This window comes from Streptomyces sp. ME19-01-6 (assembly GCF_033793745.1).
Lineage (GTDB): Bacteria > Actinomycetota > Actinomycetes > Streptomycetales > Streptomycetaceae > Streptomyces.
Genome location: NZ_JARAXF010000022.1, coordinates 115145 through 170256 on the forward strand (window position 1 = coordinate 115145; position 55112 = coordinate 170256).

Annotated in this window: 49 protein-coding genes (1 of these 49 cut by a window edge); 35 read left to right on the plus strand and 14 right to left on the minus strand. The window is 70.6% G+C overall.

Translation table 11 applies throughout. The features are described 5' to 3' along the window. The 10 genes from PV419_RS36415 to pgi form a co-directional block, all read left to right on the plus strand. Positions 1-972: the 3' portion of a uridine diphosphate-N-acetylglucosamine-binding protein YvcK gene (locus PV419_RS36415; RefSeq protein ID WP_319696296.1), read on the plus strand. 48 nt of this gene lie to the left of the window's left edge; 972 of the gene's 1020 nt are visible here — the last part of the coding sequence; the start codon falls outside the window, past its left edge; the stop codon is at positions 970-972. Further along, entirely contained in the window at positions 963-1952 is a 990-nt protein-coding gene (gene whiA / locus PV419_RS36420; RefSeq protein WP_020872204.1) for a DNA-binding protein WhiA, read from the plus strand. Before PV419_RS36415 ends, whiA begins: the two co-directional genes overlap by 10 nt. 215 nt (positions 1953-2167) lie before the next feature. Continuing rightward, entirely contained in the window at positions 2168-5119 is a 2952-nt protein-coding gene (locus tag PV419_RS36425; protein WP_319696301.1) for a M14 family metallopeptidase, read from the plus strand. Positions 5120-5306: 187 nt separating this feature from the next. Continuing rightward, the gene (gap, locus tag PV419_RS36430; RefSeq protein WP_319696302.1) at positions 5307-6311 is read left to right on the plus strand and encodes a type I glyceraldehyde-3-phosphate dehydrogenase; all 1005 of its coding nucleotides are present in this window, start codon (positions 5307-5309) and stop codon (positions 6309-6311) included. 78 nt (positions 6312-6389) lie between these two features. Continuing rightward, positions 6390-7592: a phosphoglycerate kinase gene (locus PV419_RS36435; protein ID WP_319696303.1), complete on the plus strand. Its 1203-nt coding sequence runs from the start codon at positions 6390-6392 to the stop codon at positions 7590-7592. Between the two features lie 5 nt (positions 7593-7597). Then, positions 7598-8374, plus strand: a complete 777-nt coding sequence (tpiA, locus tag PV419_RS36440) for a triose-phosphate isomerase (RefSeq protein ID WP_319696305.1) — start codon at positions 7598-7600, stop codon at positions 8372-8374. A 134-nt stretch (positions 8375-8508) separates the two neighbouring features. Further along, a complete protein-coding gene (secG, locus tag PV419_RS36445; RefSeq protein ID WP_319696307.1) occupies positions 8509-8736 on the plus strand; it encodes a preprotein translocase subunit SecG in 228 nt (75 codons plus the stop codon). Between the two features lie 194 nt (positions 8737-8930). Next, complete coding sequence (locus PV419_RS36450; RefSeq protein ID WP_009718803.1) at positions 8931-9266, plus strand: RNA polymerase-binding protein RbpA; 336 nt, start codon at positions 8931-8933, stop codon at positions 9264-9266. Between the two features lie 145 nt (positions 9267-9411). After that, positions 9412-10656 carry an MFS transporter gene (locus PV419_RS36455; protein WP_319696309.1) on the plus strand — a complete coding sequence of 415 codons (1245 nt, stop codon included), beginning with the start codon at positions 9412-9414 and terminating at the stop codon, positions 10654-10656. 49 nt (positions 10657-10705) lie between these two features. Next, on the plus strand, positions 10706-12358 hold the full coding sequence (gene pgi, locus PV419_RS36460; RefSeq protein WP_319696311.1) for a glucose-6-phosphate isomerase: 1653 nt from the start codon (positions 10706-10708) through the stop codon (positions 12356-12358). 101 nt (positions 12359-12459) lie between these two features. Here pgi and pgl read toward each other — a convergent pair whose 3' ends face one another. Genes pgl through tkt form a run of 5 tightly spaced genes read right to left on the minus strand, consistent with a single transcriptional unit; the run spans position 12460 to position 19179 of the window. Next, entirely contained in the window at positions 12460-13242 is a 783-nt protein-coding gene (gene pgl / locus PV419_RS36465; protein ID WP_319696313.1) for a 6-phosphogluconolactonase, read from the minus strand. Then, complete coding sequence (gene opcA / locus PV419_RS36470; RefSeq protein ID WP_319696314.1) at positions 13239-14360, minus strand: glucose-6-phosphate dehydrogenase assembly protein OpcA; 1122 nt, start codon at positions 14358-14360, stop codon at positions 13239-13241. The genes pgl and opcA overlap by 4 nt, the downstream gene beginning before the upstream one ends. Next, a complete protein-coding gene (gene zwf / locus PV419_RS36475) occupies positions 14357-15892 on the minus strand; it encodes a glucose-6-phosphate dehydrogenase (protein WP_319696316.1) in 1536 nt (511 codons plus the stop codon). Before zwf ends, opcA begins: the two co-directional genes overlap by 4 nt. 6 nt (positions 15893-15898) lie before the next feature. Next, positions 15899-17041: a transaldolase gene (gene tal, locus PV419_RS36480; RefSeq protein WP_319696318.1), complete on the minus strand. Its 1143-nt coding sequence runs from the start codon at positions 17039-17041 to the stop codon at positions 15899-15901. A 44-nt stretch (positions 17042-17085) separates the two neighbouring features. After that, positions 17086-19179, minus strand: a complete 2094-nt coding sequence (gene tkt / locus PV419_RS36485; RefSeq protein WP_319696320.1) for a transketolase — start codon at positions 19177-19179, stop codon at positions 17086-17088. 290 nt (positions 19180-19469) lie between these two features. On the opposite strand from tkt, the gene PV419_RS36490 reads away from it, so the two are divergent. From PV419_RS36490 to PV419_RS36500, 3 genes are all read left to right on the plus strand, one after another. Further along, the gene (locus tag PV419_RS36490) at positions 19470-20411 is read left to right on the plus strand and encodes a heme o synthase (RefSeq protein WP_319696321.1); all 942 of its coding nucleotides are present in this window, start codon (positions 19470-19472) and stop codon (positions 20409-20411) included. 42 nt (positions 20412-20453) lie between these two features. After that, complete coding sequence (locus tag PV419_RS36495; RefSeq protein WP_319696323.1) at positions 20454-20834, plus strand: hypothetical protein; 381 nt, start codon at positions 20454-20456, stop codon at positions 20832-20834. Between the two features lie 253 nt (positions 20835-21087). Beyond that, positions 21088-22299: an amidohydrolase gene (locus tag PV419_RS36500; RefSeq protein ID WP_319696325.1), complete on the plus strand. Its 1212-nt coding sequence runs from the start codon at positions 21088-21090 to the stop codon at positions 22297-22299. On the opposite strand, the gene PV419_RS36505 is transcribed toward PV419_RS36500, so the two are convergent. The 3 genes from PV419_RS36505 to PV419_RS36515 all read right to left on the minus strand — a co-directional run bounded on the left by PV419_RS36505 (position 22263) and on the right by PV419_RS36515 (position 25022). Next, positions 22263-23252, minus strand: coding sequence for a COX15/CtaA family protein (locus tag PV419_RS36505; protein ID WP_319696326.1), 990 nt, complete (start codon positions 23250-23252; stop codon positions 22263-22265). The two genes, PV419_RS36500 and PV419_RS36505, sit on opposite strands and share 37 nt — an antisense overlap. A gap of 73 nt (positions 23253-23325) precedes the next feature. Next, on the minus strand, positions 23326-24099 hold the full coding sequence (locus PV419_RS36510) for an ABC transporter permease (RefSeq protein WP_319696327.1): 774 nt from the start codon (positions 24097-24099) through the stop codon (positions 23326-23328). Then, complete coding sequence (locus PV419_RS36515) at positions 24096-25022, minus strand: ABC transporter ATP-binding protein (RefSeq protein ID WP_319696328.1); 927 nt, start codon at positions 25020-25022, stop codon at positions 24096-24098. The genes PV419_RS36510 and PV419_RS36515 overlap by 4 nt, the downstream gene beginning before the upstream one ends. Before the next feature lie 173 nt (positions 25023-25195). Here PV419_RS36515 and PV419_RS36520 point away from each other — a divergent pair, with 173 nt between their 5' ends. The 11 genes from PV419_RS36520 to dapD all read left to right on the plus strand — a co-directional run bounded on the left by PV419_RS36520 (position 25196) and on the right by dapD (position 34010). Further along, positions 25196-26008 carry a helix-turn-helix transcriptional regulator gene (locus tag PV419_RS36520; RefSeq protein ID WP_415925455.1) on the plus strand — a complete coding sequence of 271 codons (813 nt, stop codon included), beginning with the start codon at positions 25196-25198 and terminating at the stop codon, positions 26006-26008. Next, on the plus strand, positions 26005-27426 hold the full coding sequence (gene sufB / locus PV419_RS36525; RefSeq protein WP_319696329.1) for a Fe-S cluster assembly protein SufB: 1422 nt from the start codon (positions 26005-26007) through the stop codon (positions 27424-27426). The genes PV419_RS36520 and sufB overlap by 4 nt, the downstream gene beginning before the upstream one ends. An 84-nt stretch (positions 27427-27510) precedes the next feature. Next, entirely contained in the window at positions 27511-28680 is a 1170-nt protein-coding gene (sufD, locus tag PV419_RS36530) for a Fe-S cluster assembly protein SufD (protein WP_319696330.1), read from the plus strand. Next, positions 28677-29000 carry a bifunctional 3-phenylpropionate/cinnamic acid dioxygenase ferredoxin subunit gene (locus tag PV419_RS36535; RefSeq protein ID WP_319696332.1) on the plus strand — a complete coding sequence of 108 codons (324 nt, stop codon included), beginning with the start codon at positions 28677-28679 and terminating at the stop codon, positions 28998-29000. Before sufD ends, PV419_RS36535 begins: the two co-directional genes overlap by 4 nt. 7 nt (positions 29001-29007) lie before the next feature. Continuing rightward, on the plus strand, positions 29008-29775 hold the full coding sequence (gene sufC, locus PV419_RS36540) for a Fe-S cluster assembly ATPase SufC (protein ID WP_319696334.1): 768 nt from the start codon (positions 29008-29010) through the stop codon (positions 29773-29775). A gap of 60 nt (positions 29776-29835) precedes the next feature. Beyond that, positions 29836-31092: a cysteine desulfurase gene (locus tag PV419_RS36545; protein ID WP_319696336.1), complete on the plus strand. Its 1257-nt coding sequence runs from the start codon at positions 29836-29838 to the stop codon at positions 31090-31092. 10 nt (positions 31093-31102) lie between these two features. Beyond that, on the plus strand, positions 31103-31567 hold the full coding sequence (gene sufU / locus PV419_RS36550; protein ID WP_319696338.1) for a Fe-S cluster assembly sulfur transfer protein SufU: 465 nt from the start codon (positions 31103-31105) through the stop codon (positions 31565-31567). Then, the gene (locus PV419_RS36555; RefSeq protein WP_319696340.1) at positions 31564-31902 is read left to right on the plus strand and encodes a metal-sulfur cluster assembly factor; all 339 of its coding nucleotides are present in this window, start codon (positions 31564-31566) and stop codon (positions 31900-31902) included. Before sufU ends, PV419_RS36555 begins: the two co-directional genes overlap by 4 nt. 149 nt (positions 31903-32051) lie before the next feature. Further along, positions 32052-32372 (plus strand): multidrug efflux SMR transporter, encoded by a 321-nt coding sequence (locus PV419_RS36560; protein ID WP_319696343.1) that lies wholly within the window; start codon positions 32052-32054, stop codon positions 32370-32372. Further along, positions 32372-32941: a TetR/AcrR family transcriptional regulator gene (locus tag PV419_RS36565; protein ID WP_319696344.1), complete on the plus strand. Its 570-nt coding sequence runs from the start codon at positions 32372-32374 to the stop codon at positions 32939-32941. Before PV419_RS36560 ends, PV419_RS36565 begins: the two co-directional genes overlap by 1 nt. 70 nt (positions 32942-33011) lie before the next feature. Further along, entirely contained in the window at positions 33012-34010 is a 999-nt protein-coding gene (gene dapD / locus PV419_RS36570; protein ID WP_319696345.1) for a 2,3,4,5-tetrahydropyridine-2,6-dicarboxylate N-succinyltransferase, read from the plus strand. A gap of 29 nt (positions 34011-34039) precedes the next feature. Here dapD and dapA read toward each other — a convergent pair whose 3' ends face one another. Further along, positions 34040-34933 (minus strand): 4-hydroxy-tetrahydrodipicolinate synthase, encoded by an 894-nt coding sequence (gene dapA, locus PV419_RS36575; protein WP_319696347.1) that lies wholly within the window; start codon positions 34931-34933, stop codon positions 34040-34042. 110 nt (positions 34934-35043) lie between these two features. After that, a complete protein-coding gene (locus tag PV419_RS36580) occupies positions 35044-36879 on the minus strand; it encodes an endonuclease/exonuclease/phosphatase family protein (RefSeq protein ID WP_319696349.1) in 1836 nt (611 codons plus the stop codon). Positions 36880-37262: 383 nt separating this feature from the next. On the opposite strand from PV419_RS36580, the gene PV419_RS36585 reads away from it, so the two are divergent. Then, a complete protein-coding gene (locus PV419_RS36585; RefSeq protein ID WP_319696350.1) occupies positions 37263-38795 on the plus strand; it encodes a hypothetical protein in 1533 nt (510 codons plus the stop codon). A 146-nt stretch (positions 38796-38941) separates the two neighbouring features. Further along, on the plus strand, positions 38942-40393 hold the full coding sequence (locus PV419_RS36590; protein WP_319696352.1) for an alkaline phosphatase PhoX: 1452 nt from the start codon (positions 38942-38944) through the stop codon (positions 40391-40393). A gap of 378 nt (positions 40394-40771) precedes the next feature. Here PV419_RS36590 and PV419_RS36595 read toward each other — a convergent pair whose 3' ends face one another. After that, complete coding sequence (locus PV419_RS36595; protein ID WP_319696394.1) at positions 40772-41983, minus strand: TerD family protein; 1212 nt, start codon at positions 41981-41983, stop codon at positions 40772-40774. Positions 41984-42133: 150 nt separating this feature from the next. On the opposite strand from PV419_RS36595, the gene PV419_RS36600 reads away from it, so the two are divergent. The 4 genes from PV419_RS36600 to PV419_RS36615 all read left to right on the plus strand — a co-directional run bounded on the left by PV419_RS36600 (position 42134) and on the right by PV419_RS36615 (position 46069). Continuing rightward, positions 42134-43276: a leucine-rich repeat domain-containing protein gene (locus tag PV419_RS36600; RefSeq protein WP_319696354.1), complete on the plus strand. Its 1143-nt coding sequence runs from the start codon at positions 42134-42136 to the stop codon at positions 43274-43276. A 75-nt stretch (positions 43277-43351) separates the two neighbouring features. After that, entirely contained in the window at positions 43352-44185 is an 834-nt protein-coding gene (locus PV419_RS36605; RefSeq protein WP_319696356.1) for a YwqG family protein, read from the plus strand. Positions 44186-44330: 145 nt separating this feature from the next. Further along, the gene (locus tag PV419_RS36610; RefSeq protein WP_319696358.1) at positions 44331-45047 is read left to right on the plus strand and encodes a winged helix-turn-helix domain-containing protein; all 717 of its coding nucleotides are present in this window, start codon (positions 44331-44333) and stop codon (positions 45045-45047) included. Positions 45048-45115: 68 nt separating this feature from the next. Continuing rightward, positions 45116-46069: a DMT family transporter gene (locus tag PV419_RS36615; RefSeq protein ID WP_319696360.1), complete on the plus strand. Its 954-nt coding sequence runs from the start codon at positions 45116-45118 to the stop codon at positions 46067-46069. Here PV419_RS36615 and PV419_RS36620 read toward each other — a convergent pair. After that, complete coding sequence (locus tag PV419_RS36620; RefSeq protein ID WP_319696361.1) at positions 45966-46937, minus strand: DMT family transporter; 972 nt, start codon at positions 46935-46937, stop codon at positions 45966-45968. The two genes, PV419_RS36615 and PV419_RS36620, sit on opposite strands and share 104 nt — an antisense overlap. A 108-nt stretch (positions 46938-47045) precedes the next feature. Between PV419_RS36620 and PV419_RS36625 the strand changes: the two genes are divergently transcribed. The 5 genes from PV419_RS36625 (at position 47046) to PV419_RS36645 (ending at position 53277) form a co-directional block, all read left to right on the plus strand. After that, complete coding sequence (locus PV419_RS36625; RefSeq protein WP_319696363.1) at positions 47046-47612, plus strand: helix-turn-helix domain-containing protein; 567 nt, start codon at positions 47046-47048, stop codon at positions 47610-47612. 125 nt (positions 47613-47737) lie between these two features. Further along, positions 47738-48574 (plus strand): aminoglycoside phosphotransferase family protein, encoded by an 837-nt coding sequence (locus PV419_RS36630; protein WP_319696364.1) that lies wholly within the window; start codon positions 47738-47740, stop codon positions 48572-48574. 283 nt (positions 48575-48857) lie between these two features. Continuing rightward, positions 48858-51464 carry a rifamycin-inactivating phosphotransferase gene (rph, locus tag PV419_RS36635; protein ID WP_319696366.1) on the plus strand — a complete coding sequence of 869 codons (2607 nt, stop codon included), beginning with the start codon at positions 48858-48860 and terminating at the stop codon, positions 51462-51464. Positions 51465-51597: 133 nt separating this feature from the next. Then, complete coding sequence (locus PV419_RS36640) at positions 51598-52266, plus strand: HEAT repeat domain-containing protein (RefSeq protein ID WP_319696368.1); 669 nt, start codon at positions 51598-51600, stop codon at positions 52264-52266. A gap of 6 nt (positions 52267-52272) precedes the next feature. Beyond that, positions 52273-53277 carry a HEAT repeat domain-containing protein gene (locus PV419_RS36645; protein ID WP_319696370.1) on the plus strand — a complete coding sequence of 335 codons (1005 nt, stop codon included), beginning with the start codon at positions 52273-52275 and terminating at the stop codon, positions 53275-53277. Between the two features lie 719 nt (positions 53278-53996). Here the strand turns inward: PV419_RS36645 and PV419_RS36650 are convergent. After that, positions 53997-54206, minus strand: a complete 210-nt coding sequence (locus tag PV419_RS36650) for a hypothetical protein (protein WP_319696372.1) — start codon at positions 54204-54206, stop codon at positions 53997-53999. Positions 54207-54211: 5 nt separating this feature from the next. After that, positions 54212-55112: IS200/IS605 family accessory protein TnpB-related protein (locus tag PV419_RS36655; protein WP_319696373.1), on the minus strand; the 901-nt coding region annotated here is incomplete at its 5' end.

Sequence of the window (55112 nt, forward strand, 5' to 3'; positions counted from 1 at the left end):
AGCAAGGGAGCGCAGCCCAAGGTGGTCGCGCTCGGCGGCGGGATGGGACTGTCCGCCTCGCTCGCCGCCCTGCGCCGGATCACCGGCGATCTGACCGCGGTCGTCACCGTCGCCGACGACGGGGGCTCCAGCGGGCGGCTGCGCGACGAGCTCGGCGTGCTGCCGCCCGGCGATCTGCGCAAGGCGCTGGCCGCGCTGTGCGGCGACGACGAGTGGGGCCAGACCTGGGCCCGGGTCATCCAGCACCGCTTCGCCAGCGAGGGCGAGCTGCACGGCCACGCGGTCGGCAATCTCCTGATCGTCGCCCTCTGGGAGCAGCTGGGGGACCACGTCAAGGCCCTGGATCTGGTCGGCAAGCTGCTGGGCGCGCACGGCCGGGTGCTGCCCATGTCGGCGGTCCCGCTGGAGCTCCAGGCGTTCGTCCGCGGCCATGACCCGGGCCGCCCGGACGAGGTCACCACGGTGCGCGGGCAGGCCACCGTCGCGCTCACCCCCGGCGAGGTGCAGTCGGTCCACCTGGTGCCGGGCGGCCCGCCGGCCGTCCCCGAGGCCGTGGAGGCGGTGCTGGACGCCGACTGGGTGGTGCTCGGCCCCGGCTCCTGGTTCTCCTCCGTGATCCCGCATCTGCTGGTCCCCGAGCTGCTGGAGGCGCTCACCGACACCAAGGCCCGCAGGGTCCTGTCGCTGAACCTGGCCCCCCAGCCCGGCGAAACCGATGGCTTCTCCCCGCAGCGTCATTTGGAGGTTTTGGCCCGACACGCCCCTAAACTCGCCTTCGACGTGGTGCTGGCCGACCAGGCCGCCGTCCCCGACCAGGGCAGTCTGTGCGACGCCGCGAAGCGGCTGGGCGGCACGGTCGAGCTCGCGCCGGTGGCCAGGCCCGACGGCTCCCCGAAACACGACCCGGAGCTTTTGGCGGCCGCGTACGACCGTATTTTTCGGATGCATGGAAGGATCGGCCCATGGCGATGACGGCAGCGGTGAAGGACGAAATCTCCCGGCTCCCCGTCACCCGCACCTGCTGCCGGAAAGCGGAGGTCTCGGCGATCCTGCGGTTCGCGGGCGGGCTGCACCTGGTCAGCGGACGCATCGTGATCGAGGCGGAGCTGGATACGGGCATCGCGGCCCGAAGAGTGCGCAAAGACATCCTGGAGATCTTCGGGCACTCCTCCGACCTGGTGGTGATGGCCCCCGGCGGGCTGCGCCGCGGCAGCCGCTATGTGGTGCGGGTGGTGGCGGGCGGTGACCAGCTGGCCCGGCAGACCGGGCTGGTCGACGGCCGCGGCCGGCCGATCCGCGGGCTGCCGCCGCAGGTCGTCTCGGGTGCCACCTGTGACGCCGAGGCCGCCTGGCGCGGGGCCTTCCTCGCCCACGGCTCGCTCACCGAGCCCGGCCGCTCCTCCTCGCTGGAGGTGACCTGCCCCGGCCCCGAGGCCGCGCTCGCGCTGGTCGGCGCGGCGCGCCGGCTGCAGATCGCCGCCAAGGCGCGGGAGGTGCGCGGGGTTGACCGCGTTGTCGTCCGTGACGGTGATGCCATTGGCGCGCTGTTGACGCGGCTCGGAGCCCATGAGTCGGTGCTCGCGTGGGAGGAGCGCCGGATGCGCCGCGAGGTGCGGGCCACCGCCAACCGGCTGGCCAACTTCGACGACGCCAATCTGCGCCGCTCGGCCCGGGCCGCCGTCGCCGCCGGGGCCCGGGTGCAGCGCGCGCTGGAGATCCTGGGCGACGAGGTGCCCGAGCACCTGGCCGCGGCCGGCCGGCTGCGCATGGAGCACAAGCAGGCGTCCCTGGAGGAGTTGGGCGCGCTCGCCGACCCGCCGCTGACCAAGGACGCCGTCGCGGGCCGCATCCGCCGCCTGCTGGCCATGGCCGACAAGCGTGCCCAGGACCTCGGGATCCCCGGCACCGAGTCCAGCCTGACCGAGGAGATGGCCGACGGCATGGTCGGCTGAGAGCGCTCCGGCCGGGCGACCGGCCGACCGTACGACAGACCTTTCCGCCCCCGGCTTCCGCGGCGAAGCCGGGGGCGTATCGCTGCCCTTTCACGCCGTATGACGGCCTTGTGGCGCTATTGACATGATCATGCGGCGTGACAAGTCTTGTGCGCCTGCGCACCGATGCGACATCCGCACCGACGTGACGGATGACAGGGGAGCCAGGGGGGCTCATGAGAAGACGCAAGGCGAGATCGATTTCCGCGGTGACAGCGGCCGCTTCGCTGCTGCTGGGAGGGGTGGCCGCGACCTCCGCGGCGCAGGCCCGGCCGGGGCCTCGGGTTGCCGACGAGGGACTGTCCGTATGGACCGCCCAGGTCACCCGGGCCCAGGTGCCGCTGCTGCTGAAGGCGGGAGCCGACGGGCACGAACTGGGCGAGCGGCTGCCGGAGAAGGGGACCGGGCGGGTCGAGCTGTACCTCACCGGCAAGCAGGCGGCCGCGCTGCGCGGCCAGGGCGTCCGTCTCGCCCGCAAGGAGATCTCCAAGAAGGCCCTGAACCGGGTCAAGGCCGCGGGCGACGGCGTCTTCCGCCCGTACAGCGGCGAGGGCGGCCTCGAGCAGGAGATCGTCGAGACCGGCCAGGCGCACCCGGGGCTCACCAAGGTCGTCAGCATCGGCAAGACCGTGCGCGGCAAGGACATCCTCGCTCTCAAGGTCAGCAAGGGCGCCGACCGGGCCCCCGACGGCAAGAAGCCCTCGGTGCTCTACATGTCGAACCAGCACGCCCGCGAGTGGATCACCCCGGAGATGACCCGGCGGCTGATGCACTACTACCTGGACAACTACGGCAAGGACGATCGCGTCACCAGGATCGTGGACCGTACGGAGCTGTGGTTCGTCCTCTCCGCCAACCCGGACGGCTACGACTTCACCCACCAGAGCCCCGACAACCGGCAGTGGCGCAAGAACCTGCGCGACAACGACGGCGACGGCAAGATCGCCGCGGGCGACGGCGTCGACCTCAACCGCAACTTCCCCTACAAGTGGGGCTACGACAACGAGGGTTCGTCCCCCGACCCGGCCGAGGAGGTCTACCGGGGCCCGGGCCCCGCCTCCGAGCCGGAGACCAAGGCGCTGGACGCCTTCGAGAAGCGCATCGGCTTCGAGTACGGCATCAACTACCACTCGGCCGCCGAACTGCTGCTCTACGGTGTCGGCTGGCAGGTCGCCACCCCCACCCCCGACGACATCCTCTACAAGTCCCTCGCCGGCACCCCGGAGAAGTCCGCGATCCCCGGCTACCACCCGCAGGTCTCCTCCGAGCTCTACATCACCAACGGCGAGGCCGACGGCCACGCCGCCAACGTCAACGGGATGATGATGTTCACCCCGGAGATGTCGACCTGTCAGACGGCCTCCGGCATCGACCCCGACGACCCCTGGCTGCCCGGCGACTGCGAGTCCGTCTTCACCTTCCCGGACGACGAGAAGCTCATCCAGGAGGAGTTCGCCAAGAACGTCCCGTTCGCGCTCGCCGTCGCCGAGACCGCCGAACACCCCGACCGGCCCAACTCCCCGGTCGGCATCGACGCCCCCGACTTCACCCCGGACGCCTTCACCACCTCCTACGCCCGGGGCGGCGGCCAGGAGGTCTCGGTGACGGCCCGCAAGAGCGTGCGCGGCAAGAAGCTCAACTACCGCGTCGACGGCGGCCGCACCCGCACCGCGCCGCTCAAGCGCTGGAAGGGCGGCGAGACCTATGGCGGCGAGGACAACATCCACTTCGACCAGTACCGCGCCACGGCCAAGGGCGCGGACGTCGGCGACAAGGTGAAGGTCTGGTTCACCGGCCGCACCCACAAGGGCGAGCCGACCGCGAGCAGGCCCTTCACCTACCGCGTCGCCGAACGGCCGCGCGCCGACACCCTGGTGATCGCCGACGAGGGCGGCACCACCGCGGCCCGGCACACCGCCGTGTACACCAAGGCGCTCGCCGCGGGCGGCCGCAGGTCCGCCGTGTGGGACGTGGCCACCCAGGGCGCGCCGCACGCCCTGGGAGTGCTGAGCCACTTCAAGACCGTGTACTGGTACACCGGCGCCCAGCGGCCCGGCGGCGCGACCCTGCTCGCGGTGCGCGACTTCCTCAACGAGGGCGGCAAGCTCATCACCAGCGGCGAGCGGGCGGGCGGCAGCTCCGAGGTCGGCCCGGCCGACACCGACGACTTCAGCCAGTACTACCTCGGCGCCGACCGCCGCTTGTCGCTCGCGTCCCCGCCGGGCTACCGCGGCGGCGGCGCCCTCGCGGGCACCGGCGCCACCCTCGCCGACGCCGCGGACAACCCCCTGGACGCGGCGGGCGGATACACCGTCACCTCCGACGCGCTGCCGCCGGAGCGGTTCCCGCAGTTCCGCAGCGCGGCCGCGGGCGACTACCCCGGCGTGCGCACGCCCTTCCAGCCGTACGACGGCGACTGGATGGCGGCGGCGCTGCACCGCGACCGCTCCTGGATGCGGCTGTCCCGCACCGTCGACCTGACCGGGGACACCGCGGCCGACGAGCCGAGCCTGCGGTTCCGGCTCAGCTATGACACCGAACCCGGGTACGACTATGCGATCGTCGAGGCGCACACCGTGGGCCAGGACGACTGGACCACCCTGCCCGATGCCAACGGCGGCACCTCCACCACCGCCCCGGACGACTGCTATCTGACCCTGCACCCGTTCCTGGCGCATTACCTGACCCGCGGCACGGACGCCTGTGAGGCGGGCGGGACCACGGGCGACTGGAACGCCTTCAACGGCTCCTCGGAGGGCTGGCGGCCCGTCTCCGTGGACCTGAGCGACTACGCGGGCAAGAAGGTCGAGCTGTCCGTCTCGTATGTGACCGACTCCGGCACGGGCGGGCTCGGCGTCCTGACCGACGGCACGTCGCTCGTCGTCGGCGGCGCCGAGCGGGACCAAGAGGGCTTCGAGACCGCGCTCGGCCCCTGGGCGACGCCCGGCGCGCCGGCCGGCAGCCCGGCGAACTCCGCCGACTGGACACGGTCGCGGGAGCTGTTCCACACCGCGGCCGCGGTCACGACCCGGGACACCGTGCTCTTCGGCTTCGGCCTGGAGCACGTCCCGGCCGCCTCCGAACGGGCGCGGCTCGTCGGGGCCGCGCTGCGTGCGCTGCGCCGTTGACCACTTGTGACACAAAGTGACTGATACGTAAACCGAAGCCGGCGGTCCGTACCACTTTTCAGTGGACGTGGGCCGCCGGTGCCAATGTCACGTACGTCCCGTGATAGCGGTAGGGTCGGATGCGGTCGGGGACATCCAATAAGGCTCGCCGGCGTCCATACCGGCACACCAACGAGGAGATCGGTTCGTGACGATCCGCGTAGGCATCAACGGCTTCGGCCGCATCGGCCGCAATTACTTCCGCGCGCTCCTGGAGCAGGGCGCGGACATCGAGATCGTCGGTGTCAACGACCTGACCGACAACGCGACTCTGGTTCACCTGCTGAAGTACGACACCATCCTGGGTCGGCTGAAGCAGGCGGTCAGTCACACCGACGACACCATCACCGTCGGCAACCAGACGTTCAAGACGCTCGCCGAGCGGGACCCGGCCAAGCTGCCCTGGGCCGAGCTCGGTGCCGACATCGTCATCGAGTCGACGGGCATCTTCACCAAGCGCGACGACGCGGCGAAGCACCTGGCCGCCGGCGCCAAGAAGGTCCTGATCTCCGCGCCCGCCAAGGGCGAGGACATCACCATCGTCATGGGTGTCAACCAGGACAAGTACGACGCCGCCAATCACCACATCGTCTCCAACGCGTCCTGCACCACCAACTGTGTCGCCCCGATGGCCAAGGTTCTCGACGAGGCCTTCGGCATCGCCAAGGGTCTGATGACCACGGTGCACGCGTACACCAACGACCAGCGCATCCTGGACTTCCCGCACAGCGACCTGCGCCGCGCGCGGGCCGCCGCCCAGAACATCATCCCGACCTCGACCGGTGCCGCGAAGGCCACCGCCCTGGTCCTCCCGCAGCTCAAGGGCAAGCTGGACGGCATCGCCATGCGCGTCCCGGTGCCCACCGGCTCGGTCACCGACCTGGTCGTCGAGCTGGACCGCGAGGTCACCAGGGACGAGATCAACACCGCCTTCCAGAAGGCCGCCGAGGGCCAGCTCAAGGGCGTCCTCGAGTACACCGAGGACGAGATCGTCTCCTCGGACATCGTCAACTGGCCGGCCTCCTGCACCTTCGACTCCTCGCTGACCATGGCCCAGGGCAAGCAGGTCAAGATCGTCGGCTGGTACGACAACGAGTGGGGCTACTCCAACCGCCTCGTCGACCTGACCGTCTTCGTCGGCAACCAGCTCTGACCGCTGCCCCGATGAGTCAGGACAGGGCCCGGTACGACGCCGTCGTACGGGCCCTGTCCCATGAACTAGGAGTCCTCAGTGAAGACGATTGACGATCTTCAGGTCGCCGGGAAGCGGGTCTTTGTCCGCGCCGATCTGAACGTCCCGCTCGACGGCGAGACGATCACCGACGACGGCCGTATCCGCGCCGCCGTGCCGACCATCGCCAAGCTCGCACAGTCGGGCGCCAAGGTGATCGTCGCCTCCCATCTGGGCCGGCCCAAGGGCGCGCCCGAGCCCCGCTTCTCGCTCGCCCCGGTTGCCCGGCGGCTCGGCGAACTCCTCGGCAAGCAGGTCGCCTTCGCGGCCGACACGGTCGGGGACAGCGCCCGTCAGGCCGTGGCCGGACTCGGCGACGGCGATGTGGTGCTGCTGGAGAACCTGCGCTTCAACGCCGGTGAGACCAGCAAGGACGACGCTGAGCGCGGCGCCTTCGCCGACCAGCTCGCCGCCCTCGCGGACCTCTACGCGGGCGACGGCTTCGGCGCGGTGCACCGCAAGCACGCCTCCGTGTACGACCTCCCGGCGCGGCTGCCGCACGCCGCGGGCGATCTGATCGCCACCGAGCTGAATGTCCTCAAGCAGCTCACCGAGGACGTGAAGCGCCCGTACGCGGTGGTCCTCGGCGGAGCCAAGGTGTCCGACAAGCTCGGCGTCATCGACCACCTCCTGGAGCGGGCCGACCGCATCCTCATCGGCGGCGGCATGGCATACACCTTCCTCAAGGCCCAGGGGCACGAGATCGGCACCTCGCTGCTGCAGGAGGACCAGATCGCGGCCGTCCAGGAGTACCTGGCGCGCGCCAAGGAGCGCGGCGTGGAGTTCGTGCTCCCCGTCGACGTCCTGGTGGGCCCCGGGTTCCCGGACCTGAAGACGAAGGCGCCGGCCCACCCCCGGACCGTCTCCGTCGCCGAGATCCCGGCCGACCAGATGGGCCTGGACATCGGCCCGGAGACCCAGGAGCTGTACGCCTCGAAGCTGGCCGACGCCGCCACCGTCTTCTGGAACGGCCCGATGGGCGTCTTCGAACACCCCGACTTCGCCGAGGGCACCAAGGCCGTGGCCCAGGCGCTGGTCGAGAGCCCGGCCTTCACCGTGGTGGGTGGCGGCGACTCCGCCGCCGCCGTACGGATCCTGGGCTTCGACGAAAACGCTTTCGGCCACATCTCGACCGGCGGCGGCGCGAGCCTCGAATACCTCGAGGGCAAGACGCTCCCCGGCCTCGCCGCACTGGAGGACTGAACACCGTGAGTGACCGCACCCCGCTGATGGCGGGCAACTGGAAGATGAACCTCAACCACCTCGAGGCCATCGCCCACGTCCAGAAGATCACCTTCTCGCTCACCGACAAGGACTACGAGGACGTCGAGGTCGCGGTCCTGCCGCCGTTCACGGACCTCCGGACGCTGCAGACCCTGGTCGAGCACGACAAGCTGAAGATCAAGTACGGCGCCCAGGACATCTCGGCGCACGACTCCGGCGCGTACACCGGAGAGATCTCCGGCGCGATGCTCGCCAAGCTGCGGTGCTCCTATGTGGCCGTCGGCCACTCCGAGCGGCGCCAGTACCACGGCGAGACCGACGAGCTGTGCAACGCCAAGGTCAAGGCCGCCTTCAGATACGACATCGTGCCCATCCTGTGCGTCGGCGAGAGCCTGGACGTGCGCAAGGCTGGCAACCAGGTCGCGCACACGCTCGGGCAGGTCGACGGGGGTCTGAAGGACATCCCGACCGAGCAGGCCGAGCGGATCGTGATCGCGTACGAGCCGGTCTGGGCCATCGGCACCGGTGAGGTGGCCACTCCCGAGGACGCCCAGGAGGTCTGCGGGGCCATCCGGGGCCGCCTGGCCGAGCTCTACGGTCAGGACGTGGCCGACAAGGTCCGGATCCAGTACGGCGGCTCGGTGAAGTCCGGGAACGTCGCCGCGATCATGGCGCAGCCGGACGTGGACGGCGCGCTGATCGGCGGCGCGTGCCTGGACGCGGAGGACTTCGTCAAGATCGTCCGGTTCCGCGACCAGTGAGCAGGCCGGTGAGTAGGCCGTAGCAGGTCACTCGTCGTACCCTGGCGGGGGTCGAGGTGGTGCGGTCGTCACCACTCGGCCCCCCGTTCCTTACCGTTCCGTCCAAGCCCGAGAGAGTTGGTCCAGCCGTGGTCATGGGGTTCTCGATCGCCCTCATCATCTTCAGCGTCCTGCTGATGATGCTGGTGCTCATGCACAAGGGGAAGGGCGGAGGTCTGTCCGACATGTTCGGTGGTGGTATGCAGTCCTCCGTGGGCGGCTCCTCGGTCGCCGAGCGCAACCTGGACCGGATCACCATCGTCGTCGGTCTGCTGTGGTTCGTCTGCATCGTCGTGCTCGGGCTGCTGATGAAGCTCGATTGAGCCGATAGCTGACGCACCGTCGCAAGCGCGGCTTATCATGGGCTTGCGTCCTCCGAGGGCACCTCCCGGCCGAAGGCCGGGGGCGGTGTAACTCCTCTCACTGGACGCGCGTTGGGCCTTACGTAGACTGGGGCGCCCGGCAGCGGAGCTGCCTACCAATGCTTCGCGGCACCATCACGCAGGGAGTTACGACCGTGGCAAGTGGCAACGCGATCCGTGGAAGTCGGGTCGGAGCGGGGCCGATGGGAGAAGCGGAGCGAGGCGAATCGGCGCCTCGCCTGCGTATTTCCTTCTGGTGCTCGAACGGGCACGAGACTGTGCCGAGCTTCGCCAGCGACGCGCAGATCCCGGACACTTGGGACTGCCCCCGCTGCGGCTTCCCGGCCGGCAAGGATCGGGACAACCCGCCGGACCCGCCGCGCACCGAGCCGTACAAGACGCATCTGGCGTATGTGCGCGAGCGGCGCAGCGACGCCGACGGCGAGGCGATCCTCGCCGAGGCTCTCGCCAAGCTCCGCGGCGAGATCTGAGCGGCAGGCAGGACGAGGCACGTACGACGGCCCGGCCGGGCACCTCTGACGGGGGTGCGCGGCCGGGCCGTTGTCAGTGGTGGGGGCTACGGTCGTGACGTGAGGTGCCGTACGGGTCGGGACCGCGCGGTTGGGGAGGGGGAGCATGACCACGGTGGAGGCCGGTGAGCAGGGCACAGGGCGGACTGTGTCGCTTGCGTGGCGGGGCGGCTTCGGGCGGCTGTGGGGGGCCGCGGTGGTTTCCCGGTTCGGGGATGCGCTGCGCGGGGCGGCGCTTCCGCTGCTGGCCGTCTCGCTGACCGACTCCCCGGTGCTGGTCTCGCTGGTGACCGCGTGCGGCTTTCTGCCGTGGCTGCTGTTCGGGCTGTTCGGCGGGGCCATCGCCGACCGGGTGGACCAGCGGCGGGCGATGTGGGCGGTGGACGTGGCGCGTGGCGCGCTGATGGCCGCCTTCGCCGTCGCCGTATGGCTGGGACATGCCACCATCGGCCTGCTGCTCGCCCTCGCCTTCGCGCTGACCACCCTGCAGACCCTCTTCGACAACGCCGCCACGGCCCTGCTGCCGTCCGTCGTGGCTCCGGAGGTCCTGAGCCGGGCCAACGCCCGCCTGATGACCGGGCAGGAGGTCATGGGCCGGTTCGTCGGCGCGCCGCTGGTGCCCGTGGCCCTGGGGTTGGGCGCCGCCGTGCCGTACGCGGCCGACGCGGTCACCTATCTCGCCGCCGCCGCGCTGGTCGCCTCTCTGGGCGGGCGCGCACGGGCGCCGCGGCGGGAGCCGAGGGAGCCGGGCCGCTCGATCCGGAAAGAGATAGGCGAGGGCATCGCGGTGTTGTGGCGGGACCGGCTGCTGCGGGCCCTGTGTGTGTCGACCACGCTGTGCAATGTGGGCATTGGCGCTCTCATCGCCACGCTGGTGCTGCATGTGACCGGATGGCTGGGCGCCGGGGACGCCGGTTACGCGGCCGTCATCACGGCGTACGGGATCGGCAGCGTCACCGGCGGGCTGGTGGCCGCGCGGGTGGCGGAGCGGCTGGGCCGCGCGCCCACGATCATGGTGTGCGGCCTCGCGCAGATCGCCGCCCTCCTCGCCCTGGGCGCGATCCGCACGCTGCCGGCCGCCGTGGCGGCCCTCGGCGTCTTCGGCTTCGCCGGGATCATATGGAACGTCACGGAGGTGACGATGATGCAGCAGCGCAGCCCGACCGAGATGCTGGGCCGGGTCAGCGCCGCCTTCCGTACCCTGTCGGTCGCCGGCGCCCCGCTCGGCGCCCTGCTCGGCGGGGCCATCGCCGCGGCGTGGGGGCTGAACACACCGGCGCTGGCTGCCGCCGCGCTCTTCGTGGGCGGTCTGGTGGCCCTCGTCCCCGGGATGCGGTCCCCGATCAATTAGGTTGGGGACACGGGGGCCAGGCACCGACGAGAAGTGGGCTGATTCCGAGATGAACGCAGATGGCCGCAGCGGGCTCGACCAGCTGCCGGAGTGGAACGCACTGGCCGCACACCGCCAGGAGCTGGGTGACGCGCATCTGCGCGAGCTGTTCGCCCAGGACCCCGGGCGTGCGGAGCGGTTCACCGTTCAGGTCGGCGACCTCCATCTGGACTACTCCAAGCACCTGGTGACCGACGAGACGCTGCGGCTGCTGCGGGAGCTGGCCCGGGCGACCGGGGTGGCCGAGCTGCGGGACGCCATGTTCCGGGGCGCGAAGATCAACACGACCGAGGACCGGTCGGTGCTGCATGTCGCCCTGCGCGCACCCCACTCCGCGGTCATCCAGTCCGACGGCAAGGATGTCGTCCCGGAAGTGCACGCGGTGCTCACCAAAATGGGCACGTTCGTCGACCGGATCCACTCGGGGCAGTGGCGGGGCCACACCGGCGAGCGCATCAAGAACATCGTCAACATCGGCATCGGCGGCTCCGACCTGGGCCCCGCGATGGCGTTCGAGGCGCTGCGCGCCTACACCCACCGCGAGTTGGAGTTGCGCTTCGTTTCCAATGTCGACGGGGCGGACCTGCACGAGGCGCTGCGCGGGCTGGACCCGGCCGAAACGCTGTTCATCGTCGCCTCGAAGACCTTCACCACCATCGAGACGATCACCAACGCCACGTCCGCCCGGAATTGGCTGCTGCGTGGTCTCGGGGCGGGCCAGGAAGCGGTCGCCAAGCACTTCGTGGCGCTGTCGACCAACGCGGAGAACGTTGCCGAGTTCGGCATCAACACCGACAACATGTTCGAGTTCTGGGACTGGGTCGGCGGGCGCTACTCCTTCGACTCGGCCATCGGCCTGTCCCTGATGCTCGCCATCGGCCAGGAGCACTTCCGCGAGATGCTGGCCGGCTTCCACCTCGTCGACGAGCACTTCCGCTGTGCCCCGCCCGAGGAGAACGCACCGATGCTGCTCGGGCTGCTGGGCATCTGGTACGGGCAGTTCTTCGACGCGCAGTCGCATGCCGTGCTGCCCTACTCGCACTACATGGCGAAGTTCCCCGCTTATCTGCAGCAGTTGGACATGGAGTCCAACGGCAAGTCGGTGGACCGCGAGGGCCGGCCGGTGAGCTGGCAGACCGGCCCGGTGGTCTGGGGAACGCCCGGCACCAACGGTCAGCACGCCTACTACCAGCTGCTCCACCAGGGCACCAAGATGATCCCGGCCGATCTGATCGGCTTCGCCAAGCCGGTGGCGGACCTGTCCCCGAAGCTCGCCGGCCACCACGATCTGCTGATGGCCAACCTCTTCGCCCAGGGGCAGGCGCTGGCGTTCGGCAAGACGGCGGAGGAGGTGGCCGCCGAGGGGGTGGCGCCGGAGCTGGTGCCGCACAAGACCTTCCCCGGCAACCGCCCCACGACCACGATCCTGGCCGCCGAGCTGAGCCCCTCGGTGCTCGGTCAGTTGATCGCGCTCTATGAGCAGAAGGTGTTCGTTCAGGGCGCCGTCTGGAACATCGACTCGTTCGACCAGTGGGGGGTGGAGCTCGGCAAGGTCCTCGCCAGGCGCGTCGAGCCCGCGCTCACCGAGGGGGCCGAGGTGCCGGGGCTCGACCCCTCGACGGCGCGGCTGGTCGCCACGTACCGCTCGCTGCGCGGGCGCTGAGGCCGCCGGGTACACCCACATACACAGCAAGGGCCGCAAACGCCGGACGGGCCGCTGGGCTTCTGCCCAGTCGGCCCGTCCAGTTGGGTGTCCGCGTCCGGTCAGGGCGACGCCGGGGGGTACAGCTCGCGCGGCAGGCCCGCCGCGGCGGCCCGGTCCAGCAGCCACAGCGTGCGGCGGCGGCCGTACGCGCCCGCGGCCGGGGCCTGGATCTCCCCGGCCCCCGACAGCGCGATCGTCACCGCCTTGGCCTTGTCCTCGCCTGCCGCCAGCAGCCAGACCTCCTGCGCCGCGCGGATCGCGGGCAGGGTCAAGGTGATCCGGGTGGGCGGGGGCTTGGGCGCGCCGCGCACCGCCACCACCGTCCGCTCGGCCTCCCGCACGGCGGGCAGCTCCGGGAAGAGCGAGGCCACATGGGTGTCCGGGCCGACGCCCAGCAGCAGCACGTCGAAGGACGGCACCGCGCCGTGGTTCTCCGGCCGCGCGGCCCGGCCCAACTCCTCGGCGTACGCCTCCGCGGCGGCCTCCGCATCGCTGCCCGACGGGCCGTCGGAGGCCGGCATCTGGTGCACCCGGGCCGGATCCAGACCCACCGCGTCCAGCAGCGCCTCCCGCGCCTGGGTGACATTGCGGTCCGGGTGGCCTTCCGGCAGGAACCGCTCGTCACCCCACCACAGGTCGAGCCGCGACCAGTCCACGGCGTCGCGGGCCGAGGCCCCGGCGAGCGCGGCCAGCAGACCGTTGCCGTTGCGCCCGCCGGTCAGCACCACCGAGGCCGAGCCGCGGGCGGACTGGGCGTCCACGATCTTCGTGATCAGCCGGGCCGCCGCGGCCTGCGCCATCAGGTCCTTGTCGTGATGGACGACGACCTGCGGAGCGCTCATGACGCCGCCTTGCCGGCCGCGTTGCCCGCGCCGCCGGCTGACTTCGCCGGGGCCCCGGCGGCCTTGTGCGCCGCCTCCGGACGGGCCCCGCCACCGGCCTTGCCACCGCTCGCCGCGTCGCCTCCGGAGCCGGTACCGGCTCCAGTCCGCGCCCCGGTTTGCGCCGCGGGCCGCTCGACCGCGCCGCTCACGCCCTTGCCGAGCCGGCCCACCCCGAACTTCACCGCCGAGGCGTACATCTCGTCCGGGTCGAGACGGCGCAGCTCCTCCGCTATCAGCTCCGACTGGTCCCGCCGCTGCAGCGCGACATGCCGGTCCGGCTGCCCCGGCATCGCCAGTTCGGCCAGCGACCCGTTCGCCCGGTCCAGGCAGATCGTGCCGTCGGCCGTCTCCAGCCGCACCGCGGTCAGCCCAGGGCCCTCCGTGACCTGCCGCTCCACCGGGACCTTCAGCCGCTCCGCGAGCCACAGGGCCAGCAGCTCGCCGCTCGGGTTGTACGCCTCACCCTCGACCACGGCCGAGGTGATCGCCGAGTGCTTCTGGTCCAGCGCCGCGGCCAGCACACTGCGCCACGGCGTGATGCGGGTCCAGGCCAAGTCGGTGTCGCCCGGGGTGTACGTCCTGGCCCGCAGCCCGAGCGTGGCCACCGGGTCCTCGGTGGCCTGGGCGTCGGTGATCCGGCGGGCGGCCAGCCGGCCCAGCAGGTCCTCGCTGGGGTGCTCCGGCGCGTCCTCCGGCCACCACACCACCACCGGGGCGTCCGGCAGCAGCAGCGGCAGCACCACCGACTGGGCGTGGTTCGCGAGCTCGCCGTACAGCCGCAGCAGCACCGTCTCGCCGGTGCCGCTCTCGCCGGCGATCCGCACCTCGGCGTCCAGCCGGGCCACCTTGCGGTCGCGCGGCGAGCGCCCCGGCCGCTTGATGACGACCAGGATGCGCGAGGGGTGTTCCTTGGACGCGTCGCTCGCGGCCTTCAGCGCGTCGTAGTGATTGCCCTCGTCGGTGACGATGACAAGGGTGAGCACCATGCCCACGGCCGGTATCCCCGCCGCCCTCCGCGCCTGGACCAGAGCCGAGTTGATCTGGCTGGACGTGGTGTCGGTGAGATCGATGTTCATGGCCGGCGCCAGCTCCGTCCGTCTCGTGCGAGCATCTCGTCCGCCGCCTTCGGCCCCCAGGTGCCCGCCGTGTACTGCTCGGGCTTGCCGTGCTGGTCCCAGTAGGCCTCGACGGGGTCGAGGATCCGCCAGGACTCCTCCACCTCCTGGTGGCGGGGGAAGAGGTTGGCGTCGCCGAGCAGCACGTCGAGCAGCAGCCGCTCATAGGCCTCGGGGCTGGACTCGGTGAAGGACTCGCCGTAGGCGAAGTCCATCGTCACGTCCCGGATCTCCATGGAGGTGCCGGGCACCTTGGAGCCGAACCGGATGGTGACGCCCTCGTCCGGCTGCACCCGGATGACCAGGGCGTTCTCCCCGAGCTCCTGGGTGTCGGTGGCGTCGAAGGGGGAGTGCGGGGCGCGCTGGAAGACCACCGCGATCTCGGTGACCCGACGCCCGAGCCGCTTGCCCGTGCGCAGATAGAAGGGGACGCCCGCCCAGCGGCGGTTGTCGATCTCCACCTTGATCGCGGCGTAGGTGTCGGTCTTGGAGTTGGGGTCGATGCCCTCCTCCTCCAGATAGCCCAGCACCTCTTCGCCGCCCTGCCAGCCGTGGGCGTACTGGCCGCGCACGGTGTGCTTGCCCAGCTCCTTCGGCAGCTTGACGGCCTTGAGCGCCTTGAGCTTCTCGGTGACCAGCGCGGTGGCGTCGAAGGAGGAGGGCTCCTCCATGGCGGTCAGCGCGAGGAGCTGCAGCAGGTGGTTCTGGATGACGTCGCGCGCCGCGCCGATGCCGTCGTAGTAGCCGGCCCGGCCGCCGATGCCGATGTCCTCGGCCATGGTGATCTGTACATGGTCGACGTAACTGCGGTTCCACAGCGGCTCGAACATGGTGTTGGCGAAGCGCAGCGCCAGGATGTTCTGGACCGTCTCCTTGCCCAGGTAGTGGTCGATCCGGAAGACGTCGCTCGGCCGGAAGACCTCATGGACGACCTTGTTGAGCTCCTGGGCGCTGGCCAGGTCGTGGCCGAAGGGCTTCTCGATGACGGCGCGCCGCCAGGAGTCGCCGGGCCCGGAGGACAGGCCGTGCTTCCTGAGCTGCTGGACGACGGTGGGGAAGAACTTCGGCGGGACCGACAGATAGAAGGCGAAGTTGCCGCCCGTGCCGCGCGCCTTGTCCAGTTCCTCGATCGTCCCCCGCAGCTTCTCGAACGCCTCGTCGTCGGAGAACTCGCCGGGTACGAAGCGGAAGCCCTCGGCGAGCTGCTGCCAGACCTCCTCACGGAAGGGGGTCCTGGCGTGTTCCTTGACCGCGTCGTGTACGACCTGGGCGAAGTCCTCGTTCTCCCAGTCGCGGCGGGCGAAGCCGACGAGCGAGAAGCCCGGCGGCAGCAGGCCGCGGTTGGCCAGGTCGTAGACGGCCGGCATCAGCTTCTTGCGGGACAAGTCGCCCGTGACGCCGAAGATGACCAGGCCGGACGGCCCCGCGATGCGCGGAAGCCGCCGGTCCCGGGGGTCACGCAGCGGATTGGCTCCGCTCGTGGAAAGTGACAAGGTCTCTCACGCCTCCGAAGGAGCGAGGCGGCCCAGCTCCGCCTCAGTGGACTTCAGCAGGTCGTTCCAGGACATCTCGAACTTCTCGACGCCCTCGTCCTCGAGGAGCTGTACAACGTCATCGTACGAGATTCCGACCCCGGCGAGCGCGTCGAGATCGGCCTTGGCCTGCTCGTAGGTACCGCGCACCGTGTCACCGGTGATCTGGCCGTGGTCGGCGATGGCCTCCAGCGTGGCCTCCGGCATGGTGTTGACCGTGCCCGGGGCGACCAGCTCGTCCACGTAGAGCGTGTCCTTGTAGGCCGGGTCCTTGACGCCGGTGGAGGCCCACAACGGGCGCTGCTTGTTGGCGTTGGCCCGGTCCAGGGCGGCCCAGCGCTCCGACGGCGGGGTCGACTTGTCGTGGGAGCCGAAGACCTCCTCGTACGCCTGGTAGGCGAGGCGGGCGTTGGCCAGGGCGGCCTTGCCGCGCAGCGCCTTGGTCTCGTCGGTGCCCAGCTTGTCGAGGCGCTTGTCGATCTCGGTGTCCACGCGGGACACGAAGAAGGACGCCACCGAGTGGATCTTCTGCAGGTCGAGCCCCGCGGCCTTGGCCTTCTCCAGGCCGGCCAGGAAGGCGTCCATGACCTCGCGGTAGCGCTCCAGCGAGAAGATCAGCGTGACGTTGACGCTGATGCCGAGCCCGATCACCTCGGTGATCGCGGGCAGACCCGCCCTGGTGGCCGGGATCTTGATGAAGGTGTTGGGCCGGTCCACCAGCCAGGCCAGCTGCTTGGCCTCGGCGATGGTGGCGGCCGTGTTGTGCGCCAGGCGCGGATCCACCTCGATGGAGACCCGGCCGTCCTGGCCGCCGGTCGCGTCGTAGACCGGGCGCAGGATGTCCGCGGCGTCCCGGACGTCCGCCGTGGTGATCATGCGGACGGCCTCGTCGACGGTGACCTTGCGGGTCGCGAGGTCGGCCACCTGCTGCTGGTAGCCGTCACCGCCGGCGATCGCCTTCTGGAAGATCGACGGGTTGGTGGTCACGCCCACCACATGGCTCTCGTCGATCAGCTCGGCCAGGTTGCCGGATGTGATGCGCTTGCGCGAAAGGTCGTCGAGCCAGACCGCGACGCCTTCGTCGGCCAGCCGCTTGAGTGCGTCTGTCATCGGGATTGCATCTCCTACTCGTCGCTACAAGGTCGTATACGGCGTCAGTGCCCGGCGGTCTCAAGCGACTCGCGGGCGGCGGCGGCGACGGCTTCCGCGGTCAGGCCGAACTCCCGGTAGAGCACCTTGTAGTCGGCGGAGGCGCCGAAGTGCTCGAGGGAGACGATGCGGCCGGCCTCGCCCACGAAGCGGTGCCAGGTCAGGCCGATGCCCGCCTCGACGGCCACGCGGGCCTTCACGGACGGCGGCAGCACGCTGTCCCGGTACGCCTGGTCCTGCTCCTCGAACCACTCGACCGAGGGCATCGAAACCACGCGGGTCGGGACGCCGGCGGCCTGCAGCTGCTCGCGCGCCTCGACGGCGAGCTGCACCTCGGACCCGGTGCCGATGAGGATCACCTGCGCAGGGCTGGTCTTCCCTTCGGGGCCTTCCGCCTCGACCAGGACGTAGCCGCCCTTGGCGGCGTCCTCGTTGACGTCGTACGTCGGCACGTTCTGCCGGGTCAGCGCGATGCCGTGCGGGGCGGGCCGCTCGCTGTGGCGGCGGGTGATCTCGCGCCAGGCGATGGCGGTCTCGTTGGCGTCGGCCGGGCGGACGATGTTCAGGCCCGGGATGGCGCGCAGCGCGCTCAGGTGCTCGACCGGCTGGTGGGTCGGGCCGTCCTCGCCGAGGCCGATGGAGTCGTGCGTCCACACGTAGGTGACGGGGAGCTTCATCAGGGCGGCGAGACGGACGGCGGGGCGCATGTAGTCGGAGAAGACCAGGAAGGTGCCGCCGTAGATACGGGTGTTGCCGTGCAGCGCGATGCCGTTCATGGTCGAGCCCATGGCGTGCTCGCGGATGCCGAAGTGCACCGTGCGGCCGTACGGGTCGGCCTCGGGAAGCGGGTTGTCCTTCGGGAGGAAGGACGAGGACGCGTCGATGGTGGTGTTGTTCGAGCCCGCGAGGTCGGCGGAGCCGCCCCACAGCTCGGGGAGTACCCCGCCGAGCGCCTTGAGGACCTGGCCGGAGGCCTTGCGGGTGGCCACGTCCTTGCCCGGCTCGAAGACCGGGATCGCCTTGTCCCAGGCCTCGGGCAGCTCACCGGCGGTGATCCGGTCGAACTCGGCGGCGCGCTGGGGGTTGTTGTTCCGCCAGTCCTGGAGCTTCTTGTCCCAGGCGGCGCGGGCCTCGCGGCCGCGGTCGGCCAGGCTGCGGGCGTGGGCCAGGACCGACTCCTCGACCTCGAAGTCCTGCTCGGGGTCGAAGCCCAGGACGCGCTTGGTGGCGGCGACCTCGTCGGCGCCGAGCGCCGAGCCGTGGGCGGCCTCGGTGTTCTGCGCGTTCGGCGCGGGCCAGGCGATGATGGTGCGGGCGGCGATGATCGAGGGGCGCTCGGTCTCGGCCTGCGCCGCCTTCAGCGCCGCGTACAGCGCGTGGACGTCGAAGTCGCCGTTGGGCGCCTGGTCGACGCGCTGGACATGCCAGCCGTACGCCTCGTAGCGCTTCAGTACATCCTCGGAGAAGGCGGTCGCGGTGTCGCCCTCGATCGAGATGTGGTTGTCGTCGTACAGCGCGATCAGGTTGCCGAGCTTCTGATGGCCGGCCAGGGAGGAGGCCTCCGCGGAGATGCCCTCCTCCAGGTCGCCGTCGGAGACGATCGCCCAGATGGTGTGGTCGAAGGGAGAGGTGCCCTCGAGTGCCTCCGGGTCGAACAGACCGCGCTCGTAACGGGCGGCCATCGCCATGCCGACCGCGTTGGCGATGCCCTGGCCCAGCGGGCCGGTGGTGGTCTCGACGCCGACCGTGTGGCCGTGCTCCGGGTGGCCCGGGGTCAGCGAGCCCCAGGTGCGGAAGGACTTCAGATCCTCCAGCTCCAGGCCGAACCCGCCCAGGTACAGCTGGACGTAGAGGGTCAGTGAGGTGTGGCCGGGGGAGAGGACGAACCGGTCACGCCCCACCCATCCGGCGTCGGTGGGGTCGTGCCGCATCAGCTTCTGGAAGAGCAGGTACGCGGCGGGGGCGAGGCTCATGGCGGTGCCGGGGTGGCCGTTGCCGACCTTCTGCACGGCATCCGCGGCCAGGACACGCGCCGTGTCCACGGCGCGCTGGTCCACATCGGTCCACTCGAGATCTGTGGTAGTCGGCTTCGTGCTCACCCTGAGTCAGGGCTCCTCTCCACAATGTCGATATCCGGTGACGATGCGTACACCGGCTTTGTCGAGCCTACCCCTGGAAGAACGCTCATCTTTTCGAGCGAGTACCCGACATCCGGGGAACGAATGCCGGAGATGCGGCATTCCCTCGAGGGCCGTGAGCTCCGCGAACACGAGCCGACCCCGGCGGCGGGCGGCGTATCCGCAACGTCTAGAGTGGCGTGGTACGCGCAAGTCTTTACCGGCTCTTCATGTCCGGTGCTTGCTGGTTCTTGCTTCTACCAGGGGTGTGCGTGACGGCCGTCGATTCCCGTCCTGCGGGGGTGCTCGATACGAGCCGGAGCCACCGGCCGCTCGGTGCCCGAGTCAAGGCGTTCGTGGCACTGACCAAGCCGCGTGTCATCGAGCTGCTGCTGATGACGACGGTGCCGGTGATGTTCCTGGCCGCCAAGGGCGTCCCGGATCTGTGGCTGGTGCTCGCCACCTGCGTCGGCGGCTATCTGTCCGCCGGCGGCGCGGCCGCGTTCAACATGTATTACGACCGCGACATCGACGCGCTCATGGACCGCACCTCGCAGCGCCCGCTGGTGACCGGCATGGTCTCGCCGCGCGAGTGCCTGGTCTTCGCCTTCGCGCTCGCCATCGGGTCCACCGCCTGGTTCTGGTACCTGGTCAATCCGCTGTCCGCCATTTTGTCGCTCGGCGCGCTGGTTTTCTACGTCGTCGTCTACACGATGTGGCTCAAGCGGCGTACCGCGCAGAACATCGTGTGGGGCGGTATCGCCGGCTGCATGCCGGTGTTCATCGGCTGGTCGGCCGTCACCAATTCGGTCTCCTGGGCCGCGGCGATTCTCTTCCTCGTCATCTTCTTCTGGACGCCGCCGCACTACTGGCCGCTGTCGATGAAGGTGAAGGACGACTACGCGCGCGTGGGCGTGCCGATGATGCCCGTGGTCGCGGGCAACAAGGCGGTCGCCCGGCAGATCGTCCTCTACAGCTGGGTGATGGTGGTCGTGTCACTGCTGCTGTGGCCGCTCGGCTACACCGGCTGGTTCTACCCGGTCGTGGCCGCGGCGCTGGGCGCGTTCTGGCTCAAGGAGGCGCACGGGCTGCAGGCGCGCGCCAAGGCCGGGATCACGGGGGCGGGGCTCAAGGAGATGCGGCTGTTCCACTGGTCCATCACCTATGTGTCGCTCCTGTTCGTCGCCGTCGCGGTGGACCCCTTCCTGCGCTGACAGCTCTTCCGGTGTGGATTACCGGTCGGTAGCATCGTCTTCATGGGAGACACCACGCAGACGGACCCGGAAGGCCAGGCGCCCGAGGCCGAATCGGGCAAGGCCGTGTCGGCCAAGGCCGAGAAGCGGGCCAAGCGGCTCGCCCACCAGATGACGGCCTTCGCACAGACCCACGGCGGCAGCGCCGAGGGCCAGCTCGCCCACATCGGCCGCGGCACCGTCCGCGTCGCCCTCGTCGGGGCCAACGGCGACTGGGGCACGCTGGTCGCCCCGTCGTACGAGACGGCCCGCCGCGCCGCGGAGACCGCGGGCATCACCCTGCACGACGACTTCGACGGCGAATTCGCCGCGAAGGTCCGCACCGGCCCGTACGAGTGGACCCGCATGGCCGGCATCCAACTCGGCGGCCCGAGCAACGCGTAGCCGCGGCGCGGCGGCTTTCCCCCACCCTGGCGGGGCTTGTGCCGTTGCCTTCTTCGGCCCGGGGCGGAGTCCCCACGCGGCTGAACCGCATATCGATGCCGCAAAACGGCGCGAAGCGGGGAAGACGTCCGCGACCCGGACGGCCCCGCACCCCACCCCCAGGACGCGCCCTTGCCCAGTGCGGCCGGGGCGGGCCACGCTCGGGGGCGGGCCTGGCGACACCTCATAACCGTTTCGCCCGTTAAGCCCTTCGATGCCCGACGGCAAGGAGGCGGCGGTGACGGACGAGGCGACGGGCACTGCGGCCGACCCGGCCCCCTCGGACACCCTGGAGGCCGCCCGCGAGGCCGCGCCGGAGACGGCGGACGGGCCCCGCATCGGACGGGAGCACCTCGCGGGCGAGGCATGGGCGAGGGCGCTGCCCCCGCTCGTCGACCAGCACAGCCACGGCGCTCTCCACGGCGAACTCGGCCTCGGCTCGTTCGAGGCCCATCTCGCCGCCGCCGCGGGCTCCGGCGCCGCCGCCCCGGCGGGCACCACCTTCTTCGACAGCTGGACCGGCCTGGCCGTACGCCGCTGGTGCCCCCCGCTGCTCGGCCTGGAGGCCCACTGCGCCCCCGTCCGCTATCTCGCCCGGCGGCGCGAGCTGGGCGCCTACCGCGCCGGGCGGCTGCTGCTGCGCGGCGCGGGTATCGGCGCCTTCCTGCTGGAGTCGGGGGCGCCCGACGGGCTCACATCGGCCGCCGAGCTGGCCGCGGCCGCGGACGGCCCGGTCCACGAGGTCATCCGCCTGGAGCCGCTGGCCGAGGAGGTCGCGGACACCTCGGGCTCAGTCGACTCGTTCATGGGCAACACCGCGGAGGCGCTGTACGCCGCGGCCCAGCACGCCACGGCCTTCGCCCTGGGCGTCGCCTTCTGCGACGAGACCCCGCCGGACCCCCGGGAGGTGCGGCGGGCGGCGGACCGCTGGCTCAGCGGGCACACTCCGCGGGCCCGCCCCACGGATCCGGTGCTGCTCCAGCATCTGCTGTGGAGCGCCGTCGCGACCGGCCTGCCCGTGCAGCTGCACTGCGCCGACCCGCAGCCGCTCGCGGGCTTTCTGCGCGCCACCGCGGGCGCCGGGACCGACCTGGTACTGCTGCCCGGCAGGCCGCACCATCGCCGCGCCGCCCAGCTGGCCGCGGCCTTCGCGCATGTGTACGCGGACGCGGGGCCCCGGCCGGGGGAGACCCTCGGCGAGGCGCCGTTCGGCAAGCTGCTGTTCTCGACCGGAGCGCGGGCGCTGCCCGAGCTGTACGTGACCGGCGCCCGGCTGTTCGTACGGTCCATGGCGCGGTTGGCGGCCGAGTGGGTCGCCGACGGCGTGTGCACCCGATCCGAGGCGCGGCGCATCGCCGCACTCGTCGCGGCCGGGACCGCGCGCCGGGTCTACCGGCTGGACGCGGCGGCCTCGGCGACGGGCTGAGCGGCCGGCGCGGGGGCGGCGGCCGGCGCGGACAGCTCCGCGCGCTCGCGCTGGGAGAGCAGCACCCGCTGCACCGCGATCAGCACCAGGCAGGAGCCGAGCATGTGGACGCCGACGACCACCTCGGGCAGATGCGTGAAGTACTGGACGTAGCCGACCACGCCCTGGAGGAGCAGGACGACGAGGAATTCGACGACGGGACGGCGCAGCGCGGCCGGGGCCTTCACGGCGCGCAGGGTGAACCACAGAGCGGCGCTCAGGCCCAGCACGATGTAGACGAAGTCCACGTGCAGCTGGGTGATCTCCTGCCAGTCCAGCGGGATGCGGTGCACCTTCCGGGCGTCGCCCGCGTGCGGCCCGGCCCCGCTGACCACGGTCCCGATCAGGATCAGCGCGCCGGTCGCGCCGACCAGCAGCCAGGTCAGCTGGCGGATGGGGCGGGCGACCAGATCGCGGGGCGCGGCGTCGCCCTCACGGGTGCGCTGCCAGGTCACCACGGTGACCACGAGCAGGGCGGTGGCCAGGAGGAAGTGCGAGCTGACGATGTAGGGGTTCAGCCCGGTGAGCACCGTGATGCCGCCGACCACGGCGTTCCCCATCACGATCCAGAACTGGGCCCAGCCGAGCCGGGTGAGGGAGCGGCGCACCGGGGTACGGGCGCGGGCCGCGATGATCAGCACGCCGACGACCGCGCACAGCACATACGTCAGCATGCGGTTGCCGAACTCGATCGCTCCGTTGATGCCCATCTCGTGGGTGGGCGTCAGGCTGTCCTTTGTGCAGGTCGGCCAGGTCGGGCAGCCGAGCCCGGACTGAGTGAGCCGGACCGCGCCGCCCGTCACCACGATGACCACGGTCATCACCACGGCGACCAGTGCCGCGCGCTCCACGAAGCGCGCGGAGGGCTGCCAGCGGCGGGCGATCTGCTCAAGGGGGTTCAGCGAAGAGGGCACGTCGCCCATCGTAGGCGGGCGCTTGTGCAGCAATTCACGAGGGGTCGGACAAGAGGGGAGGAGGAAGGGTGCGCTACTCCCAGCGGAAGAACCGCGCCGCCGCCCCCAGCCCCAGCACCGCCCACACCGCCAGGATCCCCAGGTCCCCCCACGGCACCCCCACCCCGTCCCGCAGCACGTCCCGCAGCCCGCCCGACAGGGCCGAGATCGGCAGCAGCTGCAGCACGCCGCGCACCGCGTCCGGGAACTTGTCCAGCGACACGATCACCCCGCCGCCGACGAGCAGCAGCAGGAAGGCGAGGTTGGCGGCGGCGAGGGTCGCTTCGGCCTTCAGGGTGCCCGCCATCAGCAGGCCGAGGCCGGAGAACGCGGCCGTGCCGAGGAGCAGCAGCAGGGCGACGGTGAGGGGGTTGCCGTGCGGGGACCAGCCGAGGGCGAGGGCGATCACGGTCAGCAGCGCCACCTGCAGCACCTCGGTGACCAGCACCGAGCAGGTCTTGGCCGCCATCAGGGCCCAGCGCGGCAGCGGCGAGGCGCCGAGCCGCTTGAGGACCCCGTACCGCCGCTCGAAGCCGGTCGCGATGGCCTGTCCGGTGAAGGCCGTGGACAGCACGGCGAGCGCGAGGACGCCGGGGGCGAGGAAGTCCACGGCCTTGCCGCCCGAGCCCGTGTCGACGATGTCGACGGTGCTGAACAGCACGAGCAGCAGGGACGGGATGATCACGGTCAGCAGCAGCTGCTCGCCGTTGCGCAGCAGCATCCGGGTCTCCAGGGCCGCCTGGGCGCGGATCATGCGGGGCAGCGGTGCCGCGCCCGGCTGGGGGGTGAAGGTTCCCGGGGCGGTCACGCGCGCAGCTCCTTGCCGGTCAGCTCGAGGAAGACGTCCTCCAGGGTGTGCCGCTCGACCGAGATCCGGTCCGGCATGACGCCGTTCTGGGCGCACCAGGAGGCGACGGTGGCCAGCAGCTGCGGGTCGATCTTGCCGGTGACGCGGTACGAGCCGGGGGTCAGCTCGTCGGCCGTGGAGTCGGCGGGCAGCGCCTTGAGCAGGGAGGACAGGTCGAGCGCGGGGCGGCCGGTGAAGCGCAGCGTGTTCTCCGCCCCGCCGCGGCACAGGTCCTCCGGGCTGCCCTGGGCGATCACCTTGCCGCCGTCGACGATCGCGACGTCGTCGGCGAGCTCCTCGGCCTCGTCCATGTGGTGTGTGGTCAGCACGACGGTCACGCCGTCGCGGCGCAGGTCGCGCACGAGTTCCCAGGTGGCGCGCCGGGCCTGCGGGTCGAGGCCGGCGGTGGGCTCGTCGAGGAAGACCAGCTCGGGGCGGCCGACGACGGCCATGGCGAGCGCCAGGCGCTGCTGCTGGCCGCCGGAGAGCCGCCGGTAGGGCGTGCGGCCGCAGGAGCCGAGGCCGAGCCGCTCCATGAGGTGGCCGACGTCGACGGGGTGGGCGTGCAGGCCCGCGGTGTGGCGCAGCATCTCTTCTGCGCGCGCCCCGGAATAAACCCCTCCGGACTGCAGCATCACACCGATGCGGGGGCGCAGCGCGGCCGCCTGGGTGACGGGGTCCAGGCCGAGGACGCGGACCGTACCGGCGTCGGGTCGGCGGTACCCCTCGCAGGTCTCGACGGTGGTGGTCTTGCCTGCCCCGTTGGGGCCGAGCACGGCGGTCACGGTGGAGCGCGCGATGGACAGGTCGAGCCCGTCCACGGCGGTCTTGGAGCCGTACCGCTTGACGAGGCCGACGATGTCGACCGCGGGCTCTTCTCGCATGCCCGGCAGTCTACGAAGCACCGAGGCGGAGCCGGCGGGCAGGGCGGCCGCGGACCCTGTTTCCGCAGGCCGGCTCGGGCATTTTGGTTAGGTGTGCCTTAGTGACGCACTCCACCGGGTCACCGGAGGGACCTCGCTTGTGTCTGCCGCGCGAATTACGCAACAATGGCGTTGTGAAATACGCGAGCGAAGCTCCGGCGGGACGCGCGGTCGAGTCGGCCGCGCGGTCTGCCGTGCCCGTGCCCGCGCCCGATGAGCAGCACGGCACCCGTAACAAGGTCGCCCGCTCCATCCTCGATCACGGCCCGTCCACCGCGGCCGAGCTCGCCCTGCGGCTCGAGCTGACCCAGGCGGCCGTGCGCCGCCACCTCGACACCCTCGTCGCCGATGGCGTCGTCGAGCCCCGCGAGAAGAGGGTGTACGGCGCGCGGGGCCGCGGCCGCCCGGCCAAGGTCTTCGCGCTCACCGACTGCGGGCGCGACGCCTTCGACCAGGCGTACGACGAGCTGGCCATGGACGCCCTGCGCTGGATCGAGCAGAGCGCCGGCGGCGGTGAGGCGGGTCGGGCGGCGGTCGCCGCCTTCGCGCGCGCCAGGCTCGCCGCCCAGGCCGTGGCGTACCGCGCGGCCGTCGAGGCCGCGGAGCCCGAGGACCGCGCCCAAGCCCTCGCCCGGGCACTGTCCGTGGACGGGTACGCTGCTACGGCGCGCAGCGCACCGGTCGGCGAACAGCTCTGCCAGCACCACTGCCCGGTCGCCCACGCGGCCGAGCGGTATCCGCAGCTGTGCGAGGCGGAGACCGAGGTCTTCTCCCAGTTGCTCGGGACTCATGTGCAGCGTCTGGCCACCATCGCCCATGGCGACGGGGTGTGCACGACCTACATCCCCGGGACCGGCAAGGCCGAGAAGGCCGCCCCCAGCAAGACCCTCAGCAAGACCAAGACCACCACAGCATCTGCCAGCACGGCCGGGAGGAACCCCGAATGACTCTCCCCACGGAGACTGCTCACCCCGAGCTCGAGGGGCTGGGTAACTACGAGTACGGCTGGGCCGACTCCGATGCGGCCGGAGCCTCCGCCAAGCGCGGCCTCTCCGAGGACGTCGTCCGCGACATCTCGGCGAAGAAGTCCGAGCCGGAGTGGATGCTGAAGCTCCGGCTGAAGGGCCTCAAGCTCTTCGAGAAGAAGCCCATGCCCACCTGGGGCTCGGACCTGTCCGGCATCGACTTCGACAACATCAAGTACTTCGTGCGCTCGACGGAGCAGCAGGCCGCCTCGTGGGAAGAGCTGCCCGAGGACATCAAGAACACGTACGACAAGCTGGGCATCCCGGAGGCCGAGAAGCAGCGGCTGGTCGCGGGTGTGGCCGCACAGTACGAGTCCGAGGTCGTCTACCACAAGATCCGTGAGGACCTCGAGGAGCAGGGTGTCATCTTCCTGGACACCGACACCGGCCTCAAGGAGCACCCGGAGCTCTTCAAGGAGTACTTCGGCTCGGTGATCCCGGTCGGCGACAACAAGTTCGCCTCGCTGAACTCGGCGGTGTGGTCCGGCGGCTCGTTCATCTACGTGCCGAAGGGCGTGCACGTGGAGATCCCGCTGCAGGCCTACTTCCGGATCAACACGGAGAACATGGGCCAGTTCGAGCGGACGCTGATCATCGTCGACGAGGACGCGTACGTCCACTACGTCGAGGGCTGCACCGCGCCGATTTACAAGTCGGACTCGCTGCACTCCGCGGTGGTCGAGATCATCGTGAAGAAGGGCGCCCGCTGCCGCTACACGACCATCCAGAACTGGTCGAACAATGTGTACAACCTGGTCACCAAGCGCGCCGTGGCCTACGAGGGCGCGACCATGGAGTGGGTCGACGGCAACATCGGCTCCAAGGTGACCATGAAGTACCCGGCCGTCTACCTGATGGGCGAGCACGCCAAGGGCGAGACCCTGTCCATCGCCTTCGCGGGCGAGGGCCAGCACCAGGACGCCGGCGCGAAGATGGTCCACATGGCGCCCCGCACCTCGTCGAACATCATCTCCAAGTCGGTGGCGCGCGGCGGCGGCCGCACCTCCTACCGCGGTCTGATCGAGATCGGCGAGGGCGCCGAGGGTTCCAAGTCCAATGTGCTGTGCGACGCGCTGCTGGTCGACACCATCTCCCGCTCGGACACCTACCCGTATGTGGATGTCCGCGAGGACGATGTGTCCATGGGTCACGAGGCGACCGTCTCCAAGGTCAGCGACGACCAGCTCTTCTACCTGATGAGCCGCGGCCTGTCCGAGGACGAGGCCATGGCGATGATCGTGCGCGGCTTCGTCGAGCCGATCGCGCGCGAGCTTCCCATGGAGTACGCGCTGGAGCTCAACCGGCTGATCGAGCTGCAGATGGAAGGCGCGGTCGGCTGAGGCCGGCGCCTTCCCCGATACCCGCGGCGGCCGTCCTCCGGGAGGGCCGAGGTACGTCACCAGAAAGCGAGCTGTACAGCTGCCATGGCTGAAACCATTCCGGCCGGATCCACCACGGACGGTGCCATCCAGGTGGGCCAGCCCACCGATGCGAGGGTCGGCGTCATCGCGTCGTATGACGTGGCCGACTTCCCGGTGCCGCACGGCCGTGAGGAGGACTGGCGGTTCACTCCGCTGGAGCGCCTGCGCGGCCTGCACGATGGCACGGCCGAGGCCACCGGCGGGCTGCGGGTCGAGGTGAGCGCCCCCGAGGGCGTCACCGTCGAGGCCGTCGACCGCACGGATCCGCGCCTGGGCAAGACCGGCAAGCCGGTCGACCGGGTCGCGGCCCAGGCGTACAGCTCCTTCGAGAAGGCCTCGGTGGTCTCCGTCGCCAAGGAGACCGTGCTCACCGAGCCCGTGCGGATCTCCGTGCACGGCGAGGGCGGCACCGCCTACGGCCACCAGGTCGTGGAGGTGGGCGCCTTCGCCGAGGCCGTCGTGGTCATCGACCACACCGGTGACGCCACGCTCGCGGCCAACGTGGAGTATCTGATCGGCGACGGCGCCAAGCTCACCGTCGTCTCGATCCAGGACTGGGACGACACCGCCGTCCACGCCGCGCAGCACACCGCGCTCGTCGGCCGCGACGCCACGTTCAAGTCCGTGGTCGTCACCTTCGGCGGCGACCTGGTGCGGCTCCACCCGCGGGTCGTCTACGGCGCCCCGGGCGGTGAGGCCGAGCTCTACGGCCTGTACTTCACCGACAACGGTCAGCACCAGGAGCACCGGCTCTTCATCGACCACGACACCCCGCACTGCCGCAGCAACGTCGCCTACAAGGGCGCGCTGCAGGGCAAGGACGCCCACGCGGTCTGGATCGGCGATGTGCTGATCCGCGCCGCCGCGGAGGGCACCGACACCTATGAGCTCAACCGCAACCTCGTCCTGACCGACGGCGCGCGCGTCGACTCGGTGCCGAACCTGGAGATCGAGACCGGCGAGATCGTCGGCGCCGGCCACGCGAGCGCGACCGGCCGCTTCGAGGACGAGCAGCTGTTCTACCTGATGGCGCGCGGCATCCCGGCCGACGAGGCCCGCCGTCTGGTCGTCCGCGGCTTCTTCGCCGAGCTCGTCCAGCAGATCGGGATCCCCGAGCTGGAGGAGCGCTTGATCGCCAAGATCGAGGCCGAGCTGGAGGCGTCCGTAGCATGACCCCGACCTTCCTGCGCGCCTGCGCGCTGAGCGAGCTGGAAGAGGCCACCCCCAAGCGGGTGGAGCTCGAAGGCGTACCGGTCGCGCTCGTGCGCACCGAGGGCGAGGTCTTCGCGGTCAACGACATCTGTTCGCATGCGAACGTCTCGCTGTCCGAGGGCGAGGTGGAGGACTGCCAGATCGAGTGCTGGCTGCACGGCTCCAGCTTCGACCTGCGCACCGGCAAGCCGTCCAGCCTCCCCGCGACGCGCCCCGTCCCCGTATACCCCGTAAAGATCGAAGGGGACGACGTGCTCGTCTCCGTCACCCAGGAGTCCTGAGGCACCCATGGCAACGCTTGAGATCCACGACCTGCACGTCTCCGTCGAGGCCGAAGGAGGCCCCCGCGAGATCCTGCGCGGTGTCGACCTGACCGTGAAGCAGGGCGAGACCCACGCCATCATGGGCCCCAACGGCTCCGGCAAGTCCACGCTGGCGTACTCGCTCGCGGGTCACCCGAAGTACCAGGTCACCGGCGGCACGGTGACCCTGGACGGCGAGGACGTGCTGGCCATGTCCGTCGACGAGCGGGCCCGCGCGGGCGTCTTCCTCGCCATGCAGTACCCGGTGGAGGTCCCCGGGGTCTCCGTCTCCAACTTCCTGCGCACCTCGGCCACCGCCATCCGCGGTGAGGCGCCGAAGCTGCGCACCTGGGTGAAGGAGGTCAAGGAGGCCATGGAGCGCCTTTCGATCGACCCCGCCTTCGCCGAGCGCAATGTGAACGAGGGCTTCTCCGGCGGTGAGAAGAAGCGCCACGAGATCCTCCAGCTCGAGCTGCTGAAGCCCCGCATCGCGATCCTCGACGAGACGGACTCCGGTCTGGACGTCGACGCGCTGCGCGTGGTCTCCGAGGGCGTCAACCGCGTCCGCGAGACCGGTGAGGTCGGCACCCTGCTGATCACCCACTACACGCGCATCCTGCGGTACATCAAGCCCGACCACGTCCACGTGTTCGCGGCGGGCCGGATCGCCGAGTCCGGCGGCCCGGAGCTCGCGGACAAGCTGGAGGAAGAGGGCTACGAGGCTTATGGGAAGGGCGGCGCGACGAGTGAGTGACGACGACAGGGGCCGTTTCGGCGGCGAGGGATTCGGCGCGGGATACGGAGGCGCAGGGACATGACACAGCTGCCGGGTCTTCTCGACACCGAGACCATCCGCAAGGACTTCCCGATCCTGGACCGGCTGGTCCACGACGGCAAGAGGCTCGTGTACCTGGACAACGCGGCGACTTCGCAGACGCCGCGTCAGGTGCTGGACGTGCTCAGCGAGTACTACGAGGTGCACAACGCCAATGTGCACCGCGGAGTGCATGTGCTCGCCGAGGAGGCCACGGCGCTGTACGAAGGCGCCCGCGACAAGGTGGCCGCCTTCATCAACGCGCCGAGCCGGGACGAGGTGATCTTCACGAAGAACGCCTCGGAGTCGCTCAACCTCGTCGCCAACATGCTCGGTTGGGCCGATGAGCCCTACCGCGTGGACAGCGACACCGAGATCGTCATCACGGAGATGGAGCACCACTCCAACATCGTCCCCTGGCAGCTGCTCTCGCAGCGCACGGGCGCGAAGCTGAAGTGGTTCGGCCTCACCGACGACGGCCGGCTGGACCTGTCGAACATCGAGGAGATCATCAACGAGAAGACCAAGGTCGTCTCGTTCGTCCTGGTCTCCAACATCCTGGGCACGGTCAACCCGGTCGAGGCGATCGTCCGCCGGGCGCAGGAGGTCGGCGCCCTCGTCGTCGTCGACGCCTCGCAGGCCGCCCCGCATATGACGCTGGACGTGCAGGCGCTGCAGGCCGACTTCGTGGCCTTCACCGGCCACAAGATGTGCGGCCCGACGGGCATCGGCGTGCTGTGGGGCCGTCAGGAGCTGCTGGAGGACCTGCCCCCGTTCCTCGGCGGCGGCGAGATGATCGAGACCGTCTCGATGCACTCGTCCACCTACGCCCCCGCGCCGCACAAGTTCGAGGCCGGTACGCCCCCGATCGCCCAGGCCGTCGGTCTCGGCGCGGCCGTGGACTATCTGACCTCGATCGGCATGGACAACATCGCCCGCCATGAGCACGCGGTCACCGACTACGCGGTGCGCAGGCTCCTGGAGGTCCCGGATCTGCGGATCATCGGCCCGACCACGGCCGAGGACCGCGGCGCCGCGATCTCCTTCACGCTCGGCGACATCCACCCCCACGATGTGGGCCAGGTGCTCGACGAGCAGGGCATCGCGGTCCGGGTCGGCCACCACTGCGCCCGGCCCGTGTGCCTGCGGTACGGAATTCCCGCGACCACGCGAGCGTCGTTCTATCTGTACTCCACCCCGGCCGAGGTCGACGCCTTGATCGAGGGTCTGGAGCACGTACGGAACTTCTTCGGGTAGGGGCGTGCGCGTGAAGCTTGATTCGATGTACCAGGACGTCATCCTCGACCACTACAAGCACCCGCACGGGCGGGGGCTGCGGGACGGGGATGCCGAGGTGCACCACACCAATCCGACGTGCGGGGACGAGATCACCCTCCGGGTGCGTCTCGACGGCCAGACCATCGAAGACGTGAGCTACGAGGGCCAGGGCTGTTCCATCAGCCAGGCCAGCGCGTCCGTGCTCAACGATCTGCTGGTCGGCAAGGAGATCGCCGAGGCGCGCAAGATCCAGGAAACGTTTCTGGAGCTGATGCAGTCCAAGGGCAAGACCGAGCCGGACGACGCGATGGAGGAGGTGCTGGAGGACGCGGTCGCGTTCGCCGGCGTCTCCAAGTACCCGGCCCGGGTGAAGTGTGCTCTGCTGAGCTGGATGGCGTGGAAGGACGCGACCGCCCAGGCGCTGGGCGAGCGCGCCGGAGGGAAGACCGCATGAGTGAGAACGTGGAAACGGCCGTCAAGCCGGCCGGCGAGGAAGAGGTCCGCGAGGCCCTGTACGACGTCGTGGACCCCGAGTTGGGCATCGATGTGGTCAACCTGGGCCTCGTCTACGGCATCCACATCGACGACGCCAACATCGCCACCCTCGACATGACGCTGACGTCCGCGGCCTGCCCGCTGACCGATGTCATCGAGGACCAGGCGAAGTCGGCCACCGAGGGCATCGTCAACGAGCTGCGCATTAACTGGGTCTGGATGCCGCCGTGGGGCCCGGACAAGATCACGGATGAGGGCCGCGAGCAGCTCCGCGCCCTCGGCTTCAACGTCTGAGCGCAGCTGAGTCCGACAGCACCTGAGCCGCACGCCCGAACGGCCCCCGCGCACGCGGGGGCCGTTCGCGTTCTCCCGTCGCGTCGCGTCGCCGGGTTGCGTACGGCGGTTGTGTACGGCCGTACGCATCGTTGTGTACACTCGTACGCATGGGGTATCTGACGCTCGCCGGGGCCATCACCGCCGAAATCCTGGCCACCACCTCGATGAAGTACAGCGAAGGCTTCAGCAAGCTGTGGCCCTCGCTGGCCACGGCGGCCGGCTATCTGATCGCCTTCGCGCTGCTCGCGCAGACGCTCAAGACGGTGTCGATGGGCACCGCGTACGCCATATGGGCCGGGGCCGGGACCGCCGTCATCGCGGCGATCGGGATGCTCTTCCTCGGGGAGGCCGCCACCGCCACCAAGGTGATCGGCGTGCTGCTGGTGATCGCCGGAGTGGTCGTGCTCAACCTCGGCGGGGCCCACTGATGGCCCGCCGCTACGACCCCGAGCGGCGGCAGCGCATCATCGACGCCGCGGTCGCCGTGGTCCGCGAGCGCGGCATCGCGGGGCTCAGCCACCGGGCCGTGGCCGCCGCGGCCGATGTGCCGCTGGGCTCGACGACGTACCACTTCGCGACCCTCGACGACCTGCTGGTCGCCGCGCTCCGGCAGATCAACGCGGAGTGGCTGGCGGACGTGGAGCGCTGGGCGGAAGGCGTCGATCCGGCCGCGGCGCCGGCCGACGAGCTGGCCCGATGGCTCGAGGAGCTGCTCAGGGGCGAGCGGGCGCGGCTGGAGTTGGAGTACGAGCTGTATTTCGCCGCGCTGCGCCATGAGGGGGCGCGGCCGATCGCCGCCGAGTGCCTGGACGAAATGGCCCGGACGCTGACGCGGTTCCTGCCCGACGCCGCCACGGCCCGCGCGGTGGTGGCCCTGATCGACGGGCTGACCCTGCAGGCGCTGCTGACCGACCGCCCGTACGACCGCGAGGGCGCCCGGGCGGCGCTGGCGCGGATCATCGGCGGAAGCGCGGCCGACCGGGCCGACGGGCGGTGACCGGGGGGACGCGGACCGCCCGCTGAGACCGGTTCGCCTCCCGGGCCCGCCTCCGGTTAGCGTTCTGACCATGACCGACGCAGCCATCACCACCAGCACCACCCACACCGGCGCAGCCGCCGCCGGTCTCGCCACCCTCGCCGAGGACGGCACCGTCCTCGACACCTGGTTCCCGGCCCCCGAGCTGGTCGCCGAGCCCGGCCCGGCCGGGACCGAGCGGCTGAGCGAGGAGCGCGCCGCCGAGCTGCTGGGCGACACCGTCCGGGGGGCCCTCGGGCCGGACCCGCGCCGCGGGGTCGAGGTTGTGGCCGTCCGTACGGTCATCGGCTCCCTCGAGGACAAGCCGCTCGACGCGCACGACGTCTATCTGCGGCTGCACCTGCTCAGCCACCGCCTGGTCAAGCCGCACGGCGTGAACCTGGACGGCCAGTTCGGCCTGCTGGCCAACGTGGCCTGGACCTCGCTCGGCCCCGTCCCCGCCGACCAGGTCGAGCGGGCCCGGCTCGCGGCCCGCGCCGAGGGGCTTCAGCTGTCGGTGACCAGCGTGGACAAGTTCCCGCGGATGACCGACTACGTGATCCCCGCCGGGGTGCGCGTCGGCGACGCCGACCGCGTCCGGCTCGGCGCCCACCTGGCCTCCGGGACCACCGTCATGCACGAGGGCTTCGTCAACTTCAATGCCGGGACGCTGGGCACCTCCATGGTCGAGGGCCGGATCAGCGCGGGCGTCGTGGTCGGTGACGGCTCGGACATCGGTGGCGGCGCGTCGATCATGGGCACGCTGTCGGGCGGCGGCAAGCAGACGATCTCCATCGGCGAGCGCTGCCTGCTCGGCGCCGAGGCGGGTATCGGCATCTCGCTCGGCGACGACTGCATCGTCGAGGCGGGCCTGTATGTCACCGCGGGCACCCGGGTCACCCTGCCGGACGGCACGATCACCAAGGCGCTGGAGCTGTCCGGCGTCAACAACTTGCTCTTCCGCCGCAACTCCACCACGGGCGCGGTCGAGGCGCTGCCGCGCAGCGGCTCGTGGGGCGGCCTCAACGAGGCGCTGCACAGCCACAACTGAGCCGCGGGGCGCAGGGCGGGCGGGCCCGGTCAGCGGCCGCCCGCCACCTCGCCGTACGCGGCCAGCAGCCCGTCGGTCAGCTGCCGGCCGGCGGGGAGCAGCGGGGCCCGGACCGGGCCCGCGGGCAGTCCGAGCGCGCCGAGCAGCGCCTTGGCGGTGACCGTGCCCGGGGCGCCGGCGGCCATCATCCGCTCGACGAGCGGGGTGAGGGCCAGATGGCGCCGGGCGGCCTCGCCCGGATCCCCCGCGTCGTGCGCGTCGAGTACGGCGCGCACCTGCTGACCGGCGACGTTGGCCACGACGCTGACGTAGCCGGCGCCTCCGATGGCCCGCAGCGGCAGATTCAGCTCGTCGCAGCCGGAGAAGTAGGCGAGGCCGCCGTCCGCCATCACCCTCGCCGCCTTCATCAGGTCGTACGCGCTGTCCTTGACGGCTGTGATGCGCGGGTGTTCGGCGAGCCGCAGCAGTGTGTCGGCGGCGAGTTCGGTGCCGGTGCGGGCGGGGACGTCGTACAGCATCACGGGCAGCCCGACGGCGTCCGCGACCGTGCGAAAGTGCTCCGCCACGGCGTCCTGCGGCGGGCGGCTGTAGTACGGGGTGACGACCAGCAGGCCGTGCGCTCCGGCCCGTTCGGCCGCGCGGGCCAGCTCCACCGTGTGCCGGGTGTCGCTGGTCCCCACCCCGGCGGTGATCCGGGCGCGGTCGCCGACGGCCTCCACGACGGCCCGCAGCAGCGCCTCCTTCTCGGCGTCGGTGGTGGTCGGGGACTCGCCGGTGGTGCCGCTGACCACGATTCCGTCGCAGCCGCCCCGGTCCACCAGGTGGGTGGCCAGGAGCTGGGCGCCGTCGAGGTCGAGGGCGCCGTCCTCGGCGAACGGGGTGATCATGGCGGCGGCGGTACGGCCGAAGGGGCCCAGGGACATGGTGTGAACGCTCCATGCGGCAGGAGGGACGGGGTGGTTCCTGCGCCGGATTCTGGGCCCCTTCGTCGTACAGGTCTATTTAATTGTGCTGGTCCGACAGTTCAGCAATGCTACGGCTTAAGCCGGACGATCTGCGGGTCGTGGTCGCTGGACTGGTCCGCGAACTCCGCGTTGATGTGCACGATGTCGTAGTCCGGGCGGCGCACGGCGCGGCTGGTGAGGATGTGGTCCAGCACCTGCGAGTTGCCGTTGTAGACATAGCCGTAGCGCTCGTTCTTCGGCAGCCCGGTGACCAGGTCGGTGAGCACCCCGCCGTCGGTGAGATCGGCCAGCGCGGGCGAGAACTGGTAGTCGTTGAGGTCGCCCGCGACGACGACCTGGGCCCGCGCGTCCACGGCCAGCAGCTTCTTGACGAAGGCGTTGACCGCCTCGGCCTGCCCGGTGCGCTGCGTCTCCGAGCTCCGGGCCGGGGGCTGGAAGCGGCCGTCCAGGCCCTGGTCGCCGCCCTTGGAGTTGAAGTGATTGGCGATCACGAAGACCGGGCGGCCGCGGAAGGAGAACTGTCCGACCAGCGGCTTGCGGCTGTCCTTCCAGATCGGGTTCTGGGGGTCGATACGGCCGGGGGAGGCCGACAGGCCCGCCGTGCCGCCGTCGTCCGTCACCCGCACCGCGGTGGTGGCGTCCCCGCCCGCGACATCGGTGAAGGAGACCCGCTCGGGGTTGAAGAGGAAGGCGACGCGGATGTTGCCGCCCGGCTGCCCGCCGTCCTGGTCGTCGGCCGGGTCGATCTGCCGCCACTCGTACGCGGGGCCGCCGGCCGCCGCGATCGCGTCGGTGAGCTTCTTCAGTGTGGCTCCGGCGCTGGTGACCGCGTCGTTCGTCGGGCCGTTGTCGTCCTGGACCTCCTCCAGGGCGACGATGTCGGGGGAAGCGAGGTTGTGCACGAGGCCCGAGGCGAGCCGGTCGAACTTCGCCTGCGCGGTCTTGGGGGAGAGGTTCTCCACGTTGTACGTGGCGATGGACAGCTCGTCGGCCTTCTGCCCGCGGGTGGTCTCCCGGGCCAGGTTTCCGTCCGTGAGCTCGCCGAGCGCGGTGGCCTGGATCTCGTATCCGCCGAAGTTGTCGTAGTCCAGCGGCCCCGCGGTGGTGCCGGTGAGCCGGTCACCCACGTCGGCGACGGGGAAGGGGCGCTGGGCGAACGGGATGAGGGAAGCGACCTTGACCCGGCCGGCGTTCGGGTCGCGGTAGGAGCTGTAGAGCGCGCCGCCGCGCGCGGTCCGGGCGTGGCCGGGTTCGGCGGTGACCCACAGCTCGTCGTACGGGCTGGTCGCGCCCACGACCGGGGCGTCCTTGACCTGGACGCGCATGCCCTCCAGCGACTCATAGCGGTCCAGGGCGTAGGAGTTGGGGCGCAGCCGCAGTGGCTCGATGTTGCCGCCGTTGCCGCCCGACGCGTCGGGGGCGTAGCGGTCGGGGACGGCGGAGGGGTTGAGGGCGACGGCGGCGGGCAGCGCGTTGCCCGGGGACTCGACCGTCCAGGTCGCCCTGGTGAGCTCGGTGACCGACTGCAGCCCGGCGTCCGCACCGCCCGGGTAGTACTCGCTGACCGTCCCGGAGACCCGCACCGCGTCCCCGACGGCGACCGACGGGGTGGTCGAACCGGTGTAGACGAAGATCGCCTCGCTGGTAGCCCGGTCCCGGTCGGGGTGCGGGTCCTGGAACCAGAAGCCGCGCGACGAGCCGAAGGCGCGTATCGCCGTGACCGTGCCGGGGACCTCGGAGACCTGTTTGCCCGCGAACGGGGATATTCGCGTGCTGCCCTGGATGTCGTGGATCCGGATCTCGGCGGCGGCCGCCGGCTGCGGGGCGGCGAGCAGCCCGGCCGCGAGGGCGGAGGCGACGACGGCGGTGACGGTGGCGGGTCCGCGCAGGGCGCGTGGGGACATGGTGATGCCTCCGATGAGGAGTGACCAGATGGCCAGAGGTGAACAAGCCTCTACGCGCGTCAATGTCTTTCTTCACCAGAGCAGTTGTCAAGGGATGGCTGGTGTACGGCCAGGGTCGGTGGCGTGAACCGGAGCGCCGTGCGGGCCTCGGGTGCGTTCCGGCTCCCGCGGCGCCGGCCGCTCCTGGCGTACCCCGGGCCGATGGCCGAAATCGCAGGCCGACGTCCCCTTGACGGCACATCGGGACGAAACCGCCCCACCTTCCGTCTAGGCTGGGACCGGTCGCGCCCGTAGCGCCGCGACCCCTCCCGAGCACGATCCTTCCCATGTGTTCCGTCCCCTGTTCATCCGTTTCACCCGCTCCCGAGGAGATGACTCCGCCGATGCCCGGAGACCGCCCCACCCTGCCGCCCGTGCGGCTTCGCTCCGAGGCCGAACTCGCCCGGGACGCGCTCACCGCTCCGCTGCTGGCCCGCGCGGTGCGGCTCGCCCGCTGGGCCGGACCGCACAGGCCGGTCGCGGCGGGCGGCGTGCTGACCGAGCCCGACCTGCGGGCGGCGGCCGAGCACCTGGGCCTTGGCGCCGACGAGGACGGGCCGGGCTGCGCGGCGGAAGCCTGGCAGCTGGCCGTCGACACCGGGCTGGTCGAGGTCCAGGAGCCCGCGCCGGCCCAGCCGGCAGAGGCGGCGCGGACGGCCGAAGAGGCGGGGGCGGCGGCCGACGGGGACTTCGGGGAGGACGGGGCCACGGGGATCGCCACCCCCGGCGAGGAGCTGCGGCTGATCACCGAGGGCAGCCCGCGGGACGTCCTGGACATCTGGCTCGGCGGCTTCGAGACCGTACTCGCCGACGCGGCGGCCCCCGACCTCGCCGAGATCGTCGATCAGATCGGCGACGACGGCGAGCTGGACCTCGACGCGATCGACTGGAACCCCGAGGAGGAGGCCGAGTTCCTGGACGGGGTGCTGGGCAATCTGTATCTGCTGACCGCCCTGGACGCGGAGGGCGCCGGCCGCGCCGTGCCGCTGCCCGCGCTCGCCGCCGCCATGATCGTCCCCGACGACATGGCGGAGCCGACCGACGACATCCTCGAGGAGATCTCCGAGGCGATGGTCCGCCTCGACGACCAGTTTCGGATGCTGGAGCCGACCGGCCTGGTCGTGTACCAGCCCGTGGACGAGGCGCTGATCGAGGAGGTCGACGGCGAGGGCCGCTTCCCCGAGTCCGCCGAATCGCCGCTCGGCCCCGATGAGGAGGACGTCTCCCGCTACGGCATGGTCAGGCTCACCCCGCTCGGCGTCTTCGGCGTACGCAACCGCATGCTGGACGCCGGCATCGACGCCCCGGCCGTCGGCGACCTGGCCGACAAGGGCGCGGAGGCCCTGCTGGACGCCCTGCCCGGACATCCGGAGACCGCCGCGCGCGCCGAGGCCGAGCAGTGGCTGGCCCGCCGTACGCCCGACGCGGCCGCCCGCGAGCTGCTGGCCGCCGCGCGCGGCGACGACGCGGGCGCGCCGCTGCGCCGCCTGGCCTGCCAGCAGACGCTCTCGCTGGTGGGGGCCGCGGCCGAGCCCGCGCTGCGCGAGGTGCTGGACGACCGGCAGCTGGGGGGCCTGGCCCGGGTGTGGCTGGCCGAGCGTGCGATGCCCGACGTCCCTGAGCCGTCCGAGGACATGGTGTTCTGGCTGACGGTGGACACCATCGCGGCCCAGCTCGCCGCGGACGGCGACTCCGCCGAGCTGCGGGAGCTGGTGCACGGCCTCGTCGAGCAGTCCGGGAGCTTCTTCGACTCGGTGTGGCGGGTGGACCACCCGGCGACCGCCGAGGTGCTGGAGGCGATGGGACAGCTGCATCCGGACAAGAAGGCAGCCAAGGAGGCGCGAAAGGCGGCCTTCAAGGCGCGCTCACGCGCCTGACGCGTCCGGCACGGACGGAGGGTGAGGTTCAATCGGCAGCCGCCAATCGAACCGTTGATGTCGCGCCCAGTTCAACTGTTGTTCGGTCAGGGGCGGGAGCGTAGGCCCGCAGTCGGTGGACAGATCTGGCCATTCAGGAGATGAAGATGCCGCTCACCCGAAGAGACTTCGCGAAGAGTTCCGCCTATACCGGTGTCGCCCTCGTCGGCAGCGCCGGGGTGCTCGCCACCGCCCCCGGCGCGCTCGCCTCGGAGCCGGCCCAGGACTCGACCACCGACGCGGCCGAGCGGGGCGGCTCCCAGCTCGGCTACGGCCCGCTCCTCGCGGACCCGAAGGGCATCCTCGCGCTCCCCGCCGGCTTCAGCTACCGGATCATCACCCGCACCGGCCAGACCACGCTGGAGTCCGGCGAGTCCACCCCCTCCAACCACGACGGCACCGCCACCTTCGAGGGCACCCGCGGTGCCACGCTGCTCGTCAACAACCACGAGCTGAAGGGCCCGCGCGCCGCCTGGCCGCACCCCGTGCCGCTGACCGAGGGTCTGGTCTACGACCCGGCGGCCTCCGGCGGCTGCACCGTCGTCGAGGTCTCCAAGCACGGCGACCACGTCACCGAGTGGGTCGGCATCGCGGGCACCTCCACCAACTGCGCGGGCGGGCGCACCCCGTGGGGCACCTGGCTGACCTGCGAGGAGACCGAGGACAAGGCCGGCCAGAACGGCATGACCAAGGACCACGGCTATGTCTTCGAGGTGGACCCGCGGGACCGCCGGGCCAACCGCGACCCCAAGCCGATCAAGGCGCTGGGCCGCTACGCCCACGAGGCGGTCGTCGTCGACCCCAAGCGCGGCCACCTCTACCTGACCGAGGACGCCGCCGGCCCGAACGGCCTCCTCTACCGCTGGGTCCCGCCGCGCGGCTTCGAGCACGGGCGCGGCAAGCTGCGCACGCTCGCCGATGACGCGGGTGTGCTGCAGGCCCCCAAGTGCTTCGACTCCGGCGGCAACTTCGTCGACGACCTGTCGCGCGCGACCAAGACCGGCACGGTCTACGGCGTCGACTGGGTGGACGTGCCCGACCGCGACGCGAAGTCGGTGCCGGTGCGCAAGCAGTTCGACGCCGGCCAGGTCACCCGGGCCCGCAAGCTGGAGGGCATGTGGTGGGGCGACGGGGGCACGTACATCGTCTCCTCGTACGCCCGCGAGGAGAGCCCGGTCGAGCACGACGGCCAGGTCTGGTTCTACGACCCGAAGCGGCGCACCCTGACCCTGAAGGTGCTGCTCGGCGTCAACCCCGACCCGTCCAAGGACGGCGCCTTCGACGGCCCCGACAACATCACCGTCTCGCCGTACGGCGGCCTGGTCATCGCCGAGGACGGCGAGGGCATCCAGCACCTCTTCGGGGCCACGGACGACGGCCGTACGTACCCGATCGCGCGCAACGAACTCAACAATGGCACCGCGGAGGAGCCGGAGTACAGCGAGTTCACGGGCGTCTGCTTCTCGCCCGACGGCAGCACCCTCTACGCCAACATCCAGGTCCCCGGCATCATGCTGGCCATCACCGGCCCCTGGCGCCGCCAGCGCCCCCGCGGCTGATATCCCCTGTCCGCGACACCTCTGCCCCCTTCGCTCGTTGTACGGGTACGGGACGGCCCGGTCCGGAGCGCCGACCCTCCTCCCTCGTCGGCGCTCCGGACCGGGCCCCCAGGTCATCGAAATTCCGCTCGGCGTCGTCAGCGCCGACGGTTACAGTGGACGCGCCCACTTCACCGGGGCCCGGTGCGCAGGCAGCGGATACTTCTGGATCACAGATCCTCGCGGGTTCGAATCCCGCCGTCGGCGTTCATCGCCGGCGTGGCCGAGCGGGCGAAGGCAAAGTCACCGCCGCCGACGACTGATCTCGGGTACCCCACGTGTCGCCCCGCCCCCCCTCCGGGAGGCGGGGCGATACATCGTTGGCTGACCTGCGGAAACTCAGAGCGCCTTGCTGGCGGGCTTGACCATGCCGCGTACGGTCCGGGAGTCCACGTACTCACCCATCGCGGTCATCTCCCACTCGCCCGAGAACTGCTTGATGAACTTCGCCATCATCACGCCCGTGCGCGGCTCGGAATGGGTCAGGTCGAAGCGGACCAGCTCCTCGCCCGTGCCCGCGTCCAGCAGACGGCAGTAGGCCTTCGCGACATCGGTGAACTTCTGGCCGGAGAAGGAGTTGACCGTGAAGACCAGGCCGGTGACCTCCGGCGGCAGTCCGCCGAGGTGGACCGTGATGGTCTCGTCGTCGCCACCGCCCTCGCCGGTGAGGTTGTCGCCGGAGTGCTGGATCGTGCCGTTCAGAATGGCGAGCTTGCCGAAGAAGCAGGCGTCGATCTTCTTGCGGTCCACGCCGAAGGCGATCACGGACGCGTCGAGGTCGATGTCCTTGCTGCGGAAGGCGGGCTCCCAGCCCAGGCCCATCTTCACGGAGCTGAGCAGCGGTCGGCCGCCCTTGACCAGCGAGACCGTCTGGTTCTTCTGCAGATTGACGCGGCCCTTGTCCAGGTTGATCTTCCCAGTGGCGGGCGCCGGAGCGGCGGCGGCCGGGGCAGCGGGCGGCGGGGCGGTGGGCATGGGCGGGGGCTGGAAGCCGGCCGGCGGGCCGGCGGGCGGCGGCGCCTGGACGGCCGCGGGGGCGGGGGCCGCGGGCGCGGCGGGCTCCTCCACCGACACACCGAAGTCGGTGGCGATGCCCGCAAGCCCGTTCGCATAGCCCTGTCCGACCGCGCGGACCTTCCAGGCGCCGTTGCGCCGGTACACCTCGACGATCACCAGCGCGGTCTCGGAGCCCAGACGGGGCGGGGTGAACGTGGCGATCAGGGCGCCGTCGTCCGCGCCGCGCACAGTGGCGGTCGGCTCGGTGCCCGAGAACGTCGCACCGGGCGCGTCCAGGCTCGCGGTCACCACGATCTTCTCGATGTCGCCCGGCACGGCGGCGGTGTCGACGGTGATCGTGTCACCCGCCCCGCCCGCTCCGGCACGGTGGGTCACGCCGGGGCCGGCGGGCTGGTTGTAGAAGACGAAGTCGTCGTCGGAGCGCACCTTGCCGTTGGCGGTGAGCAGCAGGCCCGACACGTCCAGCCGCACCGGGGCGGTGACGTCCACCGCCACGCGCGCGACGGGCAGGGGGAGGTTCGAGCCGGGAGTCATAGCGGTCATGCCGGGGTAACGAACGTGCCCGCTTTACGGTTCCTTGACCTGCGCCTCGATCCCCGCCACGGAGCAACTGGTGGCGGGCCGCGGTTCGGCGCGGCACAATCCGATCTTCCTGTCACAGCAGCCCGTTCCGGGGGGTCTCCCATGGCCGAGTACGACGAACCGTTCGAGGACGAATCCTTCGAGGACGAACCGTTCGAGATGGACGATGGCGATGACGCGTTCGCCCTGGAGGAGGCGGAGAAACTCATCGCCCAGGTGATCGACGACGGCGGCACGTCCCTGGAGCTCGGCCATCTGTGCCTGCCCGTCGTCCCCGCGTCGCTGGCCGAGGCCACCACGCTGACCCGACTCGACCTCAGCGACGGCACGTTCTCCGAGGTGCCCGAGTTCCTGGGCGACCTCACGGGCCTCACGTACCTCTCCCTCAGCGACAACCGGCTCGAGGCGCTCCCCGCGTCGCTGGGCAACCTCAGCGCGCTCACCGAACTCGTCCTCAGCGGAAACTCGCTCGCACAGCTACCCGCATGGGTGCGGCAGCTGACCGAACTCACCGACCTCGACCTTCGTGACAACCCGCTCACCGAGCTCCCCGAGTTCCTCGGCGGCCTGAAAAACCTCACGAGCCTCGACGCCGGCAGGAATCGCCTCTCCACCGTGCCGGGCTCATGGGGCGATCTCACAGCCCTCGACGAGCTCGATCTGTCCGGCAACCGGCTCGTCGAGATTCCGGCAGCACTGGGGAAACTGACCGCCCTCACCCGACTCGACCTGGATTTCAACCGCCTCGCCCGGCTGCCCACATCGCTCGGGGATCTGGCCGGCCTCACCCATCTCCTGCTGGGCAGTAACCGACTCACCGGGCTGCCCACGGAACTGGGCAGACTCACCTCCTTGCGATGGCTGAACCTGGACAGGAACGAACTGACCGAGTTGCCCCCGTGGATCGGAAATCTCACGGAACTGACAGGAATCAATCTCGGCTACAACCGGCTCACGGCACTCCCCGAAACGCTGGGCGCCCTCACCGCGCTGACGAGTCTCAGTCTCTGCGGCAATGGGTTGACCGGACTTCCGGCGTCCATGGGCAACCTCACCGCGCTCACCAGCCTTGACCTGGCCGACAACGAACTCACCGACTTGCCCGCGTGGCTGGGGGACCTCCCGGCCCTCGCCTCGCTCCGGCTGGACGACAACAAGTTCAGCCACCTGCCGAGGTGGCTGGAAGGGCAGACACGCATCGTCGTTCACCTGGGCGAGGGTCGTGTCCTGAGAAACGGCCAATGATGTGCGGCGCCCGCCGCTGCGCCCGCCACGCCTCCGTATGTCCCACTGTCGGCCCCGCCCGCCATCATGACCCGTATGACCACCGCACCTGACGCGCTGCGCGCCCTGGCCCGCGCCCATCTGCCCGCCGACCTCGCCGACCGATGGACCGCGTCGCTGCGCCCGGCCGCCCACCTCCGGAAGGCCGGGCCCGCCGATCCGGTCGTCGGCCGGCTCGGCGGACTGCCCCGGCTGCCCGGGGGCGTGGACTGGCCGGTGTGGGAGGGCCACGGACCGCTGCCGTTCGTCGCGGCGGTCGACTGTGCCGCGCTGCCCAGGGAGGCGCTGGACATACCGCTGCCCGCCGAAGGCCGGCTCGCCTTCTTCTATTACGGCGACGAGGACGACGACGCGCTGGTCGACACCGCCGACCCGGGCACCTGGGCCGGTGCCCGCGTCCTCCACCTCCCGCCCGAGTCCGCCGCCGCGCCCGAGCGGCCCGCGCCGGCGGGCCTCACCCCGTTTCCTGAGGTGCCGCTGACGGTCCGTGTCGGCCCGAGCGCCCCGGACTTCGACTCGCTCGCACTGACCGCCGCCTTCGGCGAGGACGAGCTTCCGGAAGCGTTCGAGAGGGCGGTGTGGAAGCACCAGAGCGGTGTCGCGCATCAGATCGGCGGCCATGCCCAGTCCGTCCAGACCGCCGTGGAGATCGTGGTGGCCCATGGCGCGCTGGGCGGCGGTGACCTGTCGTGGGAGGACCCGCGGATCGAGAAGGAGGCGGAGGGGTGGGTGCTGCTCGCGCAGCTCGACTCCGACGAGGACGCGGACATGATGTGGGGCGACGGCGGCGCGCTGTACTGGCTGATCCGCCCCGATGACCTCGCCGCGGGCCGCTTCGAGAGGGCCATGTTCACCTGGCAGTGCTGTTGAGGCTCAGGGGGCTCACGACGTGGCCTTCCGGCCGTCGTAGGTGAGGCGGGCCTCGATTCCGTAGCCGTCCGCGTGAGCCGTCCGCGTTGTGGTCGTGGGGCGTGAAAGTTCGGCGAATGCCGAAGCATTGGGGCATGATGGAGGCGTGACCGACTCCCCTCCGCCCGCCGCGCGCCTCGCCGCCCTCGCCGCCGCCATGGCCGACGAGACCCGGGCCGCCATCTGCCTGGCCCTCCTGGAGGGACACGCGTGGAGCGCGGGCGAGTTGGCCCGCATCACCGGGGTGGCACCCTCCACGGCGAGCGGACATCTGGCCCGCCTGCTGGACGCCGGGATCTGCGTGACCGAGCGGCAGGGGCGCCACAGTTACGTACGGATCGCCGACGCGGAAACGGCGCGCCTCGTCGACTCCCTCGCCTCACACGCGATCCCTGGCCGGGACGCGCCGTACACGGTGCCGGTCGTCGCCGCGCCCGACCCCCTGGCCTGCGCGCGGACCTGCTACGACCACTTCGCGGGGCGGCTCGGCATGGCGGTCACCGACGCCATGTCCGAGCGCGGACTGCTGCTCACGGAGTGGGTGTTCGAGCTGACCGACGCGGGGCGGGAGTGGTGCGCCCGCGCGGGCGTCGACCTGGAGTCGGAGTACCGGGGCCGCCGGCCGGTCGCGAGCTCGTGCCTGGACTGGACCGAGCGGCGCCGCCATCTGGGCGGGGTGGCCGGTGCGCGGCTGTGCGCCCTGGCGCTGCGCCGGGAGTGGGTGGCACGGATGGAAGAGGGCGGGCGGGCGCTGCGGGTGACGGACGCCGGTGAGCGGGCTTTCCGTGAGCTCCTGGGGATCACCCCCGACGCCTGGCAGTGATCCGGCGCAACGTTTCACGGCCGAATATTTCGGTGGACACCGAAAGATGGGAGCTCTAGGCTGCCCGCATGAGTTCCCGCCTCGCCTCGCCCGCCCTCCTCACGGCCGGCGCCGCCACCTTCTCCGTGCTCGCCTGGGCCTCCGCCTTCGTCTCCATCCGCAGCGCGGGCGCCGCCTACTCCCCGGGCGCGCTAGCACTCGGCCGGTTGCTGGCCGCCTCGCTGGTGCTGGTCGCCCTGGTGGCGATACGCCGCGAGGGGCTGCCGCCCCGGGGCGCCTGGCGTGGCATCCTCGTGTCCGGGTTGGTCTGGTTCGGCGGCTACATGGTCGCGTTGAACTGGGGCGAGCGCCTGGTCGACGCCGGGACGGCGGCCCTCCTGGTGAACGTCGGCCCCATCCTGATGGCCCTGCTCGCGGCCCGCCTCCTCGGCGAGGCGCTGCCGCCACGGCTGCTCGCCGGGATGGCGGTGTCGTTCGGCGGGGCGGTGGTGGTCGGTCTGTCGACCTCGTCCGGGCACGGCGGCGGCACCTCACTGCTGGGGGTGGTGCTGTGCCTCCTCGCGGCGGTGGCGTACGCGACCGGCGTGGTCGCCCAGAAGCCCGCGCTCGCGTACGGGACTCCGCTCCAGATCACGGCGTACAGCTGCCTGGTCGGCACGGCGGCCTGCCTCCCCTTCGCCGGACAACTGGCCATCGAACTGCCGAAGGCCCCGGCGTCCGCGACGCTCAACATGCTCTACCTCGGCGTGGTGCCGACCGCCCTCGCCTTCACCACCTGGACCTACGCCCTGGCCCGCACCCCCGCCAGCAAAATGGGTGCCACGACGTACGCCGTCCCGGCCATCGTGGTCCTGCTGAGCTGGGCCTTCCTCGACGAGGTGCCCGCCTGGCTGACCCTCCTCGGCGGCGCCCTGTGCCTCACCGGCGTGGCCGTCTCCCGCTCCCGGCCCAGCCCGTCCCGCACGCCCGCCCCGCGGGCTGCCGAGCCCGAGACCGCGGCAGAGCCCGCGGACGTGCAGTGACTTTGTGGTGGCGGCCCGCGGCGGCCGCCACCCCGATCACGCACACCGCCATGCCCACCAGGGCCGACGCCCCCGGCTCGTCGCCGAACATCGCGTACGCCCATACCAGCGTGGTCGGCGGCGTGAGATAGATCAGGGCGCTGGTGCGCGTGACGCCGTTGCGGCGCAGGCTCAGCCAGTAGAAGCCGTAGCCGCCGACCGTGGAGAGCAGGACCGTCCAGGCGACCGCCGCCCAGAAGGCCCCGCCCGACGGGGGCGCGGCGCGGCCGTTCGCCAGGGCGATCGCGGTGAACAGCGCGGCGCTGGTGAGGCAGTGGAGCGGCACGGTATCCACGGGGGCGAGCGGCGCCCGCGCCCTGCGTTCCAGGAAGCTCGCGGCCAGCAGCGCCGCCATGGCCGCGAACGGCAACCCGTACGCCCAGGCCGGGGCGGCGCCGGGGCCCGCCGACAGATCGCCCCGCACGACGAGCGCGACCCCGCCGAGACCGATGGCCAGCCCCGCCCACTGACGTGGGCTGACCGTCTCCCCGAGCAGCCGCCCGGCGAGCGCGCCCGCCGCGAGCGGCTGCAGCGCGGCGATCAGCGCGGCGGTGCCGGACGGGATGCCGAGCCCGACCGCCCAGACGATGCCGCCGAGATAGCCGCCCTGCGAGAGCGCGCCGATCGCCGCCTGTTCGGCGATCGCGCGCGGAGGAAGCCTGCGGCCCCTCAGCACCAGCCAGACGCCGCCCAGCAGCACGGCAGCCGCGAGGAAGCGCCACATCAGCAGGGTGTCGGCGGCGGCCTGCCGGGTGCCGAGCTCGGCTCCGATGAAGCCGGAGCTCCACATCACGACGAGACCGATGGAGGTGACGGCGCTGACGGGCATGGAGTCATCGCTCCGTTCAGGGTGGCGTGTATACAGATCTGTCCAGTCCCCCTTCTCCGCTAGACTAAACAGATCGGTATACTCGTCGAGCCCGGAGGTGCTCACGGCATGGAAGCGCTCACTCCCGCGGCACGCCGGGTCCTCGACGCCGCCGCCGAGCTGTTCTACGGGCAGGGGATCAACGCGGTCGGCGTGGATCTGATCGCCAAGCACGCCGGAGTCACCAAGAAGACGCTGTACGACCGCTTCGGCTCGAAAGAGGCGCTGATCGCCGCGTATCTGCGGGAGCGCGACGAGCGGTGGCGGGCATGGCTGACCTCCGAAGTCGACAAGTCGCCCCCGGCGGATCGCATCCTGGCGACCTTCGACGCCCTCGCCGCCTGGATGCGCCGCGAGAACTCCCGCGGCTGCGGGTTCGTCAACGCCGCCGCGGAGCTGCCGGATCCCGGACATCCGGCTCGGCAGGTGATCGCCGATCAGAAGCGGTGGCTGCGCGGCTACCTGCGGCAGCTGTGCGAGGAGGCGGGCGTAGCGGGCCCCGATGAGCTGGCGGACGAGCTACTGCTGCTCCATGAGGGCGCCACCGTGCTGTACAGCCTGTCGGTGGTCGCCGCTCCGGTCGAAATCTCCCGCCGACTGGCCCTGCGGGCGCTGGAGCGGGCCGGGAGGGTCTGATCGCCGATTCAGCCGCGCTTCGCCCGTCGCGCCACTTCGGCTGTCTGTCGACAACTTGGTATGGTGCACAGGTTGCACCGCTTGGAGAGTCATGGCAGCGCTCATGGGAGAGGGGCCAGGCGACGATGCAGGCGTCAGAGGTCCCGCGTGCGGTGGCCGCGGCCATGTCGATCGCCTCATCACTTGACCTGACAGTCGACGACGCGATCGTTCTTCATGACTCGAACAAGCTCACTCTGCGTCTGCTGCCTTGTGACGTCCTGGCCCGGGTGGCACCTGGAGCGCATCAGGTCGCGCAGTTCGAAGTCGAGCTTGCTCAGCGGCTCGCCGAATCCGGGTGTCCTGTGGCTGCTCTCGAGCCTCGAGTGGAGCCACGCGTCTATGAGCGTGACGGCTTCGTGGTCACGCTATGGACCTACTACGAACCCGTGACACCTCAAGAGGTCGCACCAGCCGACTACGCCAGTGCGCTCGAGCGGCTGCATGCCGGCATGCGCAAGCTCGATGTCCCGACGCCGCATTTCACGGATCGAGTCGAGCAGGCTCAACAACTCGTGGCGAACCGCGACCACACTCCGGCGCTCGCCGACGCGGACCGAGAGCTGCTCGGCGACACGTTACGAAGCCTGAGACGAGTGATCGGCGAGCGCGGCGGCGCCGAGCAGCTGCTGCACGGCGAGCCGCACCCGGGCAACGTGCTCACCACGAAGAACGGGCTGTTGTTCATAGATTTTGAGACGTGTTGCCGTGGGCCCGTCGAATTCGACCTCGCCCATGCGCCCGAGGAAGTCAGCGAGCACTATCCGGGTGTCAACCAAGACTTGCTGCGCGAGTGCCGGATCCTCATGCTGGCGATGATCACAACATGGCGCTGGGATCGAGGGGACCAACTCCCGAACGGGCGCCGGCTGGGCACAGAGTGGCTCAGCCAGATCCGAGCAGCACTCGACCGCAACGGCTGAATACCCATGGCTGATCGCGGACCTTGGAGGCCGTAGCCGCCTGGGCCAACGACGCGTACCCGTACGCGTCGCGCCACCGCTTCGCGAGAAGCCTGTCAGTTCCATTGGGCGGCAAAAGGCAAAGGCAAGGAGTACTTTCCCTTGCCACTCTCAACGTATAGCGCGCTGGGGGGCTTGCCGCAAGACCCGGGTCACGGCGCAGAATCGTCGGCCGATGCCACAACCTGCGGAATCGATCGGCCACCGCAGCGCAACGGAGCACGGCTGCCTTGGAGGTAACGCAATGATTGAGCAGTACGTATTAGATCTTCAAGGTGTTGACGAGATGCAGGTCGCGGTCGTTGGCGGCAAGGGCGCGCACCTGGGCGGGCTGTCGCGGATCGAAGGTATCCGCGTGCCGGGGGGCTTTTGCGTGACGACGGACGCCTTCCGGCGGATCATGGCGGAAGCGCCGTCGATCGACGATCGGCTCGATCAGTTGTCGCGCTTGAACCCGGACGACCGGGAGGCGATCCGCACGCTGAGCGCGCAGATTCGCCGGACCATCGAAGGGATCGCCATCCCGGGCGATCTGGCGGCGGCGATCACCCGCGCGCTCGGCCGGCTCGGCGAGCAAGCCGCCTACGCCGTCCGATCCAGCGCGACGGCAGAGGACCTGCCGACGGCCTCCTTCGCCGGCCAGCAGGACACGTACCTGAACGTCGTGGGGCCGACGGCGATCCTCCAGCACGTCAGCCGGTGCTGGGCCTCGCTGTTCACCGAGCGGGCCGTGACCTACCGCCAGCGGAACGGCATCGATCACCGTGCGGTCCACATGGCCGTGGTCGTGCAGCAGATGGTCTTCCCGCATGCGGCCGGCATCCTGTTCACGGCCGACCCCGTCACGGGCAACCGGAAGGTCGCCACCGTGGACGCCGGCTTCGGCCTCGGCGAGGCCCTGGTCTCCGGCCTGGTGAACCCGGACGTCTTCAAGGTGCGACACGGCGAAGTCGTCGCCAAGGCGATCGCCGCCAAACAGCGTGCCGTTCACGCCCTGCCGGCCGGCGGTACGCAGGAAGTGGCGATCGACCCGCGGCGACAGGAGCAGCCGGCGCTGACGGATGCGCAGGTCGTGCGGCTCGTGCAGCTCGGGCGGCGGATAGAAGCGCACTTAGGCCGCCCCCAGGACATCGAATGGTGCCTGGTCGATGACGGCTTCCAGATCGTTCAGAGCCGGCCGATCACGACGCTGTTCCCCATCCCCGAGACCGGCGACCAGGAGAATCACGTCTACCTCTCCGTCGGCCACCAGCAGATGATGACCGACCCCATGAAGCCCCTGGGCATTTCCGTGTGGCAGCTGACGGCCATGGCGCCGATGCACGAGGCCGGCGGGAGGCTGTTCGTCGACGCCACCCGGCGCCTGGCCTCGCCCGCGAGCCGCGCCGGCCTCCTGGACATCGTGGGGAGAGGCGATCCGCTGATCAGGGACGCGCTGGAGACCGTCCTCGATCGCGGCGATTTCGTTCCGTCGCTCCCGGACGCGGGTCCCGGCGGGCCGCCGGCCGGCGGCGCGTCCGCCCCGATCAAGACCGATCCGGCCATCGTCACCGAGCTGATCGAGCGCAGCCGGGCGTCCGTCGCCGCCCTGGAGCGCGACATCCGGACGAAGAGGGGACCGGCGCTGTTCGACTTCCTGCTGGAGGCCTTCGAGGAGCACAAGCGAGTCCTCAGTGATCCGCTGAGCATGCAGGCGATCATGGCGGGGATGGAGGCCACATGGTGGCTCAACGACAAGCTGCAGGAGTGGCTGGGCGAGAAGAACGCGGCTGACACGCTCACGCTGTCCGCCCCCGGCAACGTCACGTCGGAGATGGGACTGGCGCTGCTCGACGTCGCGGACGTGATCCGCCCGCAGTCGGAGGTGGTGGCGTTCCTGCAGGGCGTCGAGTACGTCGAGGACGAAGCCTTCCTGAACGAGCTGGCGAAGGTCGAGGGCGGGACCGAAGCGCGTGATGCCATCCAGGCCTACCTCGACCGGTACGGCATGCGCTGCGTCGGCGAGATCGACATCACGAGGCCACGTTGGCGCGAGCGCCCCACCACGCTCGTGCCCGTGATCCTCGACAACGTCAGGAACTTCGAGCCGGGCGCCGCCGAGCGGCGCTTCGAGCAAGGGCGGCAGAAGGCGCGGAAGAAGGAACAGGACGTGCTGTCACGCTTGCGGGCCCTGCCGGACGGGGACCAGAAAGCCGACGAGGCCAAGCGGATGATCGACCGGGTCAGAACCTTCATCGGCTACCGGGAGTACCCGAAGTACGGCATCGTCAGCCGCTACTTCGTCTACAAGCAGGCCCTGCTGGAGGAGGCGGAGCGCCTCGTGCAGGCCAACGTGCTTCCTGAGAAGGAGGACATCTTCTACCTCACCTTCCAGGAACTCCACGACGTCGTGCGCTCGAACCAGGTGGATGGCCAGCTCATCCAGCGGCGCAAGGACGCGTTCCGGTCGTACCACGCGCTCACACCGCCCCGGGTGCTCACATCGGATGGTGAGGCCGTCACCGGGGCGTACCGGCGCGACGACGTGCCGGCCGGCGCCCTGATCGGCCTACCGGTTTCCGCCGGGACCATCGAGGGAAGGGCCCGCGTCATCCTTGACATGGCGGAGGCCGATCTCGAAGCGGGCGACATTCTGGTCACGGCCTTCACGGACCCCAGCTGGTCGCCGCTGTTCGTCGGAATCGCGGGCCTGGTGACGGAGGTGGGCGGCCTGATGACCCATGGCGCAGTGATCGCCCGGGAGTACGGCTTGCCGGCCGTCGTGGGCGTGGAGCAGGCCACCCGGCTGATCCGGGACGGGCAGCGGATCCGCGTGCACGGAACCGACGGGTACGTCGAGATCCTGCCTTGACCGACCACACCGAGAAGCCCCATCCGTAGCTTCCGGCGAAACAACGCCAAGCAGTTGATGGAGCTCACGGGGCGGCCCAGCTTGACCTTGACACAGTGACAAGGTCTTCGCTGTTGCCAAGGAGGTGGTCCCGATGACCATGTCGAAACAGGACACCCATACGATTCGAGCCCTCCAAGGGCTGGAGGACAGCCGCTCGTCAGTGCGGCTACAGGCGGCGCTGGCGGTCGGCACGACCCCTGACCCGCGGTTCATCGACAAGCTCATCGAACGATGCGCGATCGAGCCCGAATTCTACGTGCGCGAGATGCTTACGTGGGCACTCACCCGCCACTCATCATCAAGGACGGTCCCCAAGCTCATCCTTGAACTCCGCTCGGAGCGTGCGCAGGCACGAAGCCAGGCGTTGCACACCCTGTCCAAGATCGGGGATCGGCAGGCGTGGCCGGGGATCACACGGGCGCTTCTGTCCGACGCCGACGACGAGGTCGCGCGGAGCGCTTGGCGGGCAGCGGTCGTACTCGTGCCCGAAGGTGAAGAATGCGAATTGGCTGGAGTGTTGTCGACACAGCTCGGGCGCGGCGAGCGTGAGACGCAGCTGAGCCTCAGCCGGGCGCTGATCGCGCTCGGTGAGGTGATTTTGCCGACTCTGCGTACTGCGATGACGGATCTCGACGCTCGCGTGCGTCAGCATGCGATCGCCACGGAACGGCTGTTGCGCAACCCGGATGCCGGATTCGAGTTCGCGATCGAGGAGGCGAAGCGCATCGTAGCTCTGGGCGGGACCAGCCAGGAGGGGTGATGGGCAGTGTTGATCGGTGATATGGCACGACGGTCCGGGGTCAGCGCCCGCATGCTCAGGCATTACGAGTCGCTCGGCCTGGTGCGGCCAACGGGTCGTACCGATGCCGGTTATCGAGAGTACTCCAGCGAGGACATCCGGCGGATCTTCCATATCGAGAGCCTGCGGTCATTGGGGCTGTCGCTGCGGGAAGTCGGGCGCGCGCTGGATGATCCCAGCTTCAGGCCCTCGGAGCTCGTCGACGACCTCATCCGCCAGACGCGAGAACGCATTGCGGGTGAGATGGAGCTGCTCACGCGACTCGGTCGGATCGGTGCCGCCGAACCCGCCGGCTGGGAGGACGTCCTCCGGATCGTCGCACTCCTTCAGGCGTTGGGATCGGAGAGCGCCGGGAAGCGCCAGCACGCGGCCTTGTCCTCGGTCGAAGAGGTTCCGGTGCCGGTGGAAGCCTTGGTCGAGGCAGCGCTGAGGGAGACGGACCCGAACGTCGCCGGAGCCCTTCGATGGGCTTTGACGCAATCGGGCGATGGCGGATTGGCACTGCTGGCGGAGGGCCTCGGCTCACCAGTAGCCGAGGTGCGGAAACGTGCCGTCCAGTCCATCGCCGAGATTCCGAACGGTGAGGCGACCGCACTGCTGCAGGACGCCCTCACCAATTCCGACATCGTGGTCCGCAGGTGTGCAGCTCTGGCGCTCGGCCCACGGGGAGTAGCCGACGCGGTCCCGACGCTCATCGACATGATCGTCGAGGAGGCGAACGACGCCGATGCGGCCGATGCGCTGAGCGCGCTGGCGAGTGATCCCGCGTTGGCGGATCAGATCGCCATCAGACTCGTTGACTGCCTGGCCTCCGGCACCGTTGAATCGTCTGTACGTCGACGGCTGGCACAGGCGCTCGCGGATATCCCGGGGATCACGACGTCACGTGCGCTCACAGATCTGTCACATGACGAAGACCATGCCGTTGCGCTTACCGCGACATACATTCTCAAGCTGCGCAACGCGCATTGAACCCCCCGAGCCCGGCGGCTTGGGGCCGGTCGAGATCTCGGCCCAGACGGTTTTCCCGGGTGCGCCGTTGGGGCGGGGGCCGACCGCCCAGCGCGGAGTGTGGGGAGCTTCTCGGCGAGCATGGAGGCCGGCTCGCTCGCGATGAGGGTGGCGGTTTCGTTGGGGCCGGAATCGTACGCGCGCCGCGCGGAGTCGAGGTGAAGCGCATGACGAGCTCACCGGGGCCGGAGGGGACTGTTCCGGGCGGTTAGCTCGTAAGGGGGCATACGAGCCGGAAGGTCGTGTGGTGCGTACTTGTCACGGGGACGCGATGCTCCTTTCGGAGTTTCTGGTCACCCGGATGGTGGAGGTTGCCGTTCACGGCGTGGACCTGGCCGATGCGCTGGGCCGCGAGCCGTGGCTGACGCCGGAAGCCGTAACGGTGGTACTGGAGCTGCTGATCGCCCCCGACCAGCTGGATACGGCGCGTGAACTGGGCTGGGACGGCCCGACCTTCCTGCGCAAGGTCACCGCGCGCGGCACTGGACCGCACCGAGACCGCCCGGGTCGAGCAGCTCGGCATCCGGTGGCTCACCCTGGGCTGATGTGCCGAGCGCCGATCCTGTCGACCGCGACCCGGAGGTCCACCGGCTGCCCATCGAGAAGGTGTTCCCGAGTCAGGCCGAGATCAGCACCGTCGACCAGTGGGCCACGACGGTCGGGTGAGTACGCTCGGCGCGCTAGGTCTCCGAAGTGCCGTCCGGCGTCGGCGTCCCGGGCCTCCCGGACGGCAGGAGCCATACGCCGGCCCAGCAGCACGCCCGGACCACGAAGGCCCCGGCCAGCGCCCACCACACGCTGTCCACGCGGACTTCGGACAGCCAGGTGATCAAGTACCACACCAGCGTGTCTTGGAGCAGGCCGACAACTGCCAGGATGGGCAACAGCACCGTTCCTAAAGACTGAGCATGAGTTGCACATGTTCAGCCGGGCGGCCCGAACGGTGTTGGGCGTCCTGGTCGACCGCGTTCCTGTCGCGTTCGGCGCCATCGGATCGTGTCCGTGGTCCGGGTACGTGGGGGCGGTGTTCCTCGTTTCCTCGGGTGCCGGGTCGGGCCTGGGCGGTCCGATGCCCCGCACCATCGCTCTGGTGGTGTGGGGGCGGTGCCGTCCGTCGCCGGATCCGGTGTCCGAGGGAGCGTCGTCCGATCGCCACCGACGCGGCGGCGTGCCGTGTCGCGGGGCGTCGTGGTGTGGAGAGGGGGTTTTGCCAGTGTTCGGCGCCCCACATGCTGGTGTAGGCGGGATCGACAGCGATCACGCTGATTCCGGCCTCAGCGGACATCGACAGCAGCCGGGCTCGGAGTTTGCCGGTCGGGATGCCCGAGATGAGCTGCCGGAACCGTTTCTTGCGTCCGTGCTTCTCCCGGGTCTTGGAGTCGGTGAAGTCGAGGTCTTCGATCGCGATGGCCTGCACGCCGGTGTGCCGCGCCCAGTGCAGGAGGCGGGTGAGAGCGTGGCGGAGCTGGGCATCCCGGTGTGAAGCGGAACCGCTGAGGTCGTAGTCGAAGCGGCGCGGAGCACCGATGGGGTTGCCGTGCTCGTCCAGCAGCCACGCGGCCAGGTGGTCGGCGTTGGTGTCCACGCCGATGACGCCACTGGCCCGGAGCGTGTCCAGCGGGACGACGGGAAGGTTCTTGCCTGTCCAGGAGGCGTCCAAGTACCAGCGGGCCTTGGCTGTGTCCAGGTGGATGCGGTAGGCCACGGCTCGGTTCGCCTCGGTGCGGTCGCGCCATTCAGCGCCCCGGTGTGGGAACGACACTGTCGCGGCCAGTAGGTACCGGCCGTGCTTGGTG

Bases quoted from the DNA above. Each gene is read 5' to 3' on its own strand.
- whiA (WP_020872204.1), top strand. From the start codon at position 963: ATGGCGATGACGGCAGCGGTGAAGGACGAAATCTCCCGGCTCCCCGTC.
- PV419_RS36425 (WP_319696301.1), top strand. From the start codon at position 2,168: ATGAGAAGACGCAAGGCGAGATCGATTTCCGCGGTGACAGCGGCCGCT.
- secG (WP_319696307.1), top strand. From the start codon at position 8,509: ATGGGGTTCTCGATCGCCCTCATCATCTTCAGCGTCCTGCTGATGATG.
- PV419_RS36455 (WP_319696309.1), top strand. From the start codon at position 9,412: ATGACCACGGTGGAGGCCGGTGAGCAGGGCACAGGGCGGACTGTGTCG.
- pgi (WP_319696311.1), top strand. From the start codon at position 10,706: ATGAACGCAGATGGCCGCAGCGGGCTCGACCAGCTGCCGGAGTGGAAC.
- pgl (WP_319696313.1), bottom strand. From the start codon at position 13,242: ATGAGCGCTCCGCAGGTCGTCGTCCATCACGACAAGGACCTGATGGCG.
- opcA (WP_319696314.1), bottom strand. From the start codon at position 14,360: ATGAACATCGATCTCACCGACACCACGTCCAGCCAGATCAACTCGGCT.
- tal (WP_319696318.1), bottom strand. From the start codon at position 17,041: ATGACAGACGCACTCAAGCGGCTGGCCGACGAAGGCGTCGCGGTCTGG.
- PV419_RS36495 (WP_319696323.1), top strand. From the start codon at position 20,454: ATGGGAGACACCACGCAGACGGACCCGGAAGGCCAGGCGCCCGAGGCC.
- PV419_RS36500 (WP_319696325.1), top strand. From the start codon at position 21,088: ATGCCCGACGGCAAGGAGGCGGCGGTGACGGACGAGGCGACGGGCACT.
- PV419_RS36515 (WP_319696328.1), bottom strand. From the start codon at position 25,022: ATGCGAGAAGAGCCCGCGGTCGACATCGTCGGCCTCGTCAAGCGGTAC.
- sufB (WP_319696329.1), top strand. From the start codon at position 26,005: ATGACTCTCCCCACGGAGACTGCTCACCCCGAGCTCGAGGGGCTGGGT.
- sufD (WP_319696330.1), top strand. From the start codon at position 27,511: ATGGCTGAAACCATTCCGGCCGGATCCACCACGGACGGTGCCATCCAG.
- PV419_RS36535 (WP_319696332.1), top strand. From the start codon at position 28,677: ATGACCCCGACCTTCCTGCGCGCCTGCGCGCTGAGCGAGCTGGAAGAG.
- sufC (WP_319696334.1), top strand. From the start codon at position 29,008: ATGGCAACGCTTGAGATCCACGACCTGCACGTCTCCGTCGAGGCCGAA.
- PV419_RS36545 (WP_319696336.1), top strand. From the start codon at position 29,836: ATGACACAGCTGCCGGGTCTTCTCGACACCGAGACCATCCGCAAGGAC.
- PV419_RS36555 (WP_319696340.1), top strand. From the start codon at position 31,564: ATGAGTGAGAACGTGGAAACGGCCGTCAAGCCGGCCGGCGAGGAAGAG.
- PV419_RS36560 (WP_319696343.1), top strand. From the start codon at position 32,052: ATGGGGTATCTGACGCTCGCCGGGGCCATCACCGCCGAAATCCTGGCC.
- PV419_RS36565 (WP_319696344.1), top strand. From the start codon at position 32,372: ATGGCCCGCCGCTACGACCCCGAGCGGCGGCAGCGCATCATCGACGCC.
- dapD (WP_319696345.1), top strand. From the start codon at position 33,012: ATGACCGACGCAGCCATCACCACCAGCACCACCCACACCGGCGCAGCC.
- dapA (WP_319696347.1), bottom strand. From the start codon at position 34,933: ATGTCCCTGGGCCCCTTCGGCCGTACCGCCGCCGCCATGATCACCCCG.
- PV419_RS36580 (WP_319696349.1), bottom strand. From the start codon at position 36,879: ATGTCCCCACGCGCCCTGCGCGGACCCGCCACCGTCACCGCCGTCGTC.
- PV419_RS36585 (WP_319696350.1), top strand. From the start codon at position 37,263: ATGCCCGGAGACCGCCCCACCCTGCCGCCCGTGCGGCTTCGCTCCGAG.
- PV419_RS36590 (WP_319696352.1), top strand. From the start codon at position 38,942: ATGCCGCTCACCCGAAGAGACTTCGCGAAGAGTTCCGCCTATACCGGT.
- PV419_RS36595 (WP_319696394.1), bottom strand. From the start codon at position 41,983: ATGACTCCCGGCTCGAACCTCCCCCTGCCCGTCGCGCGCGTGGCGGTG.
- PV419_RS36600 (WP_319696354.1), top strand. From the start codon at position 42,134: ATGGCCGAGTACGACGAACCGTTCGAGGACGAATCCTTCGAGGACGAA.
- PV419_RS36605 (WP_319696356.1), top strand. From the start codon at position 43,352: ATGACCACCGCACCTGACGCGCTGCGCGCCCTGGCCCGCGCCCATCTG.
- PV419_RS36615 (WP_319696360.1), top strand. From the start codon at position 45,116: ATGAGTTCCCGCCTCGCCTCGCCCGCCCTCCTCACGGCCGGCGCCGCC.
- PV419_RS36620 (WP_319696361.1), bottom strand. From the start codon at position 46,937: ATGCCCGTCAGCGCCGTCACCTCCATCGGTCTCGTCGTGATGTGGAGC.
- PV419_RS36625 (WP_319696363.1), top strand. From the start codon at position 47,046: ATGGAAGCGCTCACTCCCGCGGCACGCCGGGTCCTCGACGCCGCCGCC.
- PV419_RS36630 (WP_319696364.1), top strand. From the start codon at position 47,738: ATGCAGGCGTCAGAGGTCCCGCGTGCGGTGGCCGCGGCCATGTCGATC.
- rph (WP_319696366.1), top strand. From the start codon at position 48,858: ATGATTGAGCAGTACGTATTAGATCTTCAAGGTGTTGACGAGATGCAG.
- PV419_RS36640 (WP_319696368.1), top strand. From the start codon at position 51,598: ATGACCATGTCGAAACAGGACACCCATACGATTCGAGCCCTCCAAGGG.